Annotated in this window: 49 protein-coding genes, 8 tRNA genes and 4 pseudogenes (1 of these 61 running past the window's edge); 20 read left to right on the forward strand and 41 right to left on the reverse strand. The window is 47.2% G+C overall.

Features of this window, described 5'->3' with window-relative positions:
• Window positions 1-444: pseudogene (locus tag D908_RS03555) on the forward strand (threonine/serine exporter family protein); the annotation flags it as partial.
• Between the two features lie 12 nt (window positions 445-456).
• The gene (folA, locus tag D908_RS03550; protein WP_005526727.1) at window positions 457-939 is read left to right on the forward strand and encodes a type 3 dihydrofolate reductase; all 483 of its coding nucleotides are present in this window, start codon (window positions 457-459) and stop codon (window positions 937-939) included.
• Window positions 940-990: 51 nt separating this feature from the next.
• On the opposite strand, the gene apaH is transcribed toward folA, so the two are convergent.
• The 6 genes from apaH to lptD form a co-directional block, all read right to left on the reverse strand.
• Window positions 991-1,803 (reverse strand): bis(5'-nucleosyl)-tetraphosphatase (symmetrical) ApaH, encoded by an 813-nt coding sequence (apaH, locus tag D908_RS03545; RefSeq protein WP_005526729.1) that lies wholly within the window; start codon window positions 1,801-1,803, stop codon window positions 991-993.
• Window positions 1,804-1,813: 10 nt separating this feature from the next.
• Window positions 1,814-2,194, reverse strand: a complete 381-nt coding sequence (gene apaG / locus D908_RS03540; RefSeq protein WP_000383333.1) for a Co2+/Mg2+ efflux protein ApaG — start codon at window positions 2,192-2,194, stop codon at window positions 1,814-1,816.
• Window positions 2,195-2,268: 74 nt separating this feature from the next.
• A complete protein-coding gene (gene rsmA, locus D908_RS03535) occupies window positions 2,269-3,087 on the reverse strand; it encodes a 16S rRNA (adenine(1518)-N(6)/adenine(1519)-N(6))-dimethyltransferase RsmA (protein ID WP_001243264.1) in 819 nt (272 codons plus the stop codon).
• Window positions 3,088-3,100: 13 nt separating this feature from the next.
• Window positions 3,101-4,093, reverse strand: a complete 993-nt coding sequence (pdxA, locus tag D908_RS03530) for a 4-hydroxythreonine-4-phosphate dehydrogenase PdxA (protein WP_005526731.1) — start codon at window positions 4,091-4,093, stop codon at window positions 3,101-3,103.
• On the reverse strand, window positions 4,083-5,378 hold the full coding sequence (gene surA, locus D908_RS03525; protein ID WP_005526732.1) for a peptidylprolyl isomerase SurA: 1,296 nt from the start codon (window positions 5,376-5,378) through the stop codon (window positions 4,083-4,085). Before surA ends, pdxA begins: the two co-directional genes overlap by 11 nt.
• Before the next feature lie 52 nt (window positions 5,379-5,430).
• Complete coding sequence (gene lptD / locus D908_RS03520) at window positions 5,431-7,773, reverse strand: LPS assembly protein LptD (RefSeq protein WP_005526734.1); 2,343 nt, start codon at window positions 7,771-7,773, stop codon at window positions 5,431-5,433.
• Window positions 7,774-7,916: 143 nt separating this feature from the next.
• Between lptD and djlA the strand changes: the two genes are divergently transcribed.
• Complete coding sequence (gene djlA, locus D908_RS03515) at window positions 7,917-8,771, forward strand: co-chaperone DjlA (RefSeq protein WP_000546926.1); 855 nt, start codon at window positions 7,917-7,919, stop codon at window positions 8,769-8,771.
• Between the two features lie 140 nt (window positions 8,772-8,911).
• Here djlA and D908_RS03510 read toward each other — a convergent pair.
• The 11 genes from D908_RS03510 to mutY all read right to left on the reverse strand — a co-directional run bounded on the left by D908_RS03510 (window position 8,912) and on the right by mutY (window position 14,453).
• Window positions 8,912-8,987: transfer RNA gene (locus D908_RS03510), tRNA-Asn, on the reverse strand.
• 20 nt (window positions 8,988-9,007) lie between these two features.
• A tRNA-Thr gene (locus D908_RS03505) sits at window positions 9,008-9,083 on the reverse strand.
• A 42-nt stretch (window positions 9,084-9,125) separates the two neighbouring features.
• Window positions 9,126-9,201: transfer RNA gene (locus D908_RS03500), tRNA-Phe, on the reverse strand.
• Between the two features lie 303 nt (window positions 9,202-9,504).
• Complete coding sequence (locus D908_RS03495) at window positions 9,505-11,130, reverse strand: methyl-accepting chemotaxis protein (protein ID WP_005526737.1); 1,626 nt, start codon at window positions 11,128-11,130, stop codon at window positions 9,505-9,507.
• Between the two features lie 258 nt (window positions 11,131-11,388).
• A tRNA-Asn gene (locus D908_RS03490) sits at window positions 11,389-11,464 on the reverse strand.
• A 15-nt stretch (window positions 11,465-11,479) separates the two neighbouring features.
• A tRNA-Phe gene (locus tag D908_RS03485) sits at window positions 11,480-11,555 on the reverse strand.
• A gap of 10 nt (window positions 11,556-11,565) precedes the next feature.
• Window positions 11,566-11,641: transfer RNA gene (locus tag D908_RS03480), tRNA-Thr, on the reverse strand.
• Window positions 11,642-11,689: 48 nt separating this feature from the next.
• Window positions 11,690-11,765: transfer RNA gene (locus tag D908_RS03475), tRNA-Phe, on the reverse strand.
• A 109-nt stretch (window positions 11,766-11,874) separates the two neighbouring features.
• Window positions 11,875-13,002 carry a membrane-bound lytic murein transglycosylase MltC gene (mltC, locus tag D908_RS03470; protein ID WP_005526738.1) on the reverse strand — a complete coding sequence of 376 codons (1,128 nt, stop codon included), beginning with the start codon at window positions 13,000-13,002 and terminating at the stop codon, window positions 11,875-11,877.
• A 103-nt stretch (window positions 13,003-13,105) separates the two neighbouring features.
• The gene (locus D908_RS03465; protein ID WP_000124737.1) at window positions 13,106-13,378 is read right to left on the reverse strand and encodes an oxidative damage protection protein; all 273 of its coding nucleotides are present in this window, start codon (window positions 13,376-13,378) and stop codon (window positions 13,106-13,108) included.
• Between the two features lie 13 nt (window positions 13,379-13,391).
• Complete coding sequence (gene mutY / locus D908_RS03460) at window positions 13,392-14,453, reverse strand: A/G-specific adenine glycosylase (RefSeq protein WP_005526740.1); 1,062 nt, start codon at window positions 14,451-14,453, stop codon at window positions 13,392-13,394.
• A gap of 240 nt (window positions 14,454-14,693) precedes the next feature.
• Between mutY and trmB the strand changes: the two are divergent.
• The 3 genes and pseudogenes from trmB to D908_RS03445 all read left to right on the forward strand — a co-directional run bounded on the left by trmB (window position 14,694) and on the right by D908_RS03445 (window position 17,119).
• Window positions 14,694-15,412, forward strand: a pseudogene (gene trmB, locus D908_RS03455) (tRNA (guanosine(46)-N7)-methyltransferase TrmB).
• 110 nt (window positions 15,413-15,522) lie between these two features.
• Window positions 15,523-16,443 carry a glutaminase B gene (glsB, locus tag D908_RS03450; protein WP_005526744.1) on the forward strand — a complete coding sequence of 307 codons (921 nt, stop codon included), beginning with the start codon at window positions 15,523-15,525 and terminating at the stop codon, window positions 16,441-16,443.
• 49 nt (window positions 16,444-16,492) lie between these two features.
• Entirely contained in the window at window positions 16,493-17,119 is a 627-nt protein-coding gene (locus tag D908_RS03445; protein WP_005526746.1) for a DNA-3-methyladenine glycosylase family protein, read from the forward strand.
• Between the two features lies 1 nt (window position 17,120).
• Here the strand turns inward: D908_RS03445 and hemW are convergent, their stop codons facing one another.
• From hemW to D908_RS03410, 7 genes and pseudogenes are all read right to left on the reverse strand, one after another.
• Entirely contained in the window at window positions 17,121-18,248 is a 1,128-nt protein-coding gene (hemW, locus tag D908_RS03440; protein WP_005526748.1) for a radical SAM family heme chaperone HemW, read from the reverse strand.
• 42 nt (window positions 18,249-18,290) lie between these two features.
• Window positions 18,291-18,893: an XTP/dITP diphosphatase gene (locus D908_RS03435; RefSeq protein WP_005526750.1), complete on the reverse strand. Its 603-nt coding sequence runs from the start codon at window positions 18,891-18,893 to the stop codon at window positions 18,291-18,293.
• 69 nt (window positions 18,894-18,962) lie between these two features.
• Window positions 18,963-19,394 (reverse strand): DUF4426 domain-containing protein, encoded by a 432-nt coding sequence (locus D908_RS03430; protein WP_005526752.1) that lies wholly within the window; start codon window positions 19,392-19,394, stop codon window positions 18,963-18,965.
• A gap of 93 nt (window positions 19,395-19,487) precedes the next feature.
• On the reverse strand, window positions 19,488-19,781 hold the full coding sequence (yggU, locus tag D908_RS03425; RefSeq protein ID WP_005526753.1) for a DUF167 family protein YggU: 294 nt from the start codon (window positions 19,779-19,781) through the stop codon (window positions 19,488-19,490).
• A pseudogene (locus D908_RS03420) lies at window positions 19,781-20,339 on the reverse strand (YggT family protein). The gene yggU and the pseudogene D908_RS03420 overlap by 1 nt, the downstream one beginning before the upstream one ends.
• Before the next feature lie 57 nt (window positions 20,340-20,396).
• A complete protein-coding gene (gene proC, locus D908_RS03415) occupies window positions 20,397-21,215 on the reverse strand; it encodes a pyrroline-5-carboxylate reductase (RefSeq protein WP_005526757.1) in 819 nt (272 codons plus the stop codon).
• Window positions 21,216-21,269: 54 nt separating this feature from the next.
• Window positions 21,270-21,980: a YggS family pyridoxal phosphate-dependent enzyme gene (locus tag D908_RS03410; RefSeq protein WP_005526759.1), complete on the reverse strand. Its 711-nt coding sequence runs from the start codon at window positions 21,978-21,980 to the stop codon at window positions 21,270-21,272.
• A 25-nt stretch (window positions 21,981-22,005) separates the two neighbouring features.
• Between D908_RS03410 and D908_RS03405 the strand changes: the two genes are divergently transcribed.
• The 4 genes from D908_RS03405 (at window position 22,006) to tyrS (ending at window position 26,469) form a co-directional block, all read left to right on the forward strand.
• Window positions 22,006-23,043, forward strand: coding sequence for a type IV pilus twitching motility protein PilT (locus tag D908_RS03405; RefSeq protein ID WP_005526760.1), 1,038 nt, complete (start codon window positions 22,006-22,008; stop codon window positions 23,041-23,043).
• Window positions 23,044-23,057: 14 nt separating this feature from the next.
• Window positions 23,058-24,164 (forward strand): PilT/PilU family type 4a pilus ATPase, encoded by a 1,107-nt coding sequence (locus tag D908_RS03400; protein WP_000422570.1) that lies wholly within the window; start codon window positions 23,058-23,060, stop codon window positions 24,162-24,164.
• Between the two features lie 112 nt (window positions 24,165-24,276).
• Entirely contained in the window at window positions 24,277-25,080 is an 804-nt protein-coding gene (locus D908_RS03395) for a helix-turn-helix transcriptional regulator (protein WP_082321051.1), read from the forward strand.
• Between the two features lie 108 nt (window positions 25,081-25,188).
• On the forward strand, window positions 25,189-26,469 hold the full coding sequence (tyrS, locus tag D908_RS03390; protein WP_005526763.1) for a tyrosine--tRNA ligase: 1,281 nt from the start codon (window positions 25,189-25,191) through the stop codon (window positions 26,467-26,469).
• A 39-nt stretch (window positions 26,470-26,508) separates the two neighbouring features.
• On the opposite strand, the gene ruvX is transcribed toward tyrS, so the two are convergent.
• The 8 genes and pseudogenes from ruvX to D908_RS03350 form a co-directional block, all read right to left on the reverse strand.
• Window positions 26,509-26,931, reverse strand: a complete 423-nt coding sequence (gene ruvX / locus D908_RS03385) for a Holliday junction resolvase RuvX (protein ID WP_005526765.1) — start codon at window positions 26,929-26,931, stop codon at window positions 26,509-26,511.
• A gap of 66 nt (window positions 26,932-26,997) precedes the next feature.
• The gene (locus D908_RS03380; RefSeq protein ID WP_005526767.1) at window positions 26,998-27,561 is read right to left on the reverse strand and encodes a YqgE/AlgH family protein; all 564 of its coding nucleotides are present in this window, start codon (window positions 27,559-27,561) and stop codon (window positions 26,998-27,000) included.
• A 35-nt stretch (window positions 27,562-27,596) separates the two neighbouring features.
• Window positions 27,597-28,553, reverse strand: coding sequence for a glutathione synthase (gene gshB, locus D908_RS03375; RefSeq protein WP_000593303.1), 957 nt, complete (start codon window positions 28,551-28,553; stop codon window positions 27,597-27,599).
• A gap of 13 nt (window positions 28,554-28,566) precedes the next feature.
• A pseudogene (gene rsmE, locus D908_RS03370) lies at window positions 28,567-29,297 on the reverse strand (16S rRNA (uracil(1498)-N(3))-methyltransferase).
• Window positions 29,298-29,435: 138 nt separating this feature from the next.
• Entirely contained in the window at window positions 29,436-30,131 is a 696-nt protein-coding gene (xds, locus tag D908_RS03365; protein ID WP_005526772.1) for an extracellular deoxyribonuclease Dns, read from the reverse strand.
• A gap of 127 nt (window positions 30,132-30,258) precedes the next feature.
• On the reverse strand, window positions 30,259-30,747 hold the full coding sequence (locus D908_RS03360) for a SprT family zinc-dependent metalloprotease (RefSeq protein WP_005526774.1): 489 nt from the start codon (window positions 30,745-30,747) through the stop codon (window positions 30,259-30,261).
• Window positions 30,748-30,857: 110 nt separating this feature from the next.
• Window positions 30,858-32,015, reverse strand: a complete 1,158-nt coding sequence (metK, locus tag D908_RS03355; protein WP_000985187.1) for a methionine adenosyltransferase — start codon at window positions 32,013-32,015, stop codon at window positions 30,858-30,860.
• A gap of 113 nt (window positions 32,016-32,128) precedes the next feature.
• Window positions 32,129-32,308, reverse strand: coding sequence for a hypothetical protein (locus D908_RS03350; RefSeq protein WP_001226873.1), 180 nt, complete (start codon window positions 32,306-32,308; stop codon window positions 32,129-32,131).
• A gap of 36 nt (window positions 32,309-32,344) precedes the next feature.
• On the opposite strand from D908_RS03350, the gene tkt reads away from it, so the two are divergent.
• Window positions 32,345-34,342 carry a transketolase gene (tkt, locus tag D908_RS03345; protein WP_005526781.1) on the forward strand — a complete coding sequence of 666 codons (1,998 nt, stop codon included), beginning with the start codon at window positions 32,345-32,347 and terminating at the stop codon, window positions 34,340-34,342.
• A 66-nt stretch (window positions 34,343-34,408) separates the two neighbouring features.
• On the opposite strand, the gene D908_RS03340 is transcribed toward tkt, so the two are convergent.
• Entirely contained in the window at window positions 34,409-35,305 is an 897-nt protein-coding gene (locus D908_RS03340; RefSeq protein ID WP_005526783.1) for a LysR family transcriptional regulator, read from the reverse strand.
• A gap of 143 nt (window positions 35,306-35,448) precedes the next feature.
• Between D908_RS03340 and D908_RS03335 the strand changes: the two genes are divergently transcribed.
• From D908_RS03335 to mscS, 5 genes are all read left to right on the forward strand, one after another.
• A complete protein-coding gene (locus D908_RS03335) occupies window positions 35,449-37,407 on the forward strand; it encodes a ligand-gated channel protein (RefSeq protein WP_005526785.1) in 1,959 nt (652 codons plus the stop codon).
• Window positions 37,408-37,566: 159 nt separating this feature from the next.
• On the forward strand, window positions 37,567-38,592 hold the full coding sequence (epd, locus tag D908_RS03330) for an erythrose-4-phosphate dehydrogenase (RefSeq protein ID WP_000946634.1): 1,026 nt from the start codon (window positions 37,567-37,569) through the stop codon (window positions 38,590-38,592).
• A 148-nt stretch (window positions 38,593-38,740) separates the two neighbouring features.
• On the forward strand, window positions 38,741-39,904 hold the full coding sequence (locus D908_RS03325; protein ID WP_000111263.1) for a phosphoglycerate kinase: 1,164 nt from the start codon (window positions 38,741-38,743) through the stop codon (window positions 39,902-39,904).
• A gap of 153 nt (window positions 39,905-40,057) precedes the next feature.
• On the forward strand, window positions 40,058-41,134 hold the full coding sequence (fbaA, locus tag D908_RS03320) for a class II fructose-bisphosphate aldolase (RefSeq protein ID WP_000034369.1): 1,077 nt from the start codon (window positions 40,058-40,060) through the stop codon (window positions 41,132-41,134).
• A gap of 294 nt (window positions 41,135-41,428) precedes the next feature.
• On the forward strand, window positions 41,429-42,292 hold the full coding sequence (gene mscS / locus D908_RS03315; protein ID WP_000896744.1) for a small-conductance mechanosensitive channel MscS: 864 nt from the start codon (window positions 41,429-41,431) through the stop codon (window positions 42,290-42,292).
• An 87-nt stretch (window positions 42,293-42,379) separates the two neighbouring features.
• On the opposite strand, the gene D908_RS03310 is transcribed toward mscS, so the two are convergent.
• Window positions 42,380-43,015 (reverse strand): LysE/ArgO family amino acid transporter, encoded by a 636-nt coding sequence (locus tag D908_RS03310; RefSeq protein ID WP_001104697.1) that lies wholly within the window; start codon window positions 43,013-43,015, stop codon window positions 42,380-42,382.
• Between the two features lie 123 nt (window positions 43,016-43,138).
• On the opposite strand from D908_RS03310, the gene D908_RS03305 reads away from it, so the two are divergent.
• Complete coding sequence (locus tag D908_RS03305) at window positions 43,139-44,035, forward strand: LysR family transcriptional regulator ArgP (RefSeq protein ID WP_001214473.1); 897 nt, start codon at window positions 43,139-43,141, stop codon at window positions 44,033-44,035.
• A 99-nt stretch (window positions 44,036-44,134) separates the two neighbouring features.
• Window positions 44,135-44,830 (forward strand): oxidative stress defense protein, encoded by a 696-nt coding sequence (locus D908_RS03300; protein ID WP_000770272.1) that lies wholly within the window; start codon window positions 44,135-44,137, stop codon window positions 44,828-44,830.
• Window positions 44,831-45,374: 544 nt separating this feature from the next.
• Here D908_RS03300 and pykF read toward each other — a convergent pair.
• Window positions 45,375-46,787: a pyruvate kinase PykF gene (gene pykF, locus D908_RS03295; protein ID WP_000751462.1), complete on the reverse strand. Its 1,413-nt coding sequence runs from the start codon at window positions 46,785-46,787 to the stop codon at window positions 45,375-45,377.
• A 428-nt stretch (window positions 46,788-47,215) separates the two neighbouring features.
• Here pykF and D908_RS03290 point away from each other — a divergent pair, with 428 nt between their 5' ends.
• Both D908_RS03290 and glmS read left to right on the forward strand, forming a co-directional pair.
• Window positions 47,216-47,986 carry a DeoR/GlpR family DNA-binding transcription regulator gene (locus D908_RS03290; RefSeq protein ID WP_005526788.1) on the forward strand — a complete coding sequence of 257 codons (771 nt, stop codon included), beginning with the start codon at window positions 47,216-47,218 and terminating at the stop codon, window positions 47,984-47,986.
• A gap of 64 nt (window positions 47,987-48,050) precedes the next feature.
• Window positions 48,051-49,883: a glutamine--fructose-6-phosphate transaminase (isomerizing) gene (glmS, locus tag D908_RS03285; protein ID WP_005526791.1), complete on the forward strand. Its 1,833-nt coding sequence runs from the start codon at window positions 48,051-48,053 to the stop codon at window positions 49,881-49,883.
• A 62-nt stretch (window positions 49,884-49,945) separates the two neighbouring features.
• Here the strand turns inward: glmS and D908_RS03280 are convergent, their stop codons facing one another.
• The 6 genes from D908_RS03280 to D908_RS03255 all read right to left on the reverse strand — a co-directional run.
• Window positions 49,946-51,025, reverse strand: a complete 1,080-nt coding sequence (locus tag D908_RS03280; RefSeq protein ID WP_000029161.1) for a TRAP transporter substrate-binding protein — start codon at window positions 51,023-51,025, stop codon at window positions 49,946-49,948.
• A gap of 254 nt (window positions 51,026-51,279) precedes the next feature.
• A complete protein-coding gene (locus D908_RS03275) occupies window positions 51,280-53,040 on the reverse strand; it encodes a lysophospholipid acyltransferase family protein (protein ID WP_005526793.1) in 1,761 nt (586 codons plus the stop codon).
• Between the two features lie 438 nt (window positions 53,041-53,478).
• Window positions 53,479-53,554 (reverse strand) — tRNA-Ile (locus D908_RS03270).
• A gap of 142 nt (window positions 53,555-53,696) precedes the next feature.
• The gene (gene rpoD, locus D908_RS03265) at window positions 53,697-55,574 is read right to left on the reverse strand and encodes an RNA polymerase sigma factor RpoD (protein WP_000372613.1); all 1,878 of its coding nucleotides are present in this window, start codon (window positions 55,572-55,574) and stop codon (window positions 53,697-53,699) included.
• A 98-nt stretch (window positions 55,575-55,672) separates the two neighbouring features.
• Window positions 55,673-57,436 (reverse strand): DNA primase, encoded by a 1,764-nt coding sequence (gene dnaG / locus D908_RS03260; RefSeq protein ID WP_005526795.1) that lies wholly within the window; start codon window positions 57,434-57,436, stop codon window positions 55,673-55,675.
• A gap of 91 nt (window positions 57,437-57,527) precedes the next feature.
• Window positions 57,528-57,671, reverse strand: partial view of a GatB/YqeY domain-containing protein gene (locus D908_RS03255; protein ID WP_001173863.1) — the 3' end only. It continues 300 nt past the right edge of the window; 144 of the gene's 444 nt are visible here — the last part of the coding sequence; its start codon lies beyond the right edge, outside the window; it ends in the stop codon at window positions 57,528-57,530.

A 57,671-nucleotide genomic window follows, 5' to 3' on the forward strand; every position in this document is an offset into this window, starting at 1 on the left:
ACTCAATGACATGTTTTTTGCCGCAATTCCGGCAGTTGGGTTTGCTTGGTATTTAATGTGCCCGTACCTGCATTGAAGTATTGTGCTTTAGGTGGTGCGCTTGGACATGGTTCGCGTTATTTGATGATGCATTTTGGTGTACCTATCGAATGGGCAACTTTTTTTGCTGCGACGCTAGTGGGCATGGTTGGGGTGTATTGGTCACGTCGTTTTCTGGCACATCCCAAAGTGTTTACTGTGGCAGCACTGATCCCCATGGTTCCCGGAGTCTTCGCCTTTAAAGCTATGATTGCTTTAGTTGAGATTAACCACCTCGGTTTTTCACCAGAACTGCTAGAAGCGCTAATGGAGAATTTCCTCAAGGCTATGTTTATCATTGCGGGTTTAGCGGTTGGTTTAGCGGTACCTGGGCTGTTATTCTACCGCCGTAAGCCGATTATTTAAGGTAATAGAAAGATGATGATCAGTATGATTGCCGCGATGGCAGACAACCGCATTATTGGTAAAGATAACCAGATGCCTTGGCATCTTCCTGCCGACTTCGCATGGTTTAAACGCTGCACATTAGGCAAATCTGTGATTATGGGGCGCAAAACCTACCAATCGATTGGGCGACCTTTGCCGGGGCGACACAATATTGTGATCTCTCGTGATGAGAGTTTGCAGATTGATGGCGTTGATGTGGTTGCGTCAATCGATGCCGCGCTAGCGAAAGCCGGAGAAGTCGATGAGATTATGATCATCGGTGGTGGGAGTTTGTATGCCGCTTGCTTGCCGATGGCCAATAAGCTGTACATTACCGAGATTAATGCGGAACTTGATGGTGATACTCAGTTTCCTGCGTGGGGAAGTGATTGGCAGGAGTGCTATCGTGAGCATTACCCAGCAGATGAAAAAAATACCTATGCGATGGATTTTGTGATTTTTGAACGCAAATAACCAGAGATAAAATCGTCAACACCCGTATTAACGGGTGTTTTCTTTTTCAGCTTAAAGTGCGGCTTGAACGAAGTAGCGTTTATCTTCCCAGCGCAGCATGGTGAGTGTACCGCCCCAAACACAGCCAGTATCCAGTCCAATTACCTCATTGCTGTAATAGCCTTCCAGTGCAGCCCAATGGCCAAAAATCACCGTCTTTTCTAATGGAATCCGTTGCGGCAATTGAAACCAAGGTAATAAGCTACCGTCGCTAACTTCGCTAACTTCGCTAGGAGGTAGTTTACATTGCATGTCCAAACGGCCATCAGGGAAACAAAAGCGCATGCGTGTGAAAGCGTTAATGATGTAACGCAAGCGATCTATGCCTTGCAGTTCAGCATGCCACATATCGGGTTCATCACTATACATCTGTACAATCAGGCTATCCCATTGTGCGCTACGTAGCACTTGTTCTACTTCTTGCGCTGCTTGTCGCGCCGTTGAGAGATCCCATTGTGGCGAAATACCTGCATGGCAGAGCACAAACTCTTCATGTTCAGCTAGTAAAGGTTGCTGACGTAGCCAATCAAGCAATTGAGGTGCGTCTTTTGCATCTAAAATGGGTTGAGTTTGATCGCGGCGTTTGGCCGGATGAGTGCCAAGCGAGACGGCCAGTAAATGCAAATCATGGTTGCCAAGCACCACCCGTGCGGCATCGCCTAGCTGACGGGCGAAGCGTAATGTTTCCAGAGATTTAGGGCCTCTTGCGACTAAATCACCGGCAAACCAGAGAGTATCTTGGAGTGGGTCAAACTCGACTTGATCAAGCAGCAGTTGTAATTCATCAAAACAGCCTTGAATATCCCCGACGATGTAATTAGCCACGCAAACTCCGTTAATTCAGTACATGAGGAACCGCTAGGCGAAACGGTTCAATTTCTACCGAGAAAGACTCACCTTGTTCATCGACCATCAGGTACTGACCTTGCATCACTCCTACCGGCGTATCGAGCGCTGTACCACTACTGTAGGTGTATTCATCGTTGGCTTGAATGTGTGGCTGTTCTCCAACCACACCATCGCCTTCCACTACCGTCTGCTTACCATCGGCGTCGGTGATTAGCCAGCGACGACCTAATAGTTGCACAGTTTGAGTGCTGAGATTCTTAATAGTGATCAGGTAGGCAAACACAAATCGATGATATTCAGGATCGGATTGTTCCTCAATGTAGCGAGTTTGAACCTGAATTTTGATGCAGGGAAGCGAAACATCCATGAGCGACTCCTCGGCCTAGTTGGGTATAACCTAGTGGCGATAAACAAAGGACGACTTAATGTCGTCCTATTGGATTATGCATGAGCTTTTTGATGCTGGGCATCAAGCCAGTTCGCTAGTGCAACAAACTGAGCTAAGGTCAGGTTTTCTGGGCGCATGCCTGGGTTGATACCCAATGCCTCCAGCGTTTCTGGCTCAACCAAACCTTTGTAGCAGTTACGCACGGTTTTACGGCGTTGGTTAAAGCCTTCACGTACCACGCGATCTAACCACTCTAAGCTGGTCGCTGGGTGTGGGAGATCTTCATATGGCACCAGACGTACCACTGCAGAGTCCACTTTCGGTGGCGGCACAAACGCCGTTGGCGGCACTTCCAATACTGGAACCACTTTACAGTAGTATTGCGCCATCACGGTTAGGCGGCCATAAGCTTTGCTGCCAGGCCCTGCCGCTAAACGGTTGACCACCTCTTTTTGCAGCATGAAGTGCATGTCTTGAATGTCACGGTGGAATTCAAAAAGGTGAAACATCAGTGGCGTTGAAATGTTGTAAGGCAAGTTACCAAACACGCGAAGTTTGTTGTTTGGTTTAACCAGCTGTTTGAAGTCAAAACGCATGGCGTCGCCTTCGTGGATCGTCAGCTTGCTTGCTAATTCTGGATGATTACGCAAGCGTTCTGCGAGATCACGGTCAAGCTCGATGACAGTGAACTTATCCACTTCACGTCCTACCGGTTCTGTGATTGCGCCTAATCCTGGGCCGATTTCAACCAAGTTTTGCCCCGGTCTTGGATTAATCGCCGACACAATACCATCAATGATGTAAGGATCATTGAGGAAGTTTTGACCAAAGCGTTTACGTGCTTTGTGCCCTAAGTGGACATCATTTCTCATAGTGTTCTCGAAGTTATTTCGCTTTTTTATCAACTAATTCTATTGCGTAAGCCAATGCGGTCCAGAAGCTTCCTGCATCTGCTTGACCACTTCCGGCAAGATCCAGCGCGGTGCCGTGATCCACCGAAGTGCGGATAAAGGGCAGTCCCAGAGTAATATTGACTGAGCGGCCAAACCCTTTGTATTTGAGCACTGGAAGTACCTGATCGTGGTACATACCGAGTACTGCATCGGCTTGCTGCAAGTATTTTTCACTAAAAATGGTATCGGCTGGTAATGGGCCAACCAATTGCATGCCATATTGCTCACGCAAACGCTGTAAGGTAGGAGTGATGGTTTCTATCTCCTCCATTCCTAACACGCCGTCTTCACCTGCATGTGGGTTTAAGCCACATACGTAAATTTTAGGCTCAGCAATGGCAAATTTCTCGACTAAATCCTTGTGGAGAATGTGAATGATCTGTTCTAGACGTTCACTGGTTACTGCTTGTGGCACTTCTGCGAGTGGCAGATGGGTGGTGACTAAAGCCGTTCGTAGACCTTCTGTCGCAAGCATCATAACCACCAAAGAGGTATTTGACTGCTCGGCAAAAAACTCGGTATGCCCGCTGAAGGCTACTCCAGCACGGTTGATCACCCCCTTGTGCACAGGGCCGGTGACAATAGCATCAAATTCGCCATCCATACAGCCTTTTGCCGCCCTTTCCAACGTTTTTAACACATAGTGTCCATTAGCTGGATTGAGTTGGCCTGACACAACAGGTTCTGTTAGTGGGACATGTTCGACTAATAAAGTACCTGCTTGTTGTGGCTGTATAGGGTTATTGTATTGATAATCCAGTAGCTTAACTTTAATGCCAAGCTGTACTGCACGCTCTGTGAGCAAGGTTTTATCGGCACACACCACAAGCTGGTGTGGCCAATTCTGCGCTGAGAGGGCGAGGACGAGATCTGGGCCTATCCCCGCAGGTTCTCCCGCAGTAACAATAATTCGTTTACTGCTCATCCTTTTCGTCCTTCAGAACTTCCACAAAGGCACTGGCACGCAGTTCTTGCAACCAAGCACTCGCTTCTTCATTGAATTTACGGTTGAACAGAATGCGATACGCCTTGTTTTTCAATGCGGAGTCAGTGCGGTCCACTTCTCGACGATCTAAGACTTCAACGATATGCCAGCCATGTACAGTTTGAAATGGCTCACTGATTTGGCCTACGGGGAGAATTTCAATTTGATGTTTAAACTCAGGTACATACAGATCGGGAGTTTGATAGCCAAGCTCGCCTTTTTGTGCCGCAGAACCAGGGTCTTGGCTGTATTGTTGAGCCAACTCACCAAATGTCGCTTCGCCATTTTTGATCCGCTGTACAAATTCATTCAGCTGTTTTTGAGCCCCTTCATCACTGAGGATGATGGTTGGCTTGATCAGAATATGACGAGCATTCACTTCAGTCACAGCAACCGTTTCTAAGCCTTTTACATCGTCGATTTTTAGGATGTGAAAACCAACACCACTGCGGAATGGGCCAATAATACTGCCTTTGTTCTGCATTTTTATCTGATCAGCAAAGATGGTCGGCATCTCTTCTTTACGCATCCATCCCCAATCGCCACCTTGTAGCGCTTTTGGTCCTTTGGAGTAGGTATAGGCCATTTGCGCGAAATCAGCGCCATGTTTTAATTCACCCACCAATTTGTTGGCTAAGGATTCCGCTTCGCTTTTATCTTGCCCTTCTTCAACTCGGAGCTGAATATGGCTGATTTTGTACTGCACTGTTGCATCGGTTTCTTGTGCGAGCAATTCAGCTAAGGTATCGACTTCTGCGGGTAGTATGTTGATACGACGACGTACAAGAGCATTGCGAGCATCACTGGCGGCCATCTCTTTACGCACTTGTTCACGAAATTCAGGGTAGGTTAGCCCTTCTTGAGCAACTGAAGAAATCAACTGCTCTTGTGTCTGTTGATTGCTTTTGGCGATCTCTTTGATGGCATCATTGAGACGGTTATCGTCAATTTTTACCCCGATACGCTCTGCTTCCTGTTGTTGTAATGTGTCGATGATGAGCTTTTCTAACACTTGCTCACGAAGAACGGTTTCTTGTGGTAAAGGTTGATTGTTTTGTTTGGCATTCGCCTTCACGGTTTTAAGTGCGCCATCCACGTCACTTTGTAATATCACGCCACTATTGACAATCACAGCCACGCTATCGAGTTGCTGAGGTTCGGCGTGGGCGTTAAATAGAGTCAGCGCACTGATAACGCTAATTAGAGTGGGTTTCCACAATTTCATGTGCAGTCCTATCTGAAATGTTGATAGCCTGAGTCACCTCAGGCTAAGCGAATTAGTTATTTAGGAAGAATGGACGTCCGTAGCTGAGAGAATTTCCAGCGCTATCAACGCCGGTCATACTGGATCCGGCCCCGATACTCGTTCCAAAACCAATAATTCCGATGTTAAAGCTAAAATTATTCTCATAGATTGGGGTGGCGTAAGGATCGGTCACGAAGTTGCCATTCCAACTCTTAAGCTGATTACTATAGGTGAAACCGACATACCAACAATCTGAGGTATAAGTGAGGTTCGCAAGCCATTCCAAAGCTTCGTCTGTGGTCAGGTCATAGTAATACTGACCACTCGCAGACCATTTACGGCTAAGTTGATAACCCGCCAAAAGCCCTGCTTGAGAAATGCCATCTTTGGTAATGTCATCAATATTGGTAATGCTATTGCCCACCGTATTACGAATATAATCTTTCGCAACATAGCGGTAGTTAGCTTGGATATAACCACTCGTAGAGCGGTATTCCAATGTACTGTTACCTAACTGAACGCCTTGGCTATCGATGTCATATTGAATCCCACCGTGATAGAACAAATAGTCGGCAAAGTTGAAATCCATTTCGACCGCCCAAGCTGAGTAGCTGGACTTGTTATCTGGGTTTTTTACCGATGGATTCAAGTTGCCATCTAGGTAGAAAATTTGCCCAAACGCGATATTGAGTCGCTCTTTATAGCTGTTATCGAAGAAGCGTGTTGATGCACCATAGCTGATTTGGTTAGCGGATTCGATACGATCAACGCCACTGTATTTGCGGCTACGGAATAAGCCGTAATAGTCAGTTTGCAGCAAGGTAGAGTCATAAAGGCCGATATTGCTTTGATCTTTTTCGGGAACGAATAGGTACTGGATTTTTGGCTCCAGAGTTTGGGTGTAGTTATCCAGTAAAACCGTATCTCGTTCTAATACGATTCCAGCAACACTGCGAAACTCTGGGACAACCCGAGTCACGCTCTCTTCCAATTTAGCGTCGGTAGTGTTGTCCAATTCTTGCTGATAGTAAGTACCGAGTACGCGCGCTTCGGTTGTCCAGCTACCCCAAGTATTGCTGAATGGGATTTTTAGCCCTGGCTCAATATGTACGCGAGTTGCAGAAGGTTTGCCTTTGGCATCAGTCTCAAAGCGTGAAATATGGCTGATAAGGTCAAGATCCAGATACTTCATCAACTCAGGAGAGTAATAGTTATAGCTCAGTTGAGGCATCAAACGATACGGCAAGTTAGTGCTGGTGGTATCGTTAGTCAGCAATTGGAAATCACGCACTAGCAGTGATGAATCCCAGTTTTGACTACGGTAAGTGGCGCGTCCTTCTTGGATCAATTGGCCATCTTCACGGTTACCTATGCCTGAGTCTAAATCCGAGAAGTAGTTAATATCGCTGACTTTGGAGTAGTCGATTTCAAACTTCCATGCTTCTTGGTAAATGCCGTCGTGCTCATATTGAAACGCCCAGCGATTCCCTTGTTCTGTGTGCAGTTTGTCGTCTGCCAAAAACTCAGATTTAATTTGACCTGCACCAAAATCGCTTAGATAGCGGAATACACTATTAAGTTGTGTACCACGTTTTTGCATATAGTTAAACGTGGTTTCTAAGTCGTAATTGGGTGCTAAGTTCCAGTAGATAGGCACTTCAAATTCATAACCATCTCGTGAGCCGTAAGATGCGGTTGGGTAGAGAAAACCGGTTTTACGAGTGTCACCAATCGGGACGGTTAAGTAGGGGAGATAGAAAATAGGTACGTTTTGTACTTCAAGGCGTGGGTTGTAGAAGGTAGCAATTTCTTCATTTTGGTCCACATCAATGCTTGAAGCACGCATGCGCCACGCATTATCTCCTTCGGGGCATGACGTGATAGAGCCATCTTCGATTTCGTACACGGCTTTGCCAGTTTTTGAAACGTAAACTGCTTCACCGCGTCCAGGTTCACACAAGAATTGGTAGCGTGTATTTTCCAGCGTCATTTCATCGCTGTTGAGATGGTTGGTCGCTTTTGTGGATAGAGTTTTGATTTCTCCATCACTAAATTGGACATTGCCTTCAGCGACAACGACATTTTCTTGCTGATGTAAAGTGACATTATCGGCAGCGATGCGCTTTTTACCCTGCACCACAACGACATTACCTGAGTAGGTGGCTTTCTGCCCATTGATTGCCTCTAGCTTATCCGCTTCGACATTGATAGGCTGTTGGCCAGGGTTGGTAGGCTCAGGTTGGTTGACTAGACACTGCTCGCCGCTAGGCAAATTGGGGCGATTGTCATCCACACTCGCTTCTGCTTGTATCTGAGGTGCAAATAGTGCAGCGCTAATCGAGGCGGCTAAAAACGTGCGGGAAAAGCATGACATTGGGTTGTACTATCCTGTTGAACTTGATGGATTCCGAACTTAGGAGCCTGAAATATAGACGGTCCTTATCATAAAGGAAATTGACACTTCCGCCACTATCTGACCGCTTCACTCCAGAAAAATTCATAGATTGAGAGCACATAATGCATATTTTTGGCAAAATTCTAGGCGCTTTTTTTGGCTTCCTGTTTGGAGGACCTTTCGGCGCAATTTTTGGACTCTTCCTTGGTCATCAATTTGATAAAGCTCGTCGTTTAAATCAAGCCGGGTTCCAAAGCCGCACCTTTGGTGCAGGACCTAGTCAAGCAGAACGACAAGAAGAGTTCTTTAAAGCCGCTTTTTCGGTGATGGGACATGTCGCAAAAGCCAAAGGTCAAGTCACGAAAGAAGAGATTCAGCTCGCGACGATCATGATGGATCGAATGAACCTGAATGGAGAACAAAAACGCGCGGCACAAGAGGCCTTCAGAGAGGGTAAAGAAGCGGATTTTCCGCTTGAACAAGTGTTAGAGCGGGTAAAGATTGCGACAGCAGGGCGCTTCGACCTGTTGCAGTTTTTCCTTGAGTTACAAATCTCTTCTGCCTTTGCTGATGGCGATGTGCATCCAAGTGAGCGTAATGTCTTGCACCGAATTGCGCGCGGTTTAGGTTTCTCTTCTGAACAGCTTGAGCGGCGTTTACGCATGCAAGAAGCAGCGTTTCGATTTCAACAAGGCGGCGGATTCGGTGGTTCGCAGCAGCAATCCAATGGTGGACAGCAATGGCAGCAACCTTCATCTCGTAACCAGCTTGCTGATGCGTATGAAGTGCTTGGGGTTAGCGAAAGTGCCAGTTCACAAGAGATTAAACGTGCTTATCGTAAGCTGATGAATGAGCATCACCCGGATAAGTTGATGGCTAAAGGTTTGCCGCCAGAAATGATGAATGTAGCGAAAGAAAAAGCACAGCAGATTCAACATGCGTATGAGCTGATTAGAAAAGAGAAAGGCATTAAGTAATGTAAAAAATGCTACTAAGGCAGACTGCTAAGTTTGCCTTTATTTTTGCCAATTAGAGCTGGTTTGGTGAGAGTGGGGTAAATGCTAATGCAGGATGAGCAGATAAAATAAAACCCAGTCAAAGACTGGGTTTCTAAAAGTGGCTCCTCCTGCTGGACTTGAACCAGCGACCTGCGGATTAACAGTCCGTCGCTCTACCGACTGAGCTAAGGAGGAATTATTCTTTTTTAATTTAATGGTGCCGACTACCGGAATCGAACTGGTGACCTACTGATTACAAGTCAGTTGCTCTACCTACTGAGCTAAGTCGGCACATTTATTATTGTTCGTGCAGAGCACCAACAATCAAAATTATGGTGCCCGGAGGCGGAATCGAACCACCGACACGAGGATTTTCAATCCTCTGCTCTACCGACTGAGCTATCCGGGCAACGAGGTGTATTAAAAGGTTTTTCGCGGTAGTCGTCAACATGAAAATCTAAAAAAAATGTCGTTTGTTGTTTTTCTATACTTAATGGCCTGTTTTTATCCATTTCGTTTGCCAAAACATCGTTAAATCGGCAACAAAACCCGCTTACGGGATGGAGTGATGAGTTTTAGAAAATAGAGAAAATAAAAAAAGCACGTAAAAATACGTGCTTGATAAACATTTTTAGCGAATAGCAACTTATATCCCGCCTGTTAAGTTACCTTGATGTCTGTAACTTAAGTTGAATGGCAGTTTACGAGTTAGTTAACGAGTGACAGAAAAGTGTGCAGCCCACTGTTCTAACTCGCGAGCGAGCTTAGTGAGGGTTTGTGTGCTGTTGTGACTTTCTGTCACCACTCTGCTCAACTCTGTACCACTTTCTTCAATCATATTGATGCGACGAGAAATATCATCGCTCACTTGGGTTTGTTCCGCTGCGGCAGTCGCAATTTGATGGCTCATTGAGGATACGCTTTCCAGTGCGCCAACAATCAATGCTAATGAAGAGGCTGCGTTTTCTGATTCTTGAACACTGCTGCGGCTGGTTTGTCCGCATACTTGGATGGTTTGAATCGCATTACGCGAGCCTTCTTGCAGATTGTGGATCATCTGCTGGATCTCTTTAGTGCTAGTTTGAGTTCGACCCGCTAAGTTACGGACCTCATCGGCTACCACCGCAAAACCACGGCCTTGTTCTCCTGCACGAGCGGCTTCTATCGCGGCATTCAGTGCCAGTAAATTAGTTTGTTCAGCAATATCGCCAATCACATCCAGCACTTTGGCGATGTTATTCACATCCTGATCAAGATCGGCTACCGCAGTGCTGGCCGTTTGTAGTTGTGTCGCTAAGCCTTGAATGTTGATGACAGTATTGTGGATCAGTTTCTGAGTATGCTTACTTTGCTGATCGGCTTGATCGGTATTGGATGCCGTATCGCGAGCGGAATCTGCCACTTGAGTTGCGGAAGACGCCATTTCCGTCATTGCGGTCGCAATCATAGCGGTGGATTGCTGCTGGTTATCTGTCAATTCGGCAATGCTTTTGGCGCGAGTTCCAGCTCCTGCCAACTCTGCCCGAAGCGCAACCATAGAGTGTTCAAGCTTTGTCACTAAATCCGCGAGCGAACTACTCATCTGCTGTACAGCCCCATATATACTCTCTTTAGGGGCTTTAACCGTAAACTCACTGCGAATGCGGCCTTGCGCGACGGCCTGTACTGCGCTGCGCACGTCATTCGGTTCACCGCCAATAATCAGTAGCATTTTACGAATCGCTAGCAAGAGGAGTGACAAAATAGCCACAGCAATCACCACGCATAAGCTTAATTGCCATTGAGCGGTAGACCAAAAACGCGCATTCACTTCGTTAAAGCCGATCCCAGTGCCGACAACCCAGCCCCAATGAGGCGTTTTGCGAGCAATCGAGAGTTTTTCTTCAATCGAGCCATCGGCTTGTTTCTGAGTCCACGTGTATTCAACCATCTTGCCGGATTGATTACGTAGAACATCCTGAATTAAACGACCGACACTATTACCTTTACCATCTTTAAAATCATGGAAGCTCGTATCATGCAACTGTGGATCGAGGGGAGTGGCGACGAAAGTCATATTTTCATCCGCCACATAAACGTATTCATTATCTTTGTAGAGATTGTTGCGCATTAAGCGAGTGGCGAGCGCTTTTGCTTCTGGCTCAGACATTTTGCCTTCTTGAGCCAGCTTCTCAACCTCAGTCAAGATGCTATAGGCACTGTTAAACAGTTCCGTTACGCGTGCTTTGTTGTCTAGGTTGCTTGCCACACGCAGAGTCCACAGCCCGGTTGCGGTAAGCGCGAGTAGGGCAGCGAGAATGATGGCAGACAATAAATAAGCTTGTGTTTTCAATTTCATAGTTTGACCCCTATGGGGAAGGTGTAAACAGATTAAATTTTTGTGACATTTTAATGTCGACGAGATAGTAATAAGTCAGCTTATTTATTGATACGAAGTAAGTGTGAAAGTATGAGTTGGATTAAATTTTTGCCTCGAAATAAAAAAGGAACACTGATACCGAGGAGAAAACTGAGTTGGGTAGTTAGAAGTCTTAGGGGGAATAAAATAGAAAATGCAGATAAAGAAAAACCCAGTCAAAGACTGGGTTTTCAAAAGTGGCTCCTCCTGCTGGGCTCGAACCAGCGACCTGCGGATTAACAGTCCGTCGCTCTACCGACTGAGCTAAGGAGGAACAATCTTTAAATAGTGGTGCCTCGAGGCGGAATCGAACCACCGACACGAGGATTTTCAATCCTCTGCTCTACCGACTGAGCTATCGAGGCAAATTTTAAGTGGTGCCGGCTGCCGGAGTCGAACTGGCGACCTACTGATTACAAGTCAGTTGCTCTACCTACTGAGCTAAGCCGGCACACGTAACCTTTGCTGTTTGTGTCTTACACCAACAATCTAAAATTCGTGGTGCCCGGAGGCGGAATCGAACCACCGACACGAGGATTTTCAATCCTCTGCTCTACCGACTGAGCTATCCGGGCAACGGAGCGCTATTAAACGGATTTTCCCTTTCCCCGTCAACCTGTTTTTTAAAAAAATTCGAAAAATCAGTTTGATTGCCGTTATTTTCAGCAAAGTGCGGTTTTTTTGTTATCCAGCGTTAAATTCTTTCTTAAATTTGGTCACTTTTTCCAGATAACGACGCGCTTCCGCATTCGGATGCTTTTTGGTTAATGCCCAATAGACTTGGTTGGGTTGCAGGGCATTGAGATCACGCATGGCGCGTTGGCGATCACGACTAAAGGTATTCAATACGCCACCTGTTCCGCCGTTGTAGGCTGAAATCATGCTGTATTCGAGTGAAGTAGGGTGACGAACTTCTTTCAAATAGCGATTTTTCAAGATGTAAAAATAGGCGGTACCCGTATCAATGTTGTTTTCTGGATTAAACAGATACTCAGGACTCGGTTCGCCAGAGCGGTTTTTGACCAGCTTAAACACATCACGCCCTGCGGTTTTGGGTACTACTTGCATCAAACCATACGCGTTGGCCCAACTCACCGCATAGGGGTTGAAACTGCTTTCGGTTTTGATGATCGCGTAGATCAGATCTTCCGGGATGTCGTATTTGCGAGAGGCTTTACGCACGATATTGGCGTATTTGTAGCCGCGGATGTCGATTTGATCTTTGACCATCGGGATTTCGACATAATAGGCTTTCTTGAAATCGACCTGCTTAACTTTCAAATGGTTAGCGATGAGATAGTCTGCGTAGCGGTTAGCGCGCCATGACCATTGGATTGGCTGTCCATCCTGATCAAGTACCTGTTGATACAAAAAGGGTTGGCCTTTGAGTTCGATATCTTTCGAGGAGAAAAGATCGACATGAGCGGGATCATCTGGGGTTAGCAAAGTCGTAATGATGGCATTACGCAAATGAGCTTTGGGATCGGTTGGAGAAACTGTTTCGACTATGATCCGGCCTTCGCTGAAGTTGACTTCAGAACGGCTTAGGTAGTTATCTATGTATTTGACGTAGTTATTTTTGCCAGCGATTTTCAGTTCACGGCGTCCCCAACGTTTTTCGATATTGCCAGAAAAACTGTTGATCAATGCATCTAAAGCAGCGGTGTCTTTCTCAAACTGTCCGGGTAATCCGGCTAGATTTTTGGCGAAACGGTTAGTGGGTTCGTAGTCGACATCGTAAATTTTCTCGACAAATTCACGACTACAGCCGCTCAATAGTAGAGCGGTGATACATAACACTAACTTTCTCATGCGCCTCCTTAAAGCGAAACTTTCGCTGCTCCTGATACGAAAATGACATCATAACCGAGCGGCATGATGTCATTTTTTGCGAGCAGATGAAATCCGAAATTTCCTACTTTGCAGGCGGTGTATAACCTTCGATATGGACTTCTTTCCCTTCAAAAAGGAAATTAACCATCTCTTGTTCAAGCAATTTGCGGTGTTCAGGGTCCATCATGTTGAGTTTTTTCTCATTGATCAGCATGGTCTGTTTGCTTTGCCATTGTGCCCAAGCTTCTTTGCAGATGTTATCGAAAATGCGTTTGCCCAGTTCGCCGGGATAGAGTTGGAAATCCAAGCCATCGGCTTCTTTCTGCAATCGGGTACAAAATACGGTGCGAGCCATTCACTCTTCCTCTTTAAATGTTGCTATCAATGTCGAAAGGTAAGCTGTGCAACAGTTGTTTCACTGGTGCCGCAAGACCAATCTCATCGGGTTGGCTTAAGTTATACCAAAGACCTTTGCTCCCTTCCATGACGATGTCCGGTTTGCGGCTTAATTGCAGCAAGATCGGCGTGATATCCAGATGGTAGTGGCTAAAGGTGTGGCGAAATGCGATCAGGGTTTTCTGCGATTTTATTGCGCTATCGCCTATAGTGCGCTGATCTATGGTGGTTTGAATATTGGCGATCTCTGATTGGGGAAAACAGTACAAACCGCCCCAAATCCCGGTTTGTGGACGCTGTTCAAGCCAGACGGCATCGTCGTGATAGAGCATGACAAACCAAGTGGCTTTCACTGGCTTGTCTGTTTTTGGTTTTTTACCCGGATAATCCTGAGGATTGCCTTGCTGTTTGGCAAGGCAGAAAGATTCAACCGGGCACAGGCTGCATTTGGGCTTACTGCGAGTGCAGATCATTGCGCCCATATCCATCATAGCTTGGTTGTATTTATCAACATCCAAACTTGGCGTGTGCATTTCTGCATAATGCCAAAGCTGGTTCTCGACACTTTTTTGTCCCGGCCAGCCTTCAACGGCAAAGCACCGCGCCAAAGTGCGTTTTACATTACCATCCAAAATGGCGTGTGGTTTTTTATATACGGAAGAGAGCACGGCCGCCGCGGTTGAACGGCCGACACCGGGTAGCGCATTCATCCGCTCTAAATCAGTCGGAAACTCGCCGCCATATTCATTCACTACGGTTTGCGCCGCTTTATGCAGATTGCGCGCTCGCGCGTAGTAGCCAAGACCAGTCCAGAAATGCAGCACTTCATCTTGCGGTGCTGCCGCGAGGGCTTGTACGGTCGGGAAGCGCTCTAAAAAACGTTCAAAATAGGGGATCACGGTCGCGACTTGGGTCTGCTGTAACATGATTTCCGATAACCAAACGCGATACGCATTTTTATTTTGTTGCCACGGCAGGTTTTTGCGGCCGTAGGCGTCATACCAAGTAAGGATGGCCTGTGCAAAAGGAGTCACGACTTGCTCATTATTATTGTCTAAACTAGTGGAGCAAAATTGCACCACAGATTGGTGGTGAAGTAAAACCGACAAACATTGGGGATATTCTCTTCCTTCCTATTTGAAGCTGCTGCGTTGTTGGCGGCAACGGCAAAGAGTTTGAGGGCAGGATGGTGAACGGTCAGTAATAACACTTGCACCGTTGACGATTCTTTGGATAATTCCCGCTCTGATTTTAGCAATGTGCAGGCAATAGAAATGAGCGAAGTAATCACCCAGGAATTTACCGAAGATGGCAAAGTGCTGCGTCGTATTCGTAGCTTTGTTCGTCGTGAAGGTCGTTTGACCAAAGGCCAGGAAGCCGCAATGAAAGAGTGCTGGCCAACCATGGGGATTGATTACCAGCCAGAGCTGTTGGATTGGCAACAGGTGTTTGGTAACGACAATCCGGTTGTGCTAGAGATTGGTTTTGGCATGGGCGCGTCCTTGGTCGAAATGGCGAAAAACGCACCTGAGAAAAACTTCCTCGGTATTGAAGTGCATAGCCCAGGTGTCGGTGCTTGTTTGGCTTCGGCGCGTGAAGCGGGTGTGACTAACTTGCGTGTGATGTGCCATGACGCGGTGGAAGTGTTTGCGCACATGATCCCAGACAACAGCCTGCACACTTTGCAATTATTCTTCCCAGACCCATGGCACAAGAAACGCCACCACAAGCGCCGTATCGTGCAGCTTGAATTTGCTGAAATGGTACGCCAGAAGCTGATCATCGGCAGCGGTGTATTCCATATGGCAACTGACTGGGAAAACTATGCAGAACACATGGTTGAAGTGATGAATCAAGCACCCGGTTTTGCTAACTTGGCAACCGATGGCGATTACGTTCCGCGCCTGATGAGCGCCCACTGACCAAGTTTGAGCAGCGTGGTCACCGTTTAGGCCACGGAGTGTGGGACATCAAGTACCAGCGCACTGCGTAAAGAGAGAATTTTGCTTAAGCCAACATTTGATGTTGGCTTTTTTGACCCTAATCCTCAAGCTATTGAAAAGCTGAAGTAGCTTGAGACAAACTAATAATAAAGAGTCAACCATGAAGCCAACAGCAGACATTTTAGCCAGCATTCTTGACGAAGTTCGCCCACTCACCGGGCAAGGTCAAGTTGCCGATTACATCCCCGCACTAGCGAAAGTACCGAGTGATAAATTGGGTATTGCTGTGTTTACCAACCAAGGGGAAGTCATCACGGCAGGCGATGCGGAAGAAGGATTTTCGATTCAGTCGATCTCCAAAGTGCTGAGTCTGACTTTGGCTATGGGCTTGTATCAACCGGATGAACTATGGAGTCGCGTGGGTAAAGAGCCTTCCGGCCAAGCATTCAACTCGTTAATTCAGCTTGAAATGGAGCAAGGGATTCCGCGTAATCCGTTTATCAATGCTGGCGCGATTGCCGTGTGCGATATGCTGCACAGTCGCCTCTCTGCACCTCGTCAGCGTTTGTTGGAGTTTGTACGCCAGCTCAGCGGCGAGCCGCAAATTGCTTATGACAAAGTCGTGGCTGCTTCGGAGATGATGCACAGTGATCGCAACGCTGCGATTGCGTATTTGATGCGTTCCTTTGGCAATTTCCACAATGAGGTTATTCCTGTACTGCACAACTATTTTCACGCCTGCGCATTGAAAATGAACTGTGTTGAGCTGGCCAAAACCTTCAGCTATCTGGCCAATAAAGGTGTCTCTGTGGTGACGGGGGAAACGGTAATCACGCCAACCCAAAGCAAACAAACTAACGCTTTGCTGGCGACTTGCGGCTTGTATGATGGGGCAGGAGAGTTTGCCTATCGAGTCGGTATGCCGGGAAAATCAGGTGTTGGTGGTGGCATTATTGCTGTGGTGCCGGGAGAGATGACGATTGCAGTGTGGTCCCCCGCGTTGGATCAATCGGGTAACTCGCTCGCGGGTACTCGCGCGTTAGAGCTTTTAGCGCAGCGTATTGGCCGTTCGATTTTTTAACGCCGATGATTTAATTTCGATTTTTTAAGCACACGGGGCAGGGAAGCCAATGGCAGAAAGTAACGAGCAACAGATCCATCAACATTTGTTGGCGCAGTTTGCCGACTTCCCTCATCTGTGTCAGGTTCTAGCTCACAACGGCCCGCGTAGCCTTGCCCCTCAAACGCCAGATCGTTTTTTGCCTTATCTCTGCCGAGCAGTGGCTGGGCAACAGTTATCGGTGACAGCCGCGAAAACCATTTGGGGACGAGTGGATGAGCTCTGCCAACAACACGGCTCCTTATCAACACTGTTAGTTGAAGAGCAGTATGCTGCGCTGCATGCCTGTGGTTTATCCAATGCCAAAGTCAAAACCCTGATTGGGATTAATCGTGCACTGCTCGATGGCACTCTTTCGGAAGCGATCTTTCAACGCCACGAAGCAGATTTTATTACTCAACAGTTAGTTCAATTGTGGGGTGTTGGTCAGTGGACAGCAGAGATGGCACTGATATTTTTCTTCGCATTACCTGATGTATGGTCGGAAGGCGATGCCGCTTTGACGCGAGGTTTAAATGGGTTGGCGCAAAAAGAAGGCGTTACACCTGAGGAGATCCTCACGGCAGCAACGCCATATCGTACTTATCTTGCTCTGCACATTTGGCAGATGTTAGACGCCGATCTTCTCTCTCAATAAATCACTCTTCATCATCGGCCATAAAGGCTTCGAGCAGATCATTGAGGAACAGTTTGCCCTTCTCAGTAATTTGCCAATGCTGATCATCTTCACTGAGATAGCCTTCACTGAGCGCCCAATCTAAGGTTGGACGGATCACTTCAATCGCCAGTCCCGTGGTGGCGGTAAAATCGGCTTTCGGGCACGGTTCAATCAAGCGGAAGCGGTTCATAAAGAACTCAAACGGCTTGTCTTGATCGGCAACCAACTGCTCGCTATCCAAGTAGGCTTTGGCCAGATTGTTTAGCGCAGCCAAGTAGCCGCGCGGATGCTTGGTTTTGGTGGTGCGGACAATGCGTCCATCAGCAAAACTCAGTTTTCCGTGCGCGCCGCAGCCAATCCCGAGGTAATCACCAAAGCGCCAATAGTTGAGGTTGTGCTGACACTGATAGCCCGGTTTGCTATAGCCGGAGATCTCATACTGCACATATCCTGCATCACTGAGCTTTTTATGTCCTAGCTCGAAAATATCCCATAGCGCATCTTCATCAGGCAGTTTGGGCGGTTTCGAGTAAAACAGCGTGTTGGGTTCAATCGTCAGTTGATACCAAGACAGATGCGGCGGATTCAGCGCAATCGCCTGATCCAAATCGGCCAGTGCTTGCTCTGGAGTTTGATCCGGTAAGCCGTGCATCAAATCCAAATTAAAGCTGTTGAGGCCAATTTGATGCGCCAACTGTGCGGCGCGAACTGCTTCTTGTTGGCCGTGAATGCGCCCTAAACGCGCTAATTTTTCTGGCTCAAAACTCTGCACACCAATCGAAATACGCGTGACTCCCGCGGTGCGATAGCCAGCAAAACGCTGCGCTTCAATCGTGCCGGGGTTGGCTTCCATGGTGATCTCAATGTCTGGCTTAAACGCAATACGCTCGGCAACGCCTTGCAGCAAACGCGCGATGCCTTCAGCAGAGATAAGGCTCGGTGTGCCGCCGCCAATAAATATCGAATGCAGCAGGCGAGGATCGCCCTTGAGCTGGTAACGTTCGATGTCGCGATCCAGATCTTCCAGCAGCGCATCCAAATACTCTTGCTCAGGAATATCGCCTTTCTGCGCGTGCGAGTTGAAATCGCAGTACGGGCATTTCTGCACGCACCACGGAATATGAATGTATAAGCTAAGCGGCGGGGGGCGTTAGCATGTGCGCTGCTCTTCAATCGCTTTGAACAGTTTTTGTAGGGCTTTACCGCGATGTGAAAGCTGTTTTTTGCGTACCGGTTCTAGCTCAGCAGAAGCGCAGTTTTCTTCCGGAACCCAGAAAATAGGATCGTAACCAAAGCCATTGCTGCCGTGTGGTGCGGTGAGGATTTTGCCTTCCCACTTGCCGTGGCAAACAATAGGCGTTGGGTCATCCGCGTGGCGCATCAACACCAGTACACAATGAAAACGCGCGCTGCGCTGTTCGTTTGGTACATCTTGCATCGCAGCCAGCAGTTTGTTCAGGTTGTCACTGTCGCTCGCATGCTCGCCCGCATAGCGAGCAGAATAGATACCTGGTGCTCCGTTTAGGTAATCCACTTCCAAACCGGAATCATCGGCAATCGCGGGTAAGCCGGTAATTTGCGCGGCATGACGTGCCTTGATGATCGCATTTTCAATAAAAGTGGTGCCTGTTTCTGCCACATCAGGGACGTTGAATTCGCTTTGCGCGACTACATCAAACCCAAAATCGGCCAATAGGTCTGCCATTTCACGCACTTTGCCTTGATTGCCCGTGGCTAAAACGATCTTTTTCATGCTGTTCTCTGTTGTAAATATGGGGGAAACCGACTGCTGTGCAGTGAATTTCCCCTGTTTTCTATAAAATTACTGTTCTGTATAAAACTTCTGGCTGAAGGTCAGTTTTCCTGCCCCTTTTAGGCCAGCATCGATATCAATATCAAAGGTCAGCATCTCTTCGTTGCTGATCGGCACTTCTGCCAAGTAGTAAATCGCGTTCCCTTCTTTGACTTGCTTAAAGGTCAGTTCACGCAAGTTACCAATCAGGTTTTTGGCATGCCCTTTGAGCTTGGCTTCGGTCGCGGGTTTACCCAATGAAGCGCGATCTAACACACTGATATTGAGGATCGCGGTATAACCGTTGCGCGTCAGCTGATAACTACTAGCGACCTTCGGGGTTAGAAACGTTGAGTTGAACGCTGAATAGTGCACTTCAATATCTTTGATGGTTTTCTGCTGCTCAGCGGCGGCAGGCAAAACCACTAAAGAGAGTAATAGCGACATAATCCATTTACGCATAACCGATTCTCCTTGTGAAAAAACTCCCTCGTTAGAGGGAGTATATCGTCTTCTTGAAGTTGCCGCGGTATTGGCTTTAACTTCGATTGAGTATTACGACTCGAGAAGTGCTGCAATTTCAGGTGGGATCTGGCTGGGCTGCTGGATGCGCACTTGTTTGTGTCGTCCAAGTTCGCCCTTTTCGATCACCACTGAACCTTTTGCTACCTTGCACTGTTTAGCGAGAAACTTGCTCAAGTGTGCATTGGCTTTACCATCAATTGGCGGAGCAGTGATGGCGACTTTGAGTTCCTCATCATGCAGGCCGACAATGCTGTCGCGGCTCGCTTTCGGTTGAATATAGAGTCGCAGCAGTAAATCATCCCCTTCTCGCCATACGGCTGCCATTACAACTGATACCAGATAGGGCCAATAAAATCGCCCATCAGGAAGTTGGCAAATTGCAGCACAATAAACAGCACCAGTACGCTGAGATCAAAGCCGCCCATCACCGGAATAATGCGGCGGATTGGTGCGAGCATAGGTTCAGTCAGTTGGTGGAAAACGTACTCGATTGGGCTACGGCCTTGGCTTACCCAGCTCAGGATAGCGCGGATCAGCAATACCCAGAACAGCAAACCACCTGCGGCTTTAATTAATGAAAGCAGGCCGAGGAATAGGAAATCGGCACTGAAAGTGACGGCTCCACCAGAAGCAATCAGTACCAAAGCCACGTATTTCAGAACGCAGAGTACATAGGCAAACAGCACGGTAGCGAGATCCATGCTACCCAATGAAGGGATTACGCGGCGTAGTGGGCCAACCACGGGTTGTGTGGCTTTAACAATAAATTGCGAAAACGGATTGTAGAAATCGGCGCGAGCGGCTTGTAGCCAAATGCGACAAAATGACCACCATGATATAGAGATCAAACAGTGTGTTGATGAGAAAACTCATTGCATTCATAAGTTGCCCTTATTGATTTTGATGCCGCAAACAGAATGGAAAGTCGCGGCCTTAACGTTAAAACAGTTGTTCCATTTCCTGCGCGCGAGCGACGGCCGCTTGCATTGCTTTCGCGACGATATCGCTGAGTTGGTGATCGTTAAAAGTCTGGATCGCTTGCGCTGTCGTGCCGCCTTTTGACGTCACTTGCTCACGCAGCGTCGCTAGTGATGTTTCTGGGTTTGCTTTCACCATTTCAGCCGCACCAAGTGCAGATTGCTGTACCAGCAAGCGTGCGGTCGCTTCATCAAAGCCTTGTGCCATGGCTTCTTGCTGCATGGCTTGCATAAACAAGAAGAAATAAGCGGGAGCGCTACCTGCGGCAGCAATCACGCTGTTGATGCCGGATTCTTCAGTCACCCAGCACACTTCACCGACGCTTTGCATCAGTTGAGTGGTAAAGGTTTTATCCGCTTCACTCACTGAATCTGGCGCATACAAGCCACTCATACCACGATTAACCAGCGAAGGGGTATTCGGCATCACACGCACTAAATGCAGTTGCGTTGCCAGCATTTCATTGAGTCGTTTCACCGATACGCCTGCTGCAATCGAGATAACTAATTTTCCAGAGAAATCGACTGTTTGCAGTGGCTTACACACGTCTGCCATCAGTTGTGGTTTTACCGCTAACACCACCACATCGGCTTCTTGCGCCGCAGCAAGGTTATCGCTGGTGGTGCGAATGCCATATTGCGCTTCAAGAGGCTCGCGGCGCGTGAGTGAAGGAGCGGTCGCGACGATTTTATTCGCGGCATAACCACTGGCAATCAATCCCGCAATAATGGCGCGCGCCATGTTTCCTGCGCCGATAAAGGCGATGCTTCTCTGTTCCATTCGATGCTCTCAAATCTAAAGTGGTTTCACTTGTCACTACGGGCGATCCCAGTACTAAGCGTTGCGGCTGTAATCACGCTCACCAAAAATCGCCGTACCAATCCGCACAATGGTGCTGCCAGCTTCAATTGCGGCTTGCATATCGCCACTCATGCCCATTGATAAGGTATCAATGTGTGGGTATTTCTGTGCCAGTTGTTGCTGCAACTCGGCTAATTGCGTAAAAGCCGCCAGTTGCGCAGGGTAATCCGGCACGTTTTCTGGGATTGACATCAGTCCTCTTAACGTGAGGTTTGGCAGGCCAGAAATCAATTCAGCTAATGTAAATAATTGTTCCGGTTCGATACCAGATTTTGAGGCTTCACCGCTGGTGTTCACCTGAATCAGCACTTGCAGCGGCGGCATATCCGCAGGGCGCTGTTCATTGAGGCGCAAGGCAATTTTTTCGCGCTCAATGGTGTGTACCCAGTCAAAATGTTCCGCCACCAAGCGCGTTTTATTCGACTGTAGTGGGCCGATAAAGTGCCACTCCAGCGCTAATTGCGGATGATGCTCGGCAAAATAGCGGATTTTATCGACGCCTTCTTGCACATAATTCTCACCAAAGCAGCGTTGTCCTGCTTGGGTTGCTTCAAGAATAGCCTCGACAGGTTTGGTTTTGCTTACCGCGAGAAGTTGCACAGCGCTTCGAGCGCGTCCACACTTTTGTTGTGCGCTTTCGATCTGTGCAGTGATATGTTCAATGTTTTGTTGAATACTACGCATAGCCAGACTTTATTAAGGAATTTAAATGGATATCGCTGAGTTACTGGAATTTAGTGTAAAGCATAACGCGTCAGATCTACATCTTTCTGCAGGTGTTCCACCTATGGTACGGATTGATGGTGAAGTTAGGAAGCTCGGCGTGCCTGCTTTTACTCATTCTGACGTACATCGCTTGGTATTTGAAATAATGAATGATGCCCAGCGCAGTGAATATGAAGAAAAATTAGAAGTCGATTTTTCTTTTGAATTACCCAACGTTGGCCGCTTCCGGGTTAACGCGTTTCACCAATCGCGCGGATGCTCTGCGGTATTTCGTACCATTCCGACGGTGATCCCAACGTTAGATCTGCTTGAAGCTCCTGAGATTTTTACCAAGATCGCCAATTATGAAAAAGGCTTAGTGCTGGTCACTGGACCTACCGGTTCGGGTAAATCCACCACGCTCGCGGCGATGGTTGATTACGTGAATGCCCACCATAACAAGCACATTTTGACCATTGAAGATCCGATTGAATTTGTACACAGCAACAATAAGTGTTTGATCAACCAACGCGAAGTGCACCGTGATACCCATAGTTTTAAAAATGCCCTGCGCTCGGCATTGCGTGAAGACCCAGATGTGATTCTGGTTGGTGAGCTGCGTGACCAAGAAACCATTAGCTTGGCGCTTACCGCGGCAGAAACGGGTCACTTGGTGTTTGGTACACTGCACACCAGCTCGGCGGCAAAAACCATCGACCGTATTATCGACGTGTTTCCCGGTAGCGATAAAGACATGGTGCGCTCAATGCTTTCTGAATCTCTGCGTGCAGTTATCGCACAAAAGCTACTGAAACGAGTTGGTGGTGGCCGTGTTGCTTGCCATGAAATCATGCTGGCGACTCCGGCAATCCGTAACTTGATCCGTGAAGATAAGGTGGCGCAGATGTATTCGATCATCCAAACCGGTGCCGCTCATGGCATGCAGACGATGGAGCAAAATGCGAAGCAACTGATTGCGCGTGGCGTGGTGGATGCGCAAGAAGTGCAGAGCAAAATCGAGTTGGATTTAAAAGCATTTTAGGTAGGTAAACACAGATGGAGTTGAATCAATATCTAGATGGGATGCTGAGCCATAAAGCATCGGATCTTTACATCACCGTTGGAGCGCCGATTTTATATCGGGTCGATGGTGAATTGCGCGCGCAAGGTGAAGTGCTCAGTTTGGCGGATGTGACGACCTTACTGCATGCAATGATGGATGACGCGAGACAAGCGGAATTTAAGCAGACGCGTGAAGCGAACTTTGCTGTAGTACGCGAAAGTGGCCGTTTCCGGGTGAGTGCGTTTTTCCAACGTGAATTGCCGGGAGCGGTGATCCGCCGGATTGAAACGCGTATTCCCACCTTTGAAGAGCTGAAATTACCCGCGGTACTGCAAAATTTAGCGATCGCGAAACGCGGTTTAGTTTTGGTGGTAGGCGCAACCGGTTCGGGTAAATCGACCACTATGGCAGCCATGACCGGCTATCGTAATCAGCACCGCACCGGGCATATATTGACGGTCGAAGATCCGATTGAGTTTGTGCATGAACATAAGCGTTGTATCGTCACCCAACGAGAAGTCGGCTTAGATACTGAAAGCTATGAAGTGGCGTTGAAAAACTCGCTGCGCCAAGCACCGGATATGATTTTGATTGGTGAAATTCGCAGCCGAGAAACCATGCAATACGCGATGACCTTCGCGGAAACGGGGCATTTGTGTATGGCCACACTGCACGCCAACAACGCCAACCAAGCTTTAGAGCGGATTTTGCATTTAGTGCCGAAAGAACAGCGTGAGCAGTTCTTGCTCGACTTGTCACTCAACCTAAAAGGGGTGATTGGCCAGCAACTGTTGCGCGATAAAAACGGCAAAGGGCGACATGGGGTGTTTGAAGTTCTGCTCAATAGTCCACGAGTCGCGGATTTGATTCGCCGCGGCGATCTGCATGAGCTTAAAACGACGATGGCGCGTTCCAAAGAAGTAGGCATGCAGACCTTCGACCAAGCCTTGTACCAACTGGTGGTGGACGACAAAATCAGCGAGCAAGATGCCCTGCACAGTGCGGATTCGGCCAACGATCTGCGTTTGATGCTCAAAACCAAGCGTGGTGATAACTACGGCAGCGGATCTTTGCAGAATGTGAAGATCGATATGGAGTAGCGGTTGGTTGCTTTGTGCGCTTTGCTTTCACTCCCTGCAACTCAAGCGAGTTTGGGATAGAGCTTCGAGTCTGGATTGTGCATACTGCCACTTTCTCGGCTGAATAGGTGGAGTGCGCATGCAGATCACGACTCAAGAATATCTCGCATTAGGTGACGCGATTGCGGCGTTAAAGACGCCGCAATTTACGTCTCGCCTCGTGGCTGTGTTGCGTTGTATTGATGATTTTGATTGTGCGGTGATCTTGGGTTATCGCCCTAAAAAACATCCGATTTATCTGTATGACTCGCTCTCGACCCAGCGTGAGCTGCTGTTTCAGCGTTATCTGACTCACGCCTATCTTGATGATCCTTTCTATATCGCACTCGAACAAAATGCACGCTCAGGTGTGTTTCATCTCTCCGATTTAATGCCGCTCAGTCCACAGCAAAAAGCCTATCAACACCAGTTTTATGCGCAAACCGGCTGGCAAGATGAAGTGAGTTTGGTGGTCAATCTGGATGGAGATCGTTCGATTGTGGTGTATCTCGGCTGCTTTAAGCCGCGCTCTTTTCCACGCGAACAGATTGCCGCGTTGCAACAGCGGTTTACGGTGCTGGAAGCGTTATGCCAGCAGCATTGGCAGCAGCAGCCACTGCGGTTAGCTGAAAGTGCGCAGCAAAGCCAAGAGTTACGGATTTGGGTTGAGCAGGCGATCCAGAGTTTTGGCGCGCAGCGTTTAAGCCCGCGTGAGCAGGAGATCACCGCATTGCTCATTCAAGGTTTAGACTCGCAAGAGATTGCCGATGCGTTGGCAATCAGCCACGGCACAGTCAAAAATCATCGTAAACGCATCTATGCCCAATTGCATGTCAGCTCGTTGAGTGAGCTGTTTCAACTGTTTCTCAATCATCTGATCGGCGCTGCAGCGGGCTAGGATGTCTTTCTTCCCTCGGTCGTCAATCACTAAGATTGTCCCTTTAGGGACATCGCTCCCGATGTTTAAAGTTGGTTACTCTGCTTGGCAAGACTTTTGGGAGGCAGAATGAATTCACAGCAACTTTTTGATGATTTACAGCAGCGCGGTTTGATCGCGCAAAGCACACCTCTGGAAGCGCTGGTTGAGCGCTTTGCTACGCCGCAAGTGCTGTATTGCGGTTTTGATCCCACCGCAGGCAGTTTACACATAGGTCATCTGGTTCCACTGCTGATGCTTAAGCGTTTTCAAAACGCCGGACACCAAGCTATTGCCCTCATCGGTGGCGCCACAGGCATGATTGGCGATCCAAGCTTTAAAGCTAACGAGCGGGTGCTCAATAGTGCGCAAACCGTGCAGCAATGGGTGAGTGACTTAAGTCAGCAAATCACGCAATTGATGGCCTCGCAGAGCGAGAACCCAACATTGCTCATTACTGTTAATAATGCTGATTGGATCGGCAGGATCAATCTGATCGATTTTTTCCGCGATGTGGGTAAACACTTTTCAGTCAACACCATGATCAATCGTGAGTCGGTGAAACAGCGTTTAGCGCGTCCGGATCAAGGTATCTCCTTTACCGAGTTCAGTTACTCTTTACTGCAATCCTATGACTTTGCGCATCTCAATCGTGAGTTTGGTTGCGCGCTGCAAATTGGTGGCAATGATCAGTGGGGCAATATTGTCAGCGGGATTGATTTGACCCGCCGTCTCAATGGTACTGAAGTCGGTGGTTTAACTCTGCCGCTCATAACCAAATCCGATGGCACTAAATTTGGTAAAACTGAAAGTGGCGCCGTGTGGTTAGAGAGCAGCAAAACCTCGCCGTATCGCTTCTACCAGTTTTGGTTAAACAGTGATGATGCGGATGTGTACCGCTTCTTGGCGTATTACACCTTTTTAAGCACGGCTGAGATTGAGGAAATCCGCCAAGCTGATGCGTTACGTGAAGGCAAACCACAAGCGCAGCAGATTTTGGCGGAACAGGTGACCCGTTTTGTGCATGGTGAAGAGGGACTCGCTGCGGCGCAGCGTATTACTCAAGCGCTGTTTAGCGGCGACTTAAGCTATCTCAGCTTAAGTGAGTTGCGTCAGTTGGAACTGGATGGTTTGCCTTGTGTGGCGGCATCACGCACCGACACCTTACTCGATTTGCTGCTCACCTCAGGTTTAGCCAGCTCCAAGCGCCAAGCACGTGAGTGGTTGGAGAATGGGGCGATTCGTGTCAATGGTGAGCGAGTACAGCAAGAAGGCGTCTTATCCGGCTTTGCGCTGTTTGATCGCTACTACGTGCTGCAACGCGGTAAGAAGCAGTTTGCTTTGATCAAATTGGAAGGCTTAACTGAGTAATCACAGCGGTTCTTCTCGGCCAAGAAAAAAGCAGTGGGGTTAGCCCCACTGACTTTCAAACCAACTTTCCAGAATGATCACCGCCGATTGGCAGTCAACATTGCCTTTGCTCAGTGCTTTGTAACCGCCCATGGCGAAAAGTTCTGCGCGCGCTTCGGTGGTGGAAAGGCGCTCATCATGCAGTTTCACAGGCAAACCAAAACGGCCATGCAAACGCTGGGCAAATTTCTTCGCGCGTGGGGTGATGGTTTCCAGATCTTTGCCGTGCAGATCGGTTGGTAGGCCAACAATCAATAAATTTGGTTGCCACTCTTTGATTTGCTTTTCAATTTCATCCCAATTGGGGATGCCATCATTGGCTTTAAACGCTTTCAGCGGTGAAGCCGTGCCAGTGATCTCTTGGCCGATTGCACTGCCAATGCTTTTGGTGCCGTAATCAAAGGCCATAACGGTACGTGACATGGTGTTTCTCTTTCAATAAAAAATGACAGTAAAAATGAGGCTGCGTGATAGCAGCCTTTGATTTGGTTAGGCGTGTCCGGCGTCGCTGGAAAGCTGCGCAGGAGAGATGCCGAGTTTTTGGATCGCCTTTTGCCATTTCTCATGCACGGGCGTGTTAAAAATCAGCTCAGGATCCGCTTCTATGGTTAGCCACGAGTTTTCGGTGAGTTCCACCTCTAACTGGCCAGCAGACCAACCGGAATAGCCGAGCGCGACAATGTAGCCTTCAGGCTCCGCCTCGGTACCGAGTACAGTGAGAATATCCTTCGAGGTTGTGACGGCGATGTCATCGGTCATGTTCATGCTCGATTCGTAGTGATCGCGCGGACGATGCAGAATAAACCCACGATCTTCCGATACCGGACCACCATTAAACACCGGCTTTTTCAGACTCTCTTGGTGAGACTGTGGGTAAGCCGGTTCGATATCAACCTGCTTGAGCATGCCGCCGACCGTAATATCGATCGGCGCATTGATCATTAACCCCATTGCGCCATCTTGGTTGTGCTCGCAGATATAAATCACGCTGCGCTTGAAGTAAGGATCCTTCATGCTCGGCATGGCAACCAGAAAATGATTGGTAAGATTCATACTGTGTCCAACCTCTATTTCACTGCTGTGGCTGCTCACATTGCTGCCGCTTTAAGGCGACGCTCGATGGCATCCATCAACTTGCCTGTGATTGAAATATCGTACGCAGCTTCAATCTCTCGAATACAGGTCGGGCTGGTGACGTTAATTTCGGTCAGTTTATCGCCAATGACATCCAAGCCTACAAACAATAGCCCTTTCTCTTTTAGGGTCGGTGCAACCGCTAGGGCAATTTTCTTATCGGTTTCACTCAGTGGGCGAGGCTCACCACGACCGCCGGCAGCCAAGTTACCGCGGGTTTCACCTTTGGCTGGAATACGCGCCAAGCAGTAAGGCATAGGTTCACCATCAACTACCAAAATGCGTTTGTCACCGTTGCTGATATCTGGCACAAACGTCTGCGCCATGCAGTAATTCTGGCCGTGGTTGGTTAAGGTTTCGATGATCACTGAGAGGTTAGGATCGCCCTCTTTAACGCGGAAAATCGAAGCACCGCCCATACCATCGAGGGGTTTTAGAATTACATCCCCATGCTGTTCACGGAAGGCTTTAATTTTCTCGGCTTTGCGCGTCACCATAGTGATGGGCGTAAGCTCAGGGAACCAAGCAGTGAACAGTTTTTCATTACAATCGCGCAGGCTTTGTGGTTTGTTCACCACTAACACGCCTTCATCTTCCGCACGTTCCAAAATGTAGGTTGCGTAGATGTATTCAGTGTCGAAAGGAGGATCCTTACGCATTAAAATCGCATCCAATTCAGAAAGGGCGATAGTTTGCTCGGATTTGAATTGATACCAACCGTTTGGATCTTCTTTCAGCTCGACAACTTTAGTATCGGCCAGTGCCACACCTTGATCTAAGTGTAGATCATTCATTTCCATATAATGGATTTCATAACCGCGACGCTGCGCTTCAAGCATCATGGCAAAGCTGGAATCTTTTTTGATGTTAATGGAAGCGATGGGATCCATCACAATACCGAGTTTAATCATGGTTTATCTCCATTTAGCCAAGATCGCCGAAACGAACTTGTAGTGCAGTTATCGCCGTGAGTGCCGCCGTTTCTGTGCGCAGTACTCGTGGGCCTAATAAGGTTTCTTCAAACTGGTAACGGCGTGTCATATCAATTTCTTCCGCTGACAAGCCGCCTTCAGGACCAATCAGCAAACGAACTTTGCTCACTGGGGTGGGTAAGGTATTGATCGAGTATTTAGCGCGTGGGTGCAAATTGAGTTTTAGTGCCTCGGTTGGCTCTGAACACCAAGCTTCGAGATCCATAATTGGGCGGATTTCCGGTACGGTATTACGGCCACACTGCTCACAAGCGCTGATCGCAATTTTCTGCCACTGCTGGATCTTCTTCTCGAAGCGTTTTTCATCTAGTTTCACGCCACAACGCTCAGAAAGCAGAGGCGTGATGGTAGTGACACCCAATTCCACCGATTTTTGGATGGTGAACTCCATCTTATCGCCGCGTGAAATCACTTGACCAAGATGTAGATCGAGGGGCGATTCAATGCTGTTCTCCACGCGTTCGGTGATATTGACCAACACCTGTTTTTTGCCGACTTCACTGATCACGGCTGGGAATTCAGCCCCAAAGCCATCGAACAGCAGCACTTCTTGTCCAGCTTGCATACGCAATACGCGACCGATATGCCCTGCGGCATCTTCACTCAGGCTACGGTGCCAAGCTGGTGGATCGGTTCTGGATGATAAATTCGTGGGATGCGCATGCGGATAATTCCTAATCATTAAACGAGGTTACCTTCTTCCAACGTAAAGCGGCAACTTCAGTTGGAAGAGGCATATCTGGCCTCTAACATGGATGCAAGTTGGGCAAAATACAAGGGGGCAGGGTGAGATTCTGCCAATCAGTTCGGGCATTGTTCACGCACAAAGCGGTTCGAGTTGCCTTGCACTTTTTCAATCCGTTGGTCACGCACACATTCCCATTCGCTGACCGGATACTGATTGTTCCATGCCTGCATTAATTGGTTTTGCGCTTTGGAAAGTCGCAAACCGTACTGCTCACTCATATACAGATAAGTGCGAGCAATCGCCCCGCGTGCACGCTCTGGCGGCATGGCTTTGCGCTCTTTGAAGTTCACTTGCATTTCGCATTGGCCGTAGGTGACGCCATCGACGCCATTCCACTGACTGAAATTGAAGTTGGAACGATCGCTATTCACTTCGCCAATCGCCGGAGTAAGGTTGTGCAGATCCGCTTCCATCTGATTGAACTCAGGGCTAGTACGTGTGCAGTTTTTGCGGCCACCTTGTTGCCAGCATTGAAGCTGATGACCAAATTGCCAAGCTGGGACTACATGTTCCCATTCAATACGCGAAGCACGATTCTCATTTTTACGTACTTGATAGCCGCAACTCTCCAGATCCGGGATGCCTTTTTTGCCTTGCCAGCGAATGTCGCAGCCACAGTAAAAAGAGACCGGATGATCACGATAAATCTTCACCGCTTCATTTTTCGCATGACTAAAAGACATGGGGGCGGCAAAGGTGAGAAGAGGCAAGCTCGCCATAAAAGCGGTTATTAAACGGATAATCAGCATGATAGACGTAGATAAGTGGGTTTTTTATCAGTCTAACACTCATAAATTACCTTTGTCGTTGATGCTTTTGTTAGTTTTTAGCGAGAGCAAGGCAAAGCCTATAGAGGTGGCCTCAGCCAATTAAAGGTTAGGATTGGTAGATCAAGTTTTGTTGGCAGCTTTGGCAGCGATACGTGGCTTCACCGCGCAGCACTTTATTGTGACGACGAATGGTGAGCGGATATTCGCGGCATGCACAGCGGTAATGGAAGGTTTTACCTTGCACAGAGGCAACAGAAAACGTGTGGGTGGTTTTGGGTTCGAGTTGAAACACCTGTTTCATCACTTGTTGCCATTCGGCACCGTGTGGACGTACTCGTCCATAAAGCTGATAAGTAATGAGATGAGCGATTTCGTGTGGGATCACTTGCTGGAGGAAGTCATCGACGTTTTCGGCAAACAGCACCGGATTAAGACGAATTTCCCACAGCTGTAAATAGGCTTTACCCGCGGCGCGCCCGCGTAAACGGTAGTTGAGCTTAGGTAGTTTAAAAGGGCGTTGCAAAGTCTCGCTGGCGGTGGCGATACACTGTTTGACTCTCTGCTCAGCTTGGCAGTGCAGATCAAAACGAACCATTACGAGTACTCACTTTTATTGCAACGTCATAAAAAAGGCCCTTTCATTAGAAAGAGCCTTGAACTGTATTGCAATCATCACTGCTTGTCAGCGATTACTTGAAATAATGCTTACTTTAGACCAGCGAAGTCACGCAGTAGCGCGGCTTTGTCTGTCGCTTCCCAAGGGAATTCTTCACGGCCGAAGTGACCGTAAGCTGCGGTTTTCTTGTAGATAGGTTGCAGTAGGTTCAGCATCTCTTGCAGACCGTATGGACGCAGGTCGAAGAACTGACGAACGGCTTCGATGATGATCTCTTGTGATACTTTTTCAGTACCGAAAGTTTCCACCATGATCGACGTTGGATCAGCAACACCGATGGCGTAAGACAGTTGGATTTCACAACGATCAGCCATACCAGCAGCAACGATGTTTTTCGCAACGTAACGCGCTGCGTAAGCCGCTGAACGGTCAACCTTGGATGGATCTTTACCAGAGAATGCACCGCCACCGTGACGAGCTGCGCCGCCGTAGGTATCAACGATGATCTTACGACCCGTCAGACCACAGTCACCCATAGGACCACCGATCACGAAACGACCCGTTGGGTTGATGAAGTATTTGGTCTCTTTGCTCAACCATTCTGCTGGCAGAACAGGCTTGATGATCTCTTCCATTACCGCTTCACGCAGGTCAGGCGTTGAGATGGAGTCACAGTGTTGAGTAGACAGAACCACTGCATCAATACCCACGATCTTGCCTTGGTCGTACTGGAAGGTCACCTGAGATTTTGCATCTGGACGCAACCATGGCAGCGTGCCGTTTTTACGAACTTCTGCTTGGCGCTGCATCAGACGGTGTGCGTAGGTGATTGGTGCTGGCATCAGCACTTCAGTTTCGTTAGTTGCATAACCAAACATGATGCCTTGGTCGCCCGCGCCTTGCTCTTTAGGATCGGCTTTATCAACACCTTGGTTGATGTCTGGCGATTGCTTACCGATGGTGTTCAGTACCGCACAAGAGTTGGCATCAAAGCCCATGTCTGAGTGCACGTAACCAATTTCACGAACGGTCTGACGAGTTAACTCTTCGATATCAACCCAAGCGGAAGTAGTGATTTCACCACCCACCATCACCATGCCAGTTTTTACGTAAGTTTCGCAAGCAACGCGAGCTTTAGGATCTTGCTCAAGAATTGCGTCCAACACTGCATCAGAGATCTGGTCTGCAATTTTATCTGGATGGCCTTCTGATACGGATTCTGAAGTAAACAGGTGCTTAATCGCCATGATAGCTCCAATATTTGTGGTTATTCGGTAACGGCATGAAGTGGCGCTACCGATCAATTTCGTACATTTTGTAGGCGTTTCTACATCTAGACGGCTATTTTAGTGCCGAATGCTCAAATTACAAGCTCTTTTTCTGTTTCGCTTACAACCAAACGTTTGCTTAAAAAAGTCAGCTTTGCCACTACAAAGCGAGAATGTGCTGAAAAGTGTGACCAAATTGGAGCAAAGCACCAGTAAATCGTTTGCAGCAGCAAAGGGGCTTTGCGACAATAGCCGCCACTTATTTTTCGCATCCATTCATATCGCTTATTTCCAATTTAGGAGCCGACATGTCTTCTCGCAAACAACTTGCCAATGCTATCCGTGCCCTGAGCATGGACGGCGTTCAAAAAGCTAACTCTGGTCACCCGGGAGCCCCAATGGGCATGGCGGATATCGCCGAAGTGCTGTGGCGTTCACACTTGAACCACAACCCACAAAACCCCAATTGGGCTGACCGCGACCGTTTCGTACTGTCTAACGGCCACGGCTCAATGCTGATTTACTCGCTGCTGCACCTGAGCGGTTATGAGCTGTCGATTGACGATTTGAAAAACTTCCGTCAACTGCACTCCAAAACACCGGGTCACCCAGAGTACGGTTACGCACCGGGCATCGAAACCACTACTGGCCCACTGGGTCAAGGCATCACTAATGCCGTAGGTATGGCGATTGCTGAGAAAGCACTGGCAGCGCAGTTCAACAAACCGGGTCATGACATCGTTGACCACTTCACTTATGTATTCATGGGTGACGGCTGTTTGATGGAAGGCATTTCGCACGAAGCGTGTTCACTAGCTGGCACTCTTGGCCTTGGCAAACTGATTGCGTTCTGGGATGACAACGGTATCTCTATCGACGGTCACGTTGAAGGCTGGTTCTCAGACGACACACCAAAACGCTTTGAAGCTTACGGCTGGCACGTAATCCCAGCAGTTGATGGTCACGATGCGGACGCGATTAACGCAGCGATTGAAGCGGCGAAAGCAGAAACTTCTCGCCCAACGCTGATTTGTGCTAAAACCATCATCGGTTTCGGCTCACCAAATAAAGCAGGTTCACACGACTGTCACGGCGCACCACTGGGCAACGATGAAATCAAAGCCGCGCGTGAATTCCTAGGTTGGGAATACGCTCCTTTTGAAATCCCGGCTGACATCTACGCAGCGTGGGATGCCAAAGCAGCAGGCGCAAGCAAAGAAGCCGCTTGGGATGAGAAATTCGCCGCTTACGCGAAAGCTTACCCAGCCGAAGCCGCTGAATACAAACGCCGCGTAGCCGGTGAACTGCCAGCCAATTGGGAAGCGGCCACCAGCGAGATTATCGCCAACCTGCAAGCCAACCCTGCCAACATCGCTTCGCGTAAAGCATCACAAAACGCGTTGGAAGCGTTCGGCAAACTGCTGCCAGAATTTATGGGCGGCTCAGCTGACCTAGCACCTTCTAACCTCACCATGTGGTCTGGCTCGAAGTCTTTGGAAACAAACGACTTCTCTGGTAACTACATCCACTACGGTGTACGTGAGTTTGGTATGACGGCCATCATCAATGGTATCGCGCTGCACGGCGGTTTCGTCCCTTACGGCGCGACCTTCCTGATGTTTATGGAATACGCCCGTAACGCCATGCGTATGGCGGCACTGATGAAAGTGCAAAACATCCAAGTTTACACGCACGACTCGATTGGTCTGGGTGAAGATGGTCCAACCCACCAACCGGTTGAGCAAATCGCTTCCCTGCGTATGACGCCAAACATGAGCACATGGCGTCCGTGTGACCAAGTAGAATCGGCAGTGGCGTGGAAACTGGCGATTGAGCGTAAAGATGCGCCATCTGCGCTGATTTTCTCGCGTCAAAACCTCGCACAGCAACCACGCAGCGCTGAGCAAGTCGCGAACATCGCCAAAGGTGGCTATATCCTGAAAGATTGTGTAGGCCAACCTGAACTAATTCTGATTGCCACAGGCTCTGAAGTGGAACTCGCGGTTGCGGCTTACGAGCAACTGAGCGCCGAAGGTAAAGCGGTGCGCGTGGTGTCTATGCCATCCACCGATGCGTTTGATAAGCAAGATGCAGCCTACCGTGAAGCAGTTCTGCCAGCGGCAGTGACCAAGCGTATCGCGATTGAAGCCGGTATTGCCGACTTCTGGTACAAGTATGTTGGCTTTGGTGGTCGCATCATCGGCATGACTAGCTTTGGTGAATCAGCGCCAGCCGGTGAACTGTTCAAACTGTTTGGTTTCACTACTGAAAATGTGGTGAAACAAGCCAAAGAACTGCTGGCGTAATTGAACGCCATTCTTTGTGAAGCAAAGAAATGATTGATAACTAAAATCCCGCTTCGGCGGGATTTTTTATTGCCACTCATCAGGCCTTGCTTGGCGTAGTGCATCAATAAATAGGCGAAGCCGAAGTGGGTGTCGACCGAGTGGATAAAAGCAGTTAATTTCTGTGGGTTGAGATTGCCACCCATCAACGCAAGAAATCACACTCCCCGGGTGGGCTCGTTCAAACCCATTGGCAAACCAAGTCGGGAGCAAACCAATACCGCGACCTTTGGCAATTGCATCGGCTTGCATCGCAAGATTATCGCTTTGTAAACGGCTCTCCAGCGCAGGTAATTCATAGCTGCCGAGTTGTGGATGATGCAATGCAACAGCGGCTTGTCGAAACGCAATAAAATCAATCCACGGGTGATGGATAAGCTCTCGAGGGTGGTTGGGTTTATCCCGATGTGTCAAGTATTTGGGAGAGGCGTAGGCTGCGTATCGCCAATGGCCGAGTCGTTCTTTGCGATAGCCCATAGGAGCTGTGTTATCAATCCAGATGATCAAATCTGGCTCAAATACCGCATCACCATGCTGAAATTGGCTAAGTAAACGGATCTTCAATGTCGAATGCTGCTGCATAAACTCATCCAACACTTGGCTGAGCCAGCCGCGGATCAAATTGGGGTGCACGACCAACGTGAGTTCACCAGTGACCTGATTATTCAATTCCTGCAACGCTTCCTGACTTTTATGCGCCAGTTCAAGTAACTGCTCTGAGTAAACAGCAAACACTTCACCTGCTTTGGTGAGTGTTAAGCGGTTGCCCTGACGCATCAACAAGCTTTGTCCTAAATCCTCCTCAAGCTGCGCTAAACGGCGGCTCAAAGTCGATTTAGGCTGCTCAAGCGCCTTGGCGGCGGCAGTCAGGCTCTTATGTTGGCAAAGCGCATGGAAGGCTTTTACGGAGCTGAGATCTTGCATAGCTATTTGACTCTTAAAGAATAATTACAACGGACGTTCCATATTTGGACCGCACTATTCCATCTGTCGATCTATCTCCGGGAGCGGATTTATGAATAATCCGCCATGAGATTAAGAATAATTATCATTTAAAGGAGTGGTAAATGTCCAGATTCAATCCATCCCCTGTCAGTTTATCCGTGACACTTGGCTTAATAATTTCAGCTAACGCTTATGCTCAAGATGCGGCAAAAGCGGATGAAACCATGGTGGTAACCGCGGCTGGATACGCGCAAGCCATTCAAAATGCTCCTGCGAGTATCAGTGTGATTTCAAGAGAAGATCTGGAATCACGCTATTACCGTGATGTGACTGATGCACTAAAAGGCGTTCCGGGCGTGACCGTAACGGGCGGCGGTGATAAAACCGATATCAGCATTCGTGGTATGGGCTCAAGCTACACTTTGATTTTGGTGGATGGTAAACGTCAAACCTCGCGTCAGACTCGTCCAAACAGTGATGGGCCGGGTATTGAACAAGGTTGGTTGCCGCCTCTGCAAGCGATTGAGCGCATTGAAGTGATCCGCGGCCCGATGTCTACGCTGTACGGCTCTGATGCGATTGGTGGGGTAATTAACATCATCACCCGTAAAGATCAGCAGCAGTGGTCGGGGAATGTTCAGCTGTCCACTGTGGCGCAAGAGAATCGCGCCTCTGGCGATGAGCAGAGTGCTAACTTTTTTGTGACAGGCCCTTTAAGTGATGCTCTATCGCTGCAAGTTTATGGACAAGCAACGCAACGTGATGAAGATGAAATTGAGCGTGGTTATGGCGATAAGTCTCTACGCAGTTTGACCTCAAAGCTCAACTATCAGCTCAATCCTGAGCACCAGTTGCAGCTTGAGGCTGGTGTTTCGGCGCAAGATCGCCAAAATAACGTTGGCAAGTCGGCGCAATCGAGCGGATGTCGTGGTACGTGCAGCAACACCGATAACCAGTACCGCCGCAACCATATTGCCGTTTCTCACCAAGGGGATTGGCAGAGTGTTGGGCAATCCGATACCTATCTGCAATACGAAGAAAACACCAATCAGTCTCGTGAAATGAGCATTGATAATACGGTGTTCAAATCCACTTTAGTGACTCCTATCGGCGATCATATGCTGAGTTTCGGTTTAGAAGGGAAATACGAGAGTTTAGAGGATAAAACCTCCAACAAAATTTCGGCTCGTACGCATATTTCGAACAGCCAATGGGCGGGATTTATTGAAGATGAATGGGCACTCGTCGAGCAATTTCGTCTGACCTTTGGTGGCCGTCTGGATCATGACAAAAACTACGGTAGTCATTTCAGCCCACGTGTTTATGGGGTGTGGAATCTTGATTCAGCATGGACAGTGAAAGGTGGTGTCTCAACTGGCTTCCGCGCGCCACAGTTGCGCGAGGTGACGCCGGATTGGGGGCAAGTCAGTGGCGGCGGTAATATTTACGGCAACCCTAATCTCAAGCCTGAAACTTCCGTTAATAAAGAGTTGAGCTTGGTGTACAGCGCTGGCACGGGTCTCGCGGTATCGTTGACCGCTTTCCATAATAATTTTAAAGATAAGATCACTCGCGTCACTTGCCCTGCCAATATCTGTACCGATGGGCCAAACCAATGGGGCGCGGATCCTACTTATCGTGTGAATATTGATGAAGCCGAAACCTATGGTGCAGAGGCAACCTTAAGCTTGCCAATTACGGAAACCATTGAGTTGTCATCTAGCTACACTTACACCCACTCGGAGCAGAAAACCGGGAATTTTGCTGGCCGTCCGCTACTGCAGTTACCTAAGCATCTGTTCAATGCCAACTTGAGCTGGCAAACCACAGATCGCCTAAACAGTTGGGCAAACCTCAACTATCGTGGCAAGGAGATGCAGCCTGAAGGTGGTGCGTCGAATAATGATTTCATCGCGCCAAGCTACACCTTTATCGATACTGGTATTACTTACGCTTTAACTGATACCGCGACCATTAAAGCAGCGGTGTACAACCTGTTTGATCAGGACGTGAACTATGCAGAATATGGTTATGTGGAAGATGGCCGTCGTTACTGGCTAGGTTTGGATATTGCGTTTTAATAGATGGAGCATCGCTCCCAGAGGATTGGGTGTTTTCTCAATCCTCTGCCTTAGACGGTGATTCTGTGATTGAATCATTTATTGCACAGGATCGCCGTGCCAAACAGAGGACTATCGGTTACTATTGCCAGCCAATCTGATAGCGATAGGCGGTACAAGATGCTGAGGGTAGCAATTAACGGTTTTGGGCGCATTGGGCGTAACGTGTTACGCGCCGTGTATGAAAGTGGTAAAAGTGATCGCATTCAAGTCGTTGCGGTTAATGAACTTGCCAAACCGGATGCGATGGCGCATCTCCTTCAGTACGATACGAGCCACGGCCGCTTCGGCAAAAAAATTACCCATGACCAGCAACATATCTACGTTCATCACCAAAATGGTGAGTATGATCCGATCCGCATTCTGCACCTTTCTGAAATTCCACTCTTGCCTTGGCGCGATTTAGGCGTTGATTTGGTACTCGACTGTACTGGCGTATTTGGTTGTCAGGAAGATGGTCAAAAGCATATTGATGCTGGAGCCAGGTTAGTGTTGTTTTCACATCCGGGAGCCAGTGATCTCGATAACACCATCATCTATGGTGTTAACCATGAAACCTTAACGGCTGAGCATAAAATCGTTTCTAACGGATCCTGCACAACCAACTGCATTGTGCCGATTATCAAAGTGTTGGATGACGCATTTGGAATTGATTCTGGCACCATCACCACTATCCATTCTTCGATGAACGATCAACAAGTGATTGATGCATACCATACTGACTTGCGCCGTACCCGTGCTGCGAGCCAATCCATCATTCCTGTGGATACTAAGCTGCACAAAGGTATAGAAAGAATATTTCCGAAATTTTCTAACAAATTTGAAGCGATTTCGGTGCGCGTACCCACAGTAAATGTGACTGCGATGGATTTAAGTGTCACAATTAAATCAAATGTGAAAGTTAATGACGTAAATCAAACCATTGTGAACGCATCTCAGTGTACATTACGTGGCATTGTTGACTATACTGAAGCGCCTTTGGTTTCCATCGATTTTAACCACGATCCACACAGTGCGATTGTGGATGGAACACAAACGAGAGTCAGTAACGGGCAGTTAGTGAAAATGCTCGTATGGTGTGATAACGAATGGGGCTTTGCCAACCGGATGTTAGATACCGCTTTGGCAATGCAGGCCACGCAGTAACGGCCAAGCATGCACTTCAAATCAGGTTTGTACATTGAAACCCGAGGAACGCATCCCCATATCGGTAAACAGCTAAGAATTTACCGACTCGGCAGGGTCGCCGAGTTGCAGAATTTTCATTTCTTTAAATAGTTTGAGAGGACAAATCATGTCTGTAATCAAGATGATTGACCTGGATCTTGCAGGTAAACGCGTATTTATCCGTGCTGACCTGAACGTACCAGTAAAAGACGGCAAAGTGACTTCTGATGCACGTATCCTTGCGTCTCTACCAACAATCAAGCACTGCTTGGAAGCGGGCGCTAAAGTAATGGTCACTTCTCACCTGGGTCGCCCAACTGAAGGTGAGTATGCTGAGGAGTTCTCTCTACTACCAGTGGTTAACTACCTGAACGATGCACTAGACTGCGAAGTTCGCCTAGTTAAAGACTACATCGATGGTGTTGAACTGAACGCAGGTGAATTGGTTGTTCTGGAAAACGTTCGTTTCAACAAAGGCGAAAAGAAAAACGAAGAAGCTCTGTCTAAGAAATACGCAGCACTGTGTGACGTGTTTGTAATGGATGCGTTTGGTACAGCTCACCGTGCACAAGCTTCTACTCACGGCGTAGGTATGTTTGCTCCTATCGCTTGTGCAGGCCCTCTGTTGGCAGACGAACTGGAAGCACTAGGCAAAGCGATGGACAAGCCAGCTCGTCCAATGGTCGCTATCGTTGGTGGTTCAAAAGTTTCTACTAAACTGACTGTGCTTGAGTCACTGTCAAAAATCGCTGACCAACTGGTTGTTGGCGGTGGTATCGCGAACACCTTCATCGCAGCAGCAGGCCATAATGTAGGTAAGTCTCTGTACGAAGCAGACCTAGTGGATACTGCGAAAAAACTGATGGAAGAGTGTGCAATTCCAGTTGCGACCGACGTTGCGTGTGCAAAAGCATTCGATGAGAACGCAGAAGCTGAAATCAAACACGTTTCTGAAGTTCAAGACGACGATATGATTTTCGACTTGGGTCCAAACTCAACGGCTGAACTGGCTGAGATCCTGAAAAACGCGAAAACTATCCTGTGGAACGGCCCTGTAGGTGTATTCGAGTTCAAGAACTTTGAAGCAGGTACTCGTGGTATTGCAGAAGCAATCGCGAAATCAGAAGGCTTCTCTGTTGCGGGCGGTGGTGACACCCTAGCGGCGATCGACAAGTTCGGTATCAAAGCTGAGGTTTCTTACATCTCTACTGGCGGCGGTGCGTTCCTTGAGTTCGTTGAAGGTAAAAAACTGCCTGCAGTAGAAATGCTGGAAGCACGCGCTAAAGCGTAATAATCGAATGAAAGCGGGGGAAAACTCCCGCTTTCTTGTTTGCTGCACTGCGAGTATTTCTTTGGTAGAATGCCGCGATTGGTGAGCAAACGTTTGCAAGAATTGAAACTTACCGTTTTTATTTTTAAAACGACAGAAAATAGGATTCCATCCATGTCTAAGATCTTTGATTTTGTAAAACCTGGTGTTATCTCTGGTGATGACGTACAGAAAGTTTTTGAAGTAGCAAAACAAAATGGCTTTGCACTTCCAGCAGTAAACTGTGTAGGTACTGACTCTGTAAACGGCGTTCTAGAAGCAGCAGCAAAAGTGAAAGCGCCTGTTATCGTTCAGTTCTCTAACGGTGGCGCAGCATTCTTTGCTGGTAAAGGTCTGAAACTTGAAGGTCAACAAGCTCAAATTCTGGGCGCGATCGCAGGTGCTAAATACGTTCACACTGTCGCTGAAGCTTACGGTGTACCAGTAATTCTGCACACTGACCACGCAGCGAAAAACCTACTGCCTTGGATCGACGGTCTACTAGATGCAGGTGAAAAACACTTTGCTGAAACTGGTAAGCCTCTGTTCTCTTCTCACATGATCGACCTGTCTGAAGAGTCTCTGGAAGAGAACATCGAGATCTCTGCAAAATACCTAGAGCGCATGGCGAAAATGAACATGACTCTGGAGATCGAACTGGGTTGTACTGGTGGTGAAGAAGACGGTGTTGATAACTCTGACATGGATTCTTCTGAGCTGTACACTTCTCCAGAAGATGTTGCATACGCATACGAGAAACTGAACGCAATCAGCCACCGTTTCACTATCGCGGCATCTTTCGGTAACGTACACGGTGTTTACAAGCCAGGTAACGTTGTTCTGACTCCAACTATCCTGCGTGATTCTCAAAAATACGTTTCTGAGAAATTTGGTCTGCCAGAAAACTCTCTGAACTTCGTATTCCACGGTGGTTCAGGTTCTTCTCTGGAAGAAATCCGTGAGTCTATCTCTTACGGCGTGATCAAAATGAACATCGATACTGATACTCAGTGGGCAACATGGGATGGTATTCGTCAATACGAAGCGAAAAACCATGACTACCTGCAAGGTCAAATCGGTAACCCAACGGGTGAAGATGCGCCTAACAAGAAGTACTATGATCCACGTGTATGGCTGCGTGCAGGCCAAGCAGCAATGGTTACTCGCTTAGAAAAAGCGTTTGCTGACCTGAATGCAATCGACGTACTGTAATTCGCGTTAAAGCATGAACTATGAAGAAACCCGCTCTTGAGCGGGTTTCTTTTTTTGTGCTGCCTCATTTTGATTGGTAGCTTAGTTGTAAAATATTGTTTAACCTGTAACTGGAACGTAGCAGATTCAGCGTAACCTTTTGTTTGTTGTTCTTTACCAAACTCTGACTTTGATAAATGTTGAGTTTGCGTTATCGTGCCAAAATTCTGACTCTTGGCGGCTTATTTGTGCAAACCATTTGTGAGGTTTTCATCATTTCCGCTAATTTTTTATCCATTCTGAGAGGAAAACACTATGGCTGGTGAATCGATTGGTGTTGAAGCACCTATCGTTGAGAGTTTTAATCAGGTGAACACTTGGTTAACTAACAATTCGGATCTTTTGATTCAGTACGGTGTGAATATTATTTCCGCCATTTTGATCCTGTTTGTCGGTAACCTTATTGTTAAAGCAGTGGCTGGCAGCGTTGCTAATGTATTGAAAAAGAAAGAGATGGATAAGGCTGTTGTGGAGTTCATCCACGGTCTTGTTCGCTACACGCTGTTTATCATTGTATTGATTGCTGCTCTGAGCCGTATCGGCGTACAAACCGCTTCGGTTGTTGCGGTGATTGGTGCGGCTGGTCTGGCAGTTGGTCTGGCTCTGCAAGGTTCACTCTCTAACTTCGCAGCGGGTGTGCTGATCGTAGCGTTTCGTCCTTTCAAATCTGGTGACTATGTTGAAATCGGCGGTGTTGCGGGTTCAGTGGATGCCATTCAGATTTTCCAAACAGTGTTGAAAAGCCCAGATAACAAAATGGTAGTCGTACCAAACTCGGCAGTAATTGGCAGTGCAATCACTAACTACTCACGCCATGAAACTCGTCGTGTTGATATGGTGATTGGGGTGTCATACAAGTCTGATCTGCAGAAAACTAAGCGTGTTCTGCGTGAGACACTCGAAAAAGATCCTCGTATCCTAAAAGATCCTGATATGACTATCGGTGTTTTGACTTTGGCGGATTCATCAATCAACTTTGTAGTACGTCCATGGTGTAAAACTTCGGACTACTGGGCTGTTTACTTTGATTCGATGCAAGCAATCAAAGAAGCTCTGGATGCCAACGGTATCGAAATTCCATTCCCACAAATGGATGTGCATCTCAACAAAATCAACTAATTGTTGTGCAATATAAAAAAGGCGGAGTATTTACTCCGCCTTTTCTTTATTCCACTGTGCACTATTTGTTTGCGTCTGTTTGCTAGATTAGGCCGCCCAATGGGTGAGGTATAAATTTTTCGTTAATGCAAAAGCAATAATGAACATCATAGCGGCAACTGCCATATCAATCACTTGTCTGACGCGTGGCTTAGAAAGTGTTGTACTGAGTTTGGCCGCGCCGAGTGATAGGGTAAAAAACCAAACGAAAGAAGCGAGGATTGTCCCTATCGCAAAGGCAATTCGCTCATCACCTTGAAACTGCCCACCGATTGAGCCAAGAATCACCACTGTGTCTAAATACAAGTGGGGGTTAAACACGGTGACAGCAAAAGCACCAAAGATGACCGCTTTACGTCCTGCTGAAACGGGATTGGATACTGACTCCGATGCCTGTGCGGGTTTGAGTGCTGCACGTAGTGAAAGAAAGCCATAAGCACACAGAAATAGAATTCCGCCCAAGGTTACACCAATCAATAAGCTCGTATTTTGAGAGATGAGCGCACCACCGCCAAAGATACCGAGAGTGATGAAAAACATATCGAGAACGCCACAGGTGGCGGCCGTAGTTAGGTGATGGTGGCGTTTAATCCCTTGGTTAAGTACATAAGCATTTTGAGCACCGATGGGAATAATCATGGTTGCACCTAAGCTGAATCCCTGCAGCAGAATCCACCAGTTCATTTGTTTACCTCAGACAGCTTGATTGGAGTGATAAGCTGAGCAAGATAAGTATTCGAGCTGGATAAGTATAATTAATGATTTTAATATCATATTAAAGAGACTAATAAATGAGTGAAGAAACGCATGCGTGGTCTAGATTATCGTTGGATTGAGGCGCTGGACAGTGTGGTGAATAAAGGCAGTTTTGAACGGGCTGCTGAACAATTGTTCATCTCTCAATCTGCAGTATCACAACGTATTAAGCAGCTGGAAAAATATTTGGCTCAACCGGTGTTGATTCGAGAGCAGCCACCAAGACCGACATTGGTAGGAAAAAAGCTGCTCGGCCTTTATCGGCGTGTTTGCTTAATTGAGCAGGAGTTGGTGCCAGAATTGACCAACCAAGAGCATGTTCGCCCAGTTTCTATGTCTATCGCTACCAATGCAGACAGCCTTGCTACTTGGCTTTTACCTGCGCTCAATACGGTAATGAAAACTCGGCAAGTGGAACTTAATTTGGCTATCTATGGTGAATCACGCACCCTGGATAAGTTGAAAAATGGAGAAGTAGTTGGTGCGATAAGCCTTGAGCCACAGCCCATTACGGGGTGTAGCGCTGAATACTTGGGACAGATGGAGTATTTGTGTGTTGCCAGCCCGGAATTTTATCAGCGTTATTTTGCTAAAGGGGTGAATGAGCGTTCTTTAATGAAAGCTCCAGCGGTGTCTTACGATCAGTATGATGAACTGCACAACAAATTCTTATGGGATTATTTTTCTGTTCCACGGGATAAAGTGATTAACCACACGGTAGGAAGTTCTGAAGCCTTTGTACGCCTTGCAGTTTCTGGTGCTGCTTATTGCTTGATCCCTCGTTTACAGATCATTCAGGAGTTGGAAAGCGGAGCGTTAATCAATATAACTCCCGAGTTTATGTTGTCGTATCCCATCTTCTGGCATCACTGGCAGTTAGAAACAGGAGTGCTGCTTGAATTAAGCCAAGCGATTACAGGCTATGCGAAAAGCGTACTGCCCCAATAATTTACCGAGTCAAAGTTGTGTGATTTTTATTCGCGGAGACTGAATCTATGCATTGCTTGGCTTATGATGTTGGCAGGCGATGATATAAGGATCGAAACGATGAAATTATTAGCACCTGTGGTTTTACTTTTTTCTGTTCTCTCTGCCCCTACCTTTGCTCAGGACTGGGATTTTCCACATATTTCGACTACAGGCTATGGTGAAGTCACGGCTGTGCCGGATATGGCTGAATTCTCGGTTAAAGTTGTTGAATCAACCATGAATGCTGAACAAGCCAAGGCTGCAGTTGATAAAGCGGTAACCGAGTTTATTACAACACTGGTGAAAACTGGGGTAGCACAGCAGAATATCTCTAGCTCCAATCTCTACATTAACCCTCAATACCATTACCCTGCGAACGGTAAACCTGAACTTGTGGGATACCAGGCATCTCGCTCTATCACTGTTAGAGTGGAAGAGGTGAGTAAGCTCAATCAATATCTGGATATCGCATTAGAATCAGGCATCAATCAAGTCAATAGCATTCAATTGAAAGTGCGTGATCAAGAGAAGTATCAACAGCAAGCACGAATGGCGGCGATTGAGGACGCTAAGCAAAAAGCTCAGTCATTGGCTAAAGGTTTTGAGCGTCGTTTAGAAGGGGTTTGGCGAGTGGATTACAACACGCCAAGTGTTGAACCAATCATGATGCGCTCAGCGAATCTCAGTGAAAAAATGGACGTGAGTGATACTTATCAAGAATCCTCACTGGTGATCCGTGATCGAGTGGATGTGGTGTATAAACTGGCTCCGTAATCCTTAAGTTATGTTGTTAGTATGAGTGAAATAGGGTCGACGAAAGTCGGCCCTATTTACTTGTTGTCGTTCAACTTTTATTCATTAATCAGCTTATGAAGCCAGTGGGTCTAGACTTATCTCATTGTCTTTTCAGATTAATTTAATGAATGTCATATTTTCATTACAGTTAGACTAAAGCCTAATTTTGCTGAAATTTTGAGCTAAACTGAGCAATAAGTAAACTGCTGACTTTTTCATCAATAATGCTCATTGATTGAAGGAAGGTCGTTGTTACTTTCTGTCATGCCTAGGCATAGGAAATCAAACACACTGAGCAAGTGAGAGGCAGTGTATGTTGAATCATCTTCTTGTGAGACTGACGATTGGCTGTTTATTGGTATTAGGCATTAAGCTCAGCGCACTTTATTTTCTACCTATGGTGCTTTTGCTTAATACTCATCACAAAGAGTTTTTCGGTTGGTAATAAAAACGGAGCCATGTAGGCTCCGTTTGTTTATCACGACACAACCAACCGCCGATAGAGCGGTGTGAATGTGTTTGATTACAGTACGTGTACTGAAGCAGTGTTGGTAGTGCCAGAAGCAACTAGAGCGCCTGAAACCATCACTACGATGTCGCCTTTCTTGCCTAGGCCAGATTGCAGAGCAATCTCTTTACCTAAGTGGTAGAAAGCGTCAGTGTTGTCAATTGCGTCAACCACAACTGGCGTTACACCCTTAGAAAGTACTAGCTGAGCTGCAGTTTTCTTGTTGGTGGTTACCGCAATGATGTTTGCAGTTGGGAAGTATTTACGGATTGAACGCGCTGATTTACCCGCTTCAGTTGCAACGATGATCAGTGGCGCAGCCAGCTTCTCAGCAGTGTCTACCGCACCTTTACATACCGCTTCAGTGATACGCAGACGTGGGCTATCCAGACGTGAACCTAGTTCAGCTTTCAGTACAGAATCAGTACGGTTAGCGATTTGAGCCATGATCTTCACAGCTTCAACTGGGTATTTACCTTTTGCAGTTTCGCCAGACAGCATCACTGCATCAGTACCGTCCATGATCGCGTTTGCAACGTCACCCGCTTCAGCACGAGTTGGACGTGGGTTCTTGATCATAGAATCGAGCATTTGAGTTGCAGTGATAACCACTTTACGTGCGCGGTTACATTTTTCGATCATCATCTTTTGAGCGAAGATTACTTCTTCAGCTGGGATTTCAACACCTAGGTCGCCACGTGCAACCATGATGCCGTCAGACAGCTCAAGGATCTCATCGAAGTTGTCCAAGCCTTCTTGGTTTTCGATTTTAGAGATGATTTGGATGTTTTGGCCACCGTGTGATGCCAGAACTTCACGAATTTCTTTTACGTCAGAACCTTTACGGATGAAAGAAGCTGCAACGAAATCAACGCCTTGCTCACAACCAAATTTCAGGTCGTTTTTGTCTTTTTCAGACAGAGCTGGCAGGTTTACAGAAACGCCTGGCAGGTTAACGCCTTTGTTTTCACCTAGTGCACCGTTGTTCAGTACTTTACATTTCACTTCAGTGTCAGTAGTCGCAACAACTTCCATCTCGATCAGACCGTCGTCAACCAGAATACGGTTACCAACATTCAGATCTTTAGCAAAGCCAGAGTAAGTTACAGCTACGCGATCTTTGTTACCAACAACAGCAGTGTCAGTAGTGAAAGTGAATTCTTGACCAGCAACTAAATCAACATCATCACCGTTTTCCAGTTTGATGGTACGGATCTCTGGGCCTTTAGTATCCAGCAGAATCGCCAGTTGTTTACCGGTCACTTCCATTACTTTACGGAAGTTAGCGATACGAGTGCCGTGCTCAACGTAGTCACCGTGAGAGAAGTTCAGGCGCATTACATTCATGCCTGAGTTAACTAGCTCAGTTAGCTTCTCTACAGACTCAGTTTTTGGGCCAATCGTACATACGATTTTGGTCTTTTTCATGGAAGAGTTTCTCCGATAAACAAAATGATTTTGAAGTTGGTTGTAAGTTCTGAAGTGTTCTCGGTGGTGGCAACTTTGCTTCGTCAATTGCCAAGTCTAGCTCACGAGTCTACAGCACTCCAAAACTGAAAGTCTTTCAACAGATTTAGTCATTTTATGACTGACTGTTTGATCAAAAATTTCAGAAAAATCCCTACTTAGCGCCGATGTACTGGGGGCTCTAGGCGTATTTTTTACTCAATTCTGTAATTTTTTTTCTTTTCTAGGGCGAATTCTACCACTGAATGATAGCAATATCACTGTCTAAGAATTGTCTTAGGACAAGGTTTTAGCGCGAATTATTAATTTTTTGGATCGAAATAAATGGACTTATTTGTTTCGTTTTAACTATACTTAGTTTCGGTTCGTAACTTTAAATGTATTTAAAAATGTCGAAACGAAATACACAACTGAGAAGACACACTATAGTTAAGTTAGTTAATGAGCAGGGCGAGGTGAGTGTTGAGGCTCTTTCTTCTCAATTTGAAACCTCAGAAGTTACTATACGCAAAGACTTAGCTTCTCTAGAAAAAAATGGTCAACTTTTGCGCCGCTATGGTGGTGCCACCGCACTGCCGAAAGAAGTGATGCACGATGAAATGAGTGAAAAGGTTTCAGTTCGAAAGGTTTCTTTGGCTAAGGCCGCAGCAAAACTGATTCGTGACCATAATCGGATTGTGATTGATAGCGGCAGTACAACAGCCGCTTTAATCCAGCAACTTAATGACAAGCGCGGCTTGGTCGTGATGACAAACTCGTTGCATGTGGCTAACGCTCTGAATGAATTAGAAAACGAACCAACACTGCTCATGACGGGTGGAACGTGGGACACCCATTCTGAGTCGTTTCAGGGCAAAGTGGCTGAGTCTGTCCTACGATCATATGACTTTGATCAGCTATTTATTGGCGCTGATGGCATCGACCTCGAACGCGGAACCACTACGTTTAACGAGTTAGTTGGGCTGAGCAAGGTGATGGCCGAAGTATCACGTGAAGTGATTGTAATGATCGAGTCAGACAAAGTCGGGCGCAAGATCCCTAACTTGGAGTTGAGTTGGGACTGTATTGATGTGTTAGTCACAGATCATGAATTGAGTGACGAGTTCGCCAAACAAATTGAATCTCACCAAGTTCGAGTTATTCGCGCCACGGTGAAATAACAAATCCTTCAGCGCTATTCACGTTGAGTAAGAGCGCGACAGTATAAAAATATGGAGTTTAAATATGTGTGGAATTGTTGGTGCGGTTGCACAACGCGATGTTGCTGAAATTTTAGTACAAGGTTTACGACGTCTTGAATACCGTGGCTACGACTCAGCAGGCGTTGCGGTAGTAGATAGCGATAAACAACTCACTCGTCTACGTCGTTTGGGTAAAGTACAAGAACTTGCGGATGCTGTTGAAGCTGCGCAAGTGGTTGGTGGAACGGGTATTGCACATACTCGCTGGGCAACACATGGTGAACCTTCTGAAATCAATGCTCATCCACACATCTCTGGTGATATTACTGTGGTGCATAATGGCATCATTGAAAACCATGAAATGCTGCGTTCAATGCTACAAGAGCGTGGTTATGTGTTTGAATCTCAAACGGATACTGAAGTGATTGCTCATTTGGTGGAATGGGAATTACGCAATGCATCTTCTCTATTGGAAGCCGTGCAAGCAACAGTGAAGCAGCTTACCGGTGCTTATGGCACGGTAGTGATGGATCGTAAAGATCCTTCTCGCTTAGTGGTTGCTCGTTCAGGAAGCCCGATTGTGATTGGCTTTGGGATCGGTGAAAACTTCCTTGCTTCAGATCAGTTGGCATTACTCAATGTGACGCGCCGATTCATGTATCTTGAAGAGGGAGATGTGGCAGAAATCACTCGTCGTGAGGTTCGCGTGTTTGATCTGCTGGGCAATCCCGTACAACGTGAAATCAGTGAATCGAAATTAGAGCACGATGCGGCGGACAAAGGCCATTATCGTCATTACATGCAAAAAGAGATTTTTGAGCAGCCGAAAGCGCTGATTAACACCATGGAAGGTCGCATCACGCACGACAGCGTGGTGGTTGAAAGCATTGGTGTGAATGCCGCTGAGATTCTGGCGAAAGTTGAACATGTGCAAATCGTGGCTTGTGGCACTTCCTATAATGCAGGCATGACAGCTCGTTATTGGTTTGAATCTCTAGCTGGCGTGAGCTGCGATGTCGAAATAGCTTCTGAATTCCGCTACCGCAAATTTGTAACCCGTCCAAACAGTTTGCTGATCACCTTATCTCAGTCGGGAGAGACAGCGGATACTTTAGCAGCGCTGCGTCTTGCTAAAGAAAAAGGTTATATGGCGGCCATGACGATTTGTAACGTTGCAGGTTCCTCTTTGGTGCGTGAGTCAGATTTTGCCTTTATGACCCGTGCAGGGACGGAAATCGGCGTTGCCTCGACCAAAGCCTTCACAACTCAACTTGTGACGCTACTGATGCTGGTGACAGCATTAGGCAAGCAACAGCAACGCATTGGTCGTGAGTTAGAAACTGAGATCGTACAGGCATTGCACCAACTGCCTAAACAGATTGAAACGGCATTGTCGTTTGAAAAACAGATCGAAACGCTGGCTGAAGACTTTGCAGATAAGCACCACACTCTATTCTTGGGGCGTGGCGAATACTATCCAATTGCTGTTGAAGCCTCTCTCAAACTGAAAGAGATCTCTTACATCCATGCGGAAGCTTATGCGGCGGGTGAGTTAAAACATGGCCCATTGGCTCTGATCGACGCTGACATGCCAGTAGTGGTCGTGGCTCCGAGCAATGAGCTACTCGAGAAACTCAAATCCAATATCGAGGAAGTTCGAGCACGCGGTGGTTTGCTGTATGTGTTTGCCGATGAGGTTGCGGGCTTTGAAGCGGACGATACGATGAAAATTATCGCCATGCCGCATGTTAGCGAAATTGTGGCACCGATTTATTACACCATTCCGATGCAGTTGCTCTCTTACCATGTTGCTTTAATCAAAGGTACCGATGTAGACCAACCTCGTAACCTTGCCAAAGCGGTAACGGTGGAATAAACCTTCTGATAAGTAAAAGGGCTGCTCATTGGGCAGCCCTTTTTCTATTTAGCCAGTCCAGTTTAAGGGTTGGTATTTAAGTAAGCTTGTGTGGAAATACGAGTCCAATCACGTACTTTGTTTAAGTAAGCCTGCTGTGAATCGATGATCTCTTTTGCCAAAGGATCACTCGCTGCTTGCTCTTGTAGCAGTTCATTATTCGCTTGGCGCAGCGCGGCAAGCACGGCTGGTGGGAAATCACGTACCTTGATATCAGGGTACTCACTTTTCATTTCTGCCCAACTGGTGGCGTTCGCATCAATGGCTTGGTTGTACATATCAAAGGCGGCGACACGGAAGGCGGTTTCTAAGATCACTTGAATGTCTTTCGGTAGCGTATCCCATTTCTTTTTATTGACCAGAAATTGAGTTTCGGAGCCCGGCTCATGCCACGCGGTGTAGTAGTAAGGGGCAATTTTATGAAAGCCCATGCGCAGATCAAAGGCAGGGCCAACCCATTCCAGCGCATCTATCGTGCCACGCTCAAGTGAGGTGTAAAGCTCACCTGGTGCGATGTTGGTGGGTTTAGCGCCCACCTTCGCTAGCACTTCACCCGCAAATCCAGGGATGCGCATTTTTAGACCCTGTAGGTCTTCAACGCTGTTGATCTCTTTTTTAAACCATCCCCCCATCTGAATATCCGAATTGCCACCGGGGAAAGAGAGCAGATTGTGTGGAGCATACACCTTCTCCATTAACTGCATCCCACCGCCATAGTAGAACCAGGCATACTGTTCAGTGGCTATCATTCCAAAAGGCATAGAAGAGAAAAAGAGGGTATTCGGCACTTTACCTTTCCAGTAATAAGAGCTGGAGTGGCCGAGATCGTATTGACCGGATTTCACCATATCAAACACGCCAAGTGGTGCCTTGTGCTTGTTGGCTGAATCGATGCGGATCTGAATGCGGCCATTCGACATTTCAGCGGCTAACTTGGCCATGTTTTTCGGAGCATCACCGAGGATAGGGGTATTTGCTCCCCAAGTTTCGGCTAGAGTGAGTTTATAAATGGGCTGTTCGTCAGCCTGCGCAGTACCAAGTAGAGCGCTCAGAATCAGAGCTAGCGCTGCGCGACTTTTCGTGAAATAGGTTGTGATTGACATAACTTCCTCGTTGTTATCGTTATCGAAGCTGTAGAGTCTAAGCTGCTGAAAAAAGAGTCAATGATGAAATGGGGGTAACTTGCCATGCCAATTAGAGTGATGCACTAATGTTGATTGAAAAATAAGCACGAAGAGTTGAAGGTGTTAGAGGGTAATTAAGAAAGTTAGATTTATTTGCTTAAGATTAGAATTTTATTTTGATTAAAGAATTGTTTGATGGGTCACGCCAAGATCGAGGATCTTGGCGTAACAGATTAAATGTCGCTGAAATATTGGTGCATCGCGAGATAGTTTTGTGCTTCTTTCTGCCCCATATAGCGTGCCAGTGTTTTACTTGGCACGTTGCGCAGATCAACAACAATTAGACCATCTAGCGCATTATTAAAGGCGGGATCGACATTAAAGCTCACCAGTTTGCCATTAAGTCCTAGGTACTGACGCAGTAAAACCGGGACGCCTTTTCCTTCATCAATACGTGCAATCACTCGTGAAAGTAGTTGTAAGTCGGCCAGTGATGTTAAAAGGCTGGCATTCCACTGTCCCTGCCCAGCGGGTAATGGGTTAGTGGCCATCACGAGTTCTGCTTGCTCACTATCGTAGTAGTGCAGAGTCATGGTGTCAGCTAATAAACGCCTTGCTTGTTCACTGTAATCATTGCTGATACTGACGGGACCAAACAAATGAGTATATTGAGGGTGGCGTTCAATATAGGTGCCAATTCCTTTCCAGAGTAGGAGTAATGCAGCCATACTTTTTTGATATTGGCTGTCGATGACCGAGCGCCCGATTTCGATCGTATTCCCCATGTTGTCGAGAAAACGCTGGTCGTAATGAAAAAGGGTACTGGAATAGAGACCACGTATCCCTTTGTCTTGTAGAAGTTGATCTATAAGCCCTAAACGATAAGCGCCTACAAGCTGGTTCTGTTCACGATCCCAAATAAACAGATGTAAGTAATCGCGATCAAACAGGTCGATATCCAGTGCGAATCCTGTACCTTCTCCCACTTCGCGAAAATTCAACTCTCGTACTCGACCTATTTCATGCATCAGTGACGGAATCTTATCTGCCGTTGTGCAGTACACATCGAATTGGTTATGGCGCAGCATGTGGTCGCCATAAGGAAGCTGCGTAATATCCTCAAGCAGATCTTCAAGAGGAAGACGTTCTGCTACTGGAGGCAAAGAATGATCGTTAGTGGTTTTATTACGCACAGGAGAGGACTGTAAAAGGTAAGTATTAAGCCGTAGATAATTCACTAGCTGTTGATCACACAGGTGCTGCACTTCACTGTGTGAAATCATCTCACCGATTGCGATGCCAATTTCTGTTTGCTGTTTGTTTAGAAGTTCACGGCCTAGCATTAAAGTGCGTAGCATAGGATGAACTTTACCTGCTAAATAAAAGCGAGTGGAGTTATGCCCATCAATGTAGACCGGAACGGTCTGAGCTTGGTGTTTTTTCACTAAGCGACTGACGGATTGACTCCATTCTTTGTCCTCCAATCTGCCTTGTTTGCTGTCAACCAATTGAGAAACCTCACCCGCTGGGAACATGAGCAGTAAACCGCCTTGCTCCAAATGTTTATGGGCTTGGCGTGAAGCATGGAGGTTAGCTTTTGCGGCATCAGCACCTTCGAATACATCCACCCCAATAAAGAGTGAAGAAAGCTCTGGTACTAGCTTTAAGTACTGATTAGCCAAAATTTTTATATCGGATCGAACGGACAGTAGCATCTCAGCCAAAATGACACCTTCCACACATCCCAAAGGATGGTTGGCTACCACGATAGTCGCACCTTGCTGCGGGATATTGGCGAGCTGCCCACGTACAATCTGATAGTCAATACCAAGAACATCGAGAGTAAAGCGCAAAAACTCACGAGTATCCCCATTGGCTGGGCGTTGCGCATAGAATCTATTGAGACGCTTTAATCCGGTTGCCCATTCAGCGAAATGTTCACCTAAACCAAATGGAGTTTTTCGGGGTAGAACGAATGGTGAAGTAGAAAGCATAGCAACCTCTTGTTTGACGGTTTATCAAGAGGCTAGTTGGAGCATGTTGCAAAATAGCGACATTATGATGAGGTTTTTATTGCGTGGCCGAAAAGCGTGAAAATAAAATGAAACCAGTTGAGTATTTTCAGAAATAAGTCCATTTGCTCACATTTTGTACACAAAGTGTGATGGGCAAGGAATTTTAATGCTAGTTTATCTAAGCGGGTATAACGCAATTAATGAAAACGACATTACACCTTTGTTTTGCTGATCTGGAATAGACGGGAGCTTTTGCTCCCGTTGCTTTTTCTCAAAGCGGAAATATTTTTGTGACGAATGAATCGCAAGGAAGAAAAGCAGGTTAAGTGGTGGCTTGATGAATTCGAGCGAGAATTTGCCTTGAAGCAATAAACGAAAAAAGCTAGTAAACACAAGGTTTACTAGCTTTTCGGAATCTGGTGGCCCCTCCCAGGTTCGAACTGGGGACCAAGCGATTATGAGTCGCCTGCTCTAACCACTGAGCTAAGGGGCCAAATTGGTGTCAGATTATAGGGGAAGGAGGGTAAGTGTGTCTAGCCAAAGCAGATTTAATAATGCTTACAATTTATTCACTTAGCTTGTATAAAAAAGAAAAGGTGAGCTGTGCCCACCTTTTTCTGTATTACAGAGAGTGATTATTCATCCAAGAAACTGCGCAGAACTTCTGAGCGGCTTGGATGACGCAGCTTACGCAGCGCTTTAGCTTCAATCTGACGAATACGTTCACGAGTTACGTCAAACTGTTTGCCCACTTCTTCCAATGTATGGTCGGTATTCATATCAATACCGAAACGCATACGCAGCACTTTGGCTTCACGAGGAGTTAGACCCGCTAATACATCGCGAGTAGCCGCTTTAAGGCTGGTTGCTGTCGCAGAGTCCAGTGGCAGTTCAAGGGTCGTATCCTCAATAAAATCACCCAGATGCGAATCTTCATCATCACCGATTGGTGTTTCCATGGAGATTGGCTCTTTAGCAATTTTCAGCACTTTACGGATCTTGTCTTCTGGCATTTGCATGCGCTCTGCCAATTCTTCTGGCAGCGGCTCACGACCCATCTCTTGCAGCATTTGGCGCGAGATTCGATTCAGTTTGTTGATCGTTTCGATCATGTGCACTGGAATACGAATAGTACGTGCTTGGTCTGCAATTGAGCGGGTGATTGCCTGACGGATCCACCAAGTCGCATAAGTTGAGAACTTATAACCACGACGATATTCAAACTTGTCTACAGCCTTCATCAGGCCGATGTTACCTTCTTGGATCAGATCCAAGAATTGCAGACCACGGTTGGTGTATTTCTTAGCAATCGAAATAACCAGACGTAAGTTCGCTTCTACCATCTCTTTTTTCGCACGGCGAGCTTTCGCTTCACCGATAGACATACGACGGCTGATGTCTTTGATACGCTCAACAGACAGTGAAGTCTCTTGTTCGATCATCTGCAGTTTTTGGATTGAGCGGCGAATATCGTCTTCTTGCTCACGTACTTTTTGTACATAAGGTTTATCAGAAGCGAGCACTTTATCGAGCCATTCTTCATTCGATTCATTGCCTGTAAACAGAGCAATAAATGATTTCTTTGGCATTTTCGCGACTTCAACCACTGCTTTCATCACCAAACGCTCTTGGGTACGAACACGATCCATCGAGGTACGCAGAGTTTCAACCAAATGGTCAAATTGTTTTGGTGTTAGGCGGAATTCGCGGAAGATATCCAGTACCAGGCTTGAAGCTTCAGATGCTTGGTTACTGTCACGACCAAATTCATTAACCGCTAATTGCAGGTTTTGGAACTTGCCGCGCAGTTCATTGAATTTCTCACGAGCGAGCTCAGGGTCAATACCCACTTCTTCTTCGCTGTCGCTGCTTTCACCGTCGCCGTCTTCATCTTCATCCTCGTCTTCATCCTCCGCGACCTCGTCATCTTCATCAGCGAGATCGGCTTCAGAGAGTTCTGAACCGATGTGAGTAGCAGTTGGCGCTTCGGTTTCCATGTCGTTAGGATCAACGAAACCAGAAATCAGGTCAGTCAGACGTAGTTCTTCTGCCTGAACCTTGTCAAACTGTTCAAGAATGTATGGGATGGTTCCAGGATACTCAGCAATCGCACTTTGAACTTGGTTAATACCATCTTCAATGCGCTTGGCAATATCGATTTCGCCTTCACGTGTCAAAAGCTCAACCGTACCCATTTCACGCATGTACATGCGAACAGGGTCGGTAGTGCGGCCAATTTCACTCTCTACGCTTGAAAGTGCCGCGGCTGCTGCTTCGGCAGCATCTTCGTCAGTGATGGTGGTATCATCGCTGAGGGCGAGATCATCGGCATCAGGAGCTGTTTCAACTACCTTGATACCCATGTCATTGATCATCTGAATAATATCTTCCACCTGCTCTGAATCAACGATTTCAGCAGGCAAGTGGTCATTTACTTCGGCGTAGGTCAGATAGCCCTGTTCCTTGCCACGAAGGACAAGTTGTTTAAGCTGTGACTGCGGATTTTGATCCATAGACGGTATCCAACTTCGTATCTGGTGAAGGAATAAGTATGCGCAATGCAAACCACGTATACTAACAAATTTATTCTTTGCTGACTATCTCAACAGGGTTACGCTTTCAAGCCTTTTAAAATCAAATCTTGTAGCTCCCTTTTCTCTTCGGTTGATAAACCGACACTTCGCTCTTTAGCCTGCAAATTTTCAATTTGTTTTTCTACGCACTGGGCAAGAATTTTGTCCAATGAGTCTAAAAATAGTTCTTCTTGATTGTCTTCAACAAGGGGAATCTCCCAACTTGCCAGACGAGACAGAAGTGTCTCATTTTTTGAGTCTCGCCAATGTTCGAGCAATTGACCCGTAGTGATATGGGGATATTGACGACATTTCTCAAGTACTTCGCTGAAGGTATCTAAACCAGGGATCATCAAATGACGAACACTAGCCAGATCGGGTACCAATTCAGCATAGCTTGGATTTTGTACCAAGAGCGCAATAACATCACGCATCGGCGTACGTTTTATTGCTTTATGTGGTGCTGGTCGATTTTCTGAATTACGCGCTTTTTTGCGACGTAATTGGTGATCAAAACCAGTACGTTCATCGAGCAATTTTTCGAGGATCTCTTGTAAAAAAGGATCCGGGATTTTATCGATCAGTGGCGTTGCTAGTGCGCGTAGCGCTGATTTTCCTTCATGGCTACCCAAGTTGAGTTGGTGCAGCTCAATTAAGTTATCAAACAGATATTGTGATAGCGGTGTCGCGTTGGCGAGTTGCTGTTCAAAATCTGCTTTACCGTATTTACGTACGTAACTGTCGGGATCTTCACCATCAGGCAAAAAGAGAAACTTTAAGATATTCCCACTTTTGAGATAGCTCAGTGCATTTTCTAATGCACGCCATGCTGCATCACGCCCAGCTCGGTCACCATCGTAACAACACACCACTTGGTTAGTTTGACGAAACAGTAATTGAAGATGATCACCTGTCGTGGATGTGCCAAGAGAGGCGACGGAATAATCCACCCCATATTGAGCTAGTGCCACGACATCCATATAACCTTCCACCACTAAGATTTGTGGTGGCTCACGATAAGCCTGTAGGACTTCATATAGGCCATATAGTTCTTTGCCTTTATGGAAAATCGGCGTTTCAGGCGAGTTAAGGTACTTTGGCGTGCCTTGTTCTGTAATTCGGCCACCAAAGCCGATGACTCGGCCACGACGATCTCGAATTGGGAACATCACTCGGCCGCGGAAACGGTCGTAACGACGGCCATTATCGCTTTCAATCAGCATACCTGCTGTTACCAGCATATCTTCACTGTTGCGCTGTTGACCAAAGTTGCGACGTACAAGATCCCATTCATCAGCAACATAACCGATACCAAATTTTTGGACGATTTCGCCGGACAAGCCTCGATTTTTCAAATATTCGATAGCATGTCGGTTATTCGGCTGTTTGAGCTGCTGACGGTAAAACTGTGCAATGCTGCCCATGAGATCATACAGGCTACGTTTCTCTTCGCTTTTTACCGTTGGTGTATTTTTGGCAAATGGGCTTGAAGGCGTTCGCTCTTCTCGTACCACTTCCAAGCCAATCGTTGAAGCCAATTCTTCAATAGCTTCAGGAAACTCCATTCGCTCGAATTCCATGACAAAGTCAATGGCATTACCATGCGCACCACAGCCAAAGCAATGGTAGAACTGTTTTTCCTGACTGACACTGAATGAAGGGGTTTTTTCGTTATGAAAAGGGCAGCATGCACCGTAGTTTTTGCCCTTTTTTTTCAGTTTTACACGTGCGTCAATGACGTCGACAATATCGAGTCGAGCGAGGAGATCATCAATAAAACTACGTGGGATGTGTCCTGCCATAAATCTTTGCATGCACCGAAAACGATAGGGTCAAATACAAACAAGCCGTGCGTTCCGAAGGATTGCACGGCTTGTTGTAATTGGGTTGGGATTAAGCCAGTTTAGCGCGGACCAAACCGCTTACTTTACCCATGTCTGCACGCCCTTGAATATGTGGTTTGAGTACAGCCATCACTTTGCTCATGTCTTGCATGCCAGAGGCTGCTGATTCCGTAATCGCACTGTCAATCAGTGC

It is taken from the genome of Vibrio mimicus CAIM 602 (assembly GCF_000338875.1).
Classification (GTDB): Bacteria; Pseudomonadota; Gammaproteobacteria; order Enterobacterales; family Vibrionaceae; genus Vibrio; species Vibrio mimicus.

Coding starts and splice junctions, on each gene's coding strand:
- D908_RS03340 (WP_005526783.1), bottom strand. CDS start 35,305: ATGCAAGATCTCAGCTCCGTAAAAGCCTTCCATGCGCTTTGCCAACAT.
- rpoD (WP_000372613.1), bottom strand. CDS start 55,574: ATGGATCAAAATCCGCAGTCACAGCTTAAACAACTTGTCCTTCGTGGC.
- D908_RS03275 (WP_005526793.1), bottom strand. CDS start 53,040: ATGCTTTCTACTTCACCATTCGTTCTACCCCGAAAAACTCCATTTGGT.
- mltC (WP_005526738.1), bottom strand. CDS start 13,002: ATGAGAAAGTTAGTGTTATGTATCACCGCTCTACTATTGAGCGGCTGT.
- tkt (WP_005526781.1), top strand. CDS start 32,345: ATGTCTTCTCGCAAACAACTTGCCAATGCTATCCGTGCCCTGAGCATG.
- D908_RS03465 (WP_000124737.1), bottom strand. CDS start 13,378: ATGGCTCGCACCGTATTTTGTACCCGATTGCAGAAAGAAGCCGATGGC.
- D908_RS03410 (WP_005526759.1), bottom strand. CDS start 21,980: ATGCGTAGTATTCAACAAAACATTGAACATATCACTGCACAGATCGAA.
- mscS (WP_000896744.1), top strand. CDS start 41,429: ATGGCTGGTGAATCGATTGGTGTTGAAGCACCTATCGTTGAGAGTTTT.
- lptD (WP_005526734.1), bottom strand. CDS start 7,773: ATGTCATGCTTTTCCCGCACGTTTTTAGCCGCCTCGATTAGCGCTGCA.
- D908_RS03435 (WP_005526750.1), bottom strand. CDS start 18,893: ATGAAAAAGATCGTTTTAGCCACGGGCAATCAAGGCAAAGTGCGTGAA.
- proC (WP_005526757.1), bottom strand. CDS start 21,215: ATGGAACAGAGAAGCATCGCCTTTATCGGCGCAGGAAACATGGCGCGC.
- gshB (WP_000593303.1), bottom strand. CDS start 28,553: ATGATTAAACTCGGTATTGTGATGGATCCCATCGCTTCCATTAACATC.
- ruvX (WP_005526765.1), bottom strand. CDS start 26,931: ATGTCACGTACCGTTATGGCCTTTGATTACGGCACCAAAAGCATTGGC.
- D908_RS03325 (WP_000111263.1), top strand. CDS start 38,741: ATGTCTGTAATCAAGATGATTGACCTGGATCTTGCAGGTAAACGCGTA.
- D908_RS03335 (WP_005526785.1), top strand. CDS start 35,449: ATGTCCAGATTCAATCCATCCCCTGTCAGTTTATCCGTGACACTTGGC.
- D908_RS03310 (WP_001104697.1), bottom strand. CDS start 43,015: ATGAACTGGTGGATTCTGCTGCAGGGATTCAGCTTAGGTGCAACCATG.
- D908_RS03290 (WP_005526788.1), top strand. CDS start 47,216: ATGTCGAAACGAAATACACAACTGAGAAGACACACTATAGTTAAGTTA.
- dnaG (WP_005526795.1), bottom strand. CDS start 57,436: ATGGCAGGACACATCCCACGTAGTTTTATTGATGATCTCCTCGCTCGA.
- apaG (WP_000383333.1), bottom strand. CDS start 2,194: ATGGATGTTTCGCTTCCCTGCATCAAAATTCAGGTTCAAACTCGCTAC.
- D908_RS03445 (WP_005526746.1), top strand. CDS start 16,493: ATGGCAGAAAGTAACGAGCAACAGATCCATCAACATTTGTTGGCGCAG.
- D908_RS03280 (WP_000029161.1), bottom strand. CDS start 51,025: ATGTCAATCACAACCTATTTCACGAAAAGTCGCGCAGCGCTAGCTCTG.
- yggU (WP_005526753.1), bottom strand. CDS start 19,781: ATGGCAGCCGTATGGCGAGAAGGGGATGATTTACTGCTGCGACTCTAT.
- djlA (WP_000546926.1), top strand. CDS start 7,917: ATGCATATTTTTGGCAAAATTCTAGGCGCTTTTTTTGGCTTCCTGTTT.
- metK (WP_000985187.1), bottom strand. CDS start 32,015: ATGGCGATTAAGCACCTGTTTACTTCAGAATCCGTATCAGAAGGCCAT.
- D908_RS03380 (WP_005526767.1), bottom strand. CDS start 27,561: ATGAATCTTACCAATCATTTTCTGGTTGCCATGCCGAGCATGAAGGAT.
- rsmA (WP_001243264.1), bottom strand. CDS start 3,087: ATGAGAAATGATGTCCACTTAGGGCACAAAGCACGTAAACGCTTTGGT.
- D908_RS03305 (WP_001214473.1), top strand. CDS start 43,139: ATGCGTGGTCTAGATTATCGTTGGATTGAGGCGCTGGACAGTGTGGTG.
- D908_RS03400 (WP_000422570.1), top strand. CDS start 23,058: ATGGAGTTGAATCAATATCTAGATGGGATGCTGAGCCATAAAGCATCG.
- D908_RS03300 (WP_000770272.1), top strand. CDS start 44,135: ATGAAATTATTAGCACCTGTGGTTTTACTTTTTTCTGTTCTCTCTGCC.
- tyrS (WP_005526763.1), top strand. CDS start 25,189: ATGAATTCACAGCAACTTTTTGATGATTTACAGCAGCGCGGTTTGATC.
- D908_RS03430 (WP_005526752.1), bottom strand. CDS start 19,394: ATGCGTAAATGGATTATGTCGCTATTACTCTCTTTAGTGGTTTTGCCT.
- glmS (WP_005526791.1), top strand. CDS start 48,051: ATGTGTGGAATTGTTGGTGCGGTTGCACAACGCGATGTTGCTGAAATT.
- pykF (WP_000751462.1), bottom strand. CDS start 46,787: ATGAAAAAGACCAAAATCGTATGTACGATTGGCCCAAAAACTGAGTCT.
- pdxA (WP_005526731.1), bottom strand. CDS start 4,093: ATGAGCAGTAAACGAATTATTGTTACTGCGGGAGAACCTGCGGGGATA.
- folA (WP_005526727.1), top strand. CDS start 457: ATGATGATCAGTATGATTGCCGCGATGGCAGACAACCGCATTATTGGT.
- surA (WP_005526732.1), bottom strand. CDS start 5,378: ATGAAATTGTGGAAACCCACTCTAATTAGCGTTATCAGTGCGCTGACT.
- D908_RS03405 (WP_005526760.1), top strand. CDS start 22,006: ATGGATATCGCTGAGTTACTGGAATTTAGTGTAAAGCATAACGCGTCA.
- xds (WP_005526772.1), bottom strand. CDS start 30,131: ATGCTGATTATCCGTTTAATAACCGCTTTTATGGCGAGCTTGCCTCTT.
- D908_RS03350 (WP_001226873.1), bottom strand. CDS start 32,308: ATGCGAAAAATAAGTGGCGGCTATTGTCGCAAAGCCCCTTTGCTGCTG.
- fbaA (WP_000034369.1), top strand. CDS start 40,058: ATGTCTAAGATCTTTGATTTTGTAAAACCTGGTGTTATCTCTGGTGAT.
- D908_RS03360 (WP_005526774.1), bottom strand. CDS start 30,747: ATGGTTCGTTTTGATCTGCACTGCCAAGCTGAGCAGAGAGTCAAACAG.
- epd (WP_000946634.1), top strand. CDS start 37,567: ATGCTGAGGGTAGCAATTAACGGTTTTGGGCGCATTGGGCGTAACGTG.
- glsB (WP_005526744.1), top strand. CDS start 15,523: ATGAAGCCAACAGCAGACATTTTAGCCAGCATTCTTGACGAAGTTCGC.
- D908_RS03495 (WP_005526737.1), bottom strand. CDS start 11,130: ATGAAATTGAAAACACAAGCTTATTTATTGTCTGCCATCATTCTCGCT.